Genomic DNA, 42,620 nt, shown 5'->3' on the forward strand with positions numbered 1-42,620 from the left:
CGCGTGCAGGCTGGCAACGTTTACGTGAACCGCGGCATCACCGGCGCGATCGTGCGCAGGCAACCGTTCGGTGGCTGGAAGCGCTCGTCGGTGGGACTCGGCTCCAAGGCTGGCGGCCCCAACTACCTGATGCTCATGGGTACCTGGGCCAACGGCAGCCAACTCCCGGCGCTGGGAGCCCCGCCGTCGCCACGACTGGCGAAGTTCGCCAACACTGTCGAGGCGGGTCTGTCTTCCGGCGATACCGCATGGTTGCGCGCCGCAATCGCCGACGACGATCGTGCCTGGAACACCGAGTTCGGTACCCCGCGCGATGAAACCGGACTGACCAGCGAAGCGAACATCTTCCGCTACCGTCCAACTTGGGTGGCCTTGCGTGTCAGCGCCGACGCGGAACCGGCACAGCTCGCACGCCTGCTGGCCGCTGCCCACCGCAGCGGTGCCGATGTGTGGGTGTCTCCCGACCATGGTGTCGGTGCCAATATTCGTAAGGTGCTCAGTGCAGCCGTCGGACTGGGCCTCGCCGTCAGCGTCGAACTCGACACGCGTAGCTTCCTCGCACAGGTCGACGGACGCAAGATCACCCGAATCCGCGTGGCTGGCACTCCCACGGACGACCTGACGTCGCTGGTCGCGAGCCGACCGGAACTGGCTCTGCTCGACGACGCAGTTACCGCCTCGGGTCGCGTAGAACTGCGGTACTGGCTCGCCGAGCAAGCCGTGTCGATGACCATGCATCGCTTTGGAAATCCGGACCGCGACTTCGTCGAACTGGCCTCGGAAGTCACGTCTTCGTGAACTAACACAATGTGGGGGCGTATTTCTTATACGCCCCCACATACGTGTCTTTAGGATCAGCGGGAAGAATCATCCCCAAACCCAGAGACCTGGGTCACAGTGAGATTGACCTTCCGAGGAGATGAATAGATGACCGTCGCGCCAGACGAAAAGACCATCCAGTTGGTCGCCGTTGCGCTTTACTTCGCCGGCATGCTCGGCATCGGCTGGTACGCGTATCGACGGACCCGTAACGACCTCGACGGCTACATGCTCGCCGGACGAGGTCTGAAGCCGTGGGTTGCCGCGTTGTCGGCTGGCGCTTCGGACATGTCGGGTTGGTTGCTCATGGGCTTGCCCGGTGCCATGTACGCCGCCGGTCTCTCGGAGTCCTGGATCATGATTGGCCTCCTGATCGGCGCGTGGACCAACTGGAAGACGGTGGCACCGCGCCTGCGCGCCTACACCGAGGTCGCGGGCGACTCGATCACGATCCCGAGCTTCTTTGAAACTCGACTCCGCGACAACTCGCACATCCTCCGCATTGCGTGCGGCGCCATCATCCTGGTTTTCTTCACGTTCTATGTGTCGAGCGGCATGGTCGCCTCCGGCAAGTTCTTCGACAGTTCGTTCGGCGTCAACTACACCGTCGGCCTGCTCATCGTCGCGGGCATCACGATGCTGTACACGCTCTTCGGCGGCTTTCTCGGTGCTTCGCTGACCGACGTTGCGCAGGGCCTACTGGTCGTCGTCGCACTACTGGCCGTGCCGATCATCGGCATCATCGAACTTGGCGGCGTCGGGGCCACCATCGACGGTGTCAATGCCGCCAAGGAGCACGGCCTCAGCTTCTTCGCGGGCACCACCGCCATCGGCATCATCTCATCGGCCGCGTGGGGCCTCGGATACTTCGGTCAGCGCCACATCATCGTGCGCTTCATGGCCCTGCGCGTGCCATCGGAAGCCAAGGTTGCCCGCCGCATCGGCATTGGCTGGATGTTCCTGTGCGCCCTGGGCGCCGTCGGTACGGCACTGGTCGGCATCGCCTACTTCGCCAAGTTCGCGGAGCAGGCTCCCGACGACAAGGAGACGATCTTCCTTGTCCTCTCGCAGGTCCTGTTCCACCCGTTCGTCGCCGGGCTCGTGCTGGCCGCGGTCCTCGCCGCCATCATGTCGACTATCTCGTCGCAACTCATCGTGTGCTCCTCGGCCCTCGTCGAGGACCTCTACAAGCTGATCGCCGAGAAGACCGGGAACGGACGCGTTCTCGCTGACAAGACTTACGTGCTGTTGGGACGCTGCGGTGTTCTCATGATCGCGATCATTGCCGCGTTGCTCGCACTGTCACCGTCCAACAGCATCTTGGAACTTGTCGCCTTTGCGTGGGCGGGCTTCGGTGCGGCCTTCGGCCCGGCGATCATCCTGTGCCTGTACTGGCGTCGCGTGAGCACCGCGAGCGTGCTGGCCGGAGTCATTGTCGGTGCGGCAGTCGCCTACGTCTGGGGACAGTCGTGGCTCAGCGACGACCTCTACGAGATCGTTCCCGGCTTCATCGCCAGCGCGGTGGTGATCGTGCTCGTCAGCCTTGTGACGTACAAACCGAACGCCGATATCGACGCCGAATTCACTCGTGCGGTGGAGCTGAGCCGGTCGAAGGCCCCATACTCCGAACCCAAGCCCGAACAGTTGGCCGAGGTCTAATCGGCCCTTCGCCAGCGCAGTACTTCCAACGCTGCCGCGACCGCTGTGGCATTCGCCTCCAGCGGTCGCGGCAGCAGTTCTTGGGCGCGTGCCAGGTGCCGAACCACGGTATTGCGGTGGGTGTACAAGCGTGCGGCCGCAGCACTGGCGTTGCATTCGGAGGCAAACCACGTACGCACCGACTCCACGATCGCGGTGTCCGCAGTCGTCAGCGCACCCAGCGTATGCGCGACAAATCCGTCGAGCTTAGCCAGATCGTCGGTCATCGCGGACATCAGGGCAAGATCGTCGTAGGCAACGAAGCTGAGCTCAGACCCAAGCCTGGTCACCATCTGACGAGCCTCAAGTGCCTGAAAGTGACTGCGGCGAAAGCCTTCCCGGTCGTGCCCCAAAGAGCCTGCTGCAACTCGCACCGTCGGGTTGGCTGCGAGTACCTCGGAGAGAATGAGCTTCTCTGTCGGTAGCCACACCCACAGTTCTGCCGCGCCCGCGAGGACGGTCAGGCGGCGGGTCACACCCGAAGCCTCCATGATCGCCTCGCAGATTTCCTCGAGATTGTCCGGAGCAACGCCTGCCTCGCCATAGATGACCAGTGCTTGTTGCGGCCCCTGCAATGAATACCGCAGCTGCGCCTCGGCGCGAGCCGGCGAGACAGGGGCACCCTCCAAGATCAGCGCGACCGCAGCACGCCGCTGAGCGTGCGTATCCCCCGCCAGCTCGGCACGCGCCACATTGATCTGATCAGCAAGTTCTTTGACCGTGTCGTCGATGAAGGTGGCGATCGACAGCGATGTGAGTTCCAGCAATTCACGGAGGGCAGCGGGATCGTCGGTCAGCTCAAAGCAAATCTGCATCCACAGGCGCCACGACGCATTCTGTGCGGTCCGAAACGAGTCAAGTGCACCGGCATCGAATCCGCGGCGGACCACGTCGCGGACAAAGGCAATTGCTTCGTCAGTTACGTTGACCGGGACGCGAGCACCAGGCCTAGCTACGTTACTTGCGGCCCAGTGGTGCAGGTTGCCTTCATTCATCCGTAATGCCATCGCAAGCAAGTCTGGGTCGCCGACGACATCTTCCATCCCGATTGGATGCATCACCGCCCGATTCACTTCCGCAATCGATTCGGGCGGTGCTGTCAGCACAAAGCTCGCCCCGGCCTTGATGAGCTCAGCCACAGCCTCGGTCGGACGAGGGAAGTCTCCACCTTCAGATTCCATGTAGTCGATTCTGCATCATTTTTACCCCCGATATGGTGCATCATGATCTTGCATGCGGTGGCGTTACCAACGATCATTGATAACGAAGCTGGATGACACCAACTCGGACGAACGGATCTCGACATGACCGCAAACCCCACCCCCGACCAAATCCTGGGCGGGAGTCCCCTCGACGTCGCCATCCTCGGCGCGGGCATCTCCGGCATCGGTGCCGCCCACTACCTGACCGTCGAGCACCCCGGTAAGCGTTATGCGATTCTGGAATCCCGCGACAGCATCGGCGGAACCTGGGACCTGTTCCGCTACCCGGGTATCCGCTCGGATTCCGATCTCCACACTTTCGGTTACGAATTCAAGCCGTGGACGGACCCGCAGGCCATCGCCGACGCACCGCGCATCGTCGACTACCTCCGCGAAGCCGTCGCCGACGACAACATCGAGTCGCGAATCGCCTTCAACCGTCGCGCGGTCTCCGCAGACTGGTCGGACAGCGAACAGTTGTGGACGCTGACCGTGCGACACAACGACACCGGCGAGACGTCGGTGGTCAAGGCGCGCTGGATCTTCGCCGGTACCGGCTACTACAACTACGAAGAGGGGTTCACCCCAGAGTTCGCCGGTCGGGACGATTTCAAGGGTCAGATCGTGCACCCGCAGCATTGGCCCGAAAGCCTCGACTACGCGGATAAGAAGGTCGTGGTTATCGGCTCCGGTGCCACCGCGGTAACGCTGGTGCCGTCGATGGCTGGCGAAGCCGGGCACGTCACGATGCTGCAGCGCACCCCCACCTATGTGATCCCCTTGCCTCGCGAGGATGCGATCGCCAATGCGATGAAGAAGACTCTCGGCGCCAAGCGCGGATTTGCCCTGAGCCGCAAAAAGAACATCATGCAGCAGAGGGTTGTTTTCCAACTGTGCCAACGCTTTCCAAAGACGGCACGCAAGGTAATCCGCGCGACCAACGCCTCACTCTTACCGCGCGACTACGACCTAGACACCCACTTCAACCCGCCCTACAACCCGTGGGACCAGCGACTTTGCGTGGTTCCCGACGGCGACCTTTTCAAAGCAATCACGAAGGGCACCGCCTCGATCGAGACCGGGCGGATCAAGCGATTCGTTGGGAACGGGATCGAACTCGAGGACGGACGAGTCCTGGAGGCCGACATCATCGTCACCGCCACCGGGCTCAACCTGCAGATGTTCGGCGGTATGGCGCTGAGCCGCAACGGTGACCCGATCGACCTCTCCAACACGATCGCCTACCGCGGCGCAATGCTGTCGGGAGTCCCGAACTGGACCTTGGCCATCGGCTACACCAACTCGTCGTGGACCTTGAAGATCGGCATGCTGTGTGAGTACATGTGCCGGGTTCTCACGCACATGGACGAGGGTGGTTACACCTCGGTCGAGCCAATCCCCGACCCCGGGATGCCGACGCGCCCGCTCCTCGACTTCGGCGCCGGCTACGTCCAGCGCGCGCTCGACGGCCTACCCAAGCAAGGCACCGTCTCACCGTGGACCATGACGATGGCCGTCTCGTCCGACGTGAAGCAACTCCGCAAGGGCCCAGTCGACGACCGCTTCCTCGCATACACGAAGGCCCCCGTCCCCGTCGACGCCTAGCGGCCAACCTCCGCTTTTCTGTCACGATTCGACCAGACCGTCACCAATCACCCCGATCGGTGACGGTCTGGTCGGTTCCCAGCCCGTGGATGTGACAGAAAAGCGCTGAAAGACGAGCGAAAAAGAGCCCCGGACCGGGAGGTCCGAGGCTCTTTTGTCGTGCTAGGCAGGTGACTCTTCAGTCACCTACCGCAGATCTCTAGCCAAGGCTGCCGAAGGCACCGCCGAGGATTCCGCCGAGGCTGCCGCCGGTGTTGTCACCACCGTCACCCGGGTTTTCGCCGTCACCCGGGTTTTCGCCGTCGCCGGGGTTGTCGCCAGTCTCGACGGACAGGCGACCGGCAGTCTGCGTGGCACCAGCATTCATGCCGTTGTACGGGGTCACGGTGACCGTCTTACCGTCCATCGCCGAAGTGGTGGTGAACTCGCATGAGAACGTGCCACCTGCCGTGACTGTAACCGGCGAGCAGGGCTGATCGACGCCGCCGACCTTGATGGCGACCTTTGTGGTGCGTGCGCCAGCTTTACCGGTCACGGTCACCTTGGTGCCGGGTGCAACGGTTGCACTGGTCGACAGATCAAGATCGGTCGCGTTCGCCGGATCTTCGGCACCAGGTGCCGCAGCGACGGTGCCCGAGTCGATCTCTGAGGTGGAGGCGTTGAGGTAGGCGTCGCCCGAGTACACAGCCTTAATCGAGTAGGCGCCAGCGGCATTCGGAGTCCAAGTCGTCGACGCCGTGCCGTTGGAAACAGCGCCAGTACCGATCTTGGTGCCGTTGTTGAAGAAGTCAACGGAGCCGGTCGGAGTCTTGCCGGTAGCGCTGATGCGCGCGGTGACCGTGGAAGCGACGGTGGCCCGCGGCGACGGATTCACCGAGACTGAGGTCGACGAGTTAGTCTTGTTGATCTTGGCGACGGTGATCACCGGACCCCGCTTGGGGTTGTTGTAAATGCCGCTTCCGAGCGATCCGCCGTAATGCATGGTGGTGAGCATGCCGTCGCCGGTGGCACAGTCTCCTGTCACGGTGTACTGCACGCTGATAGAACGCTTCGTACCACCCAACGGGACGCGCCACGACGTAACGTTCGGCGCTTCCACGCGAACCTCGCCAGCCACCGAGGAATTCACGGATGCAATACTGCCGCCCTCCCACTTGGCCGAACCAGCGACATAGTTGAGGCAGGAATTCGTAAGGTCCTTGTAGTTGTAGATGTACTCATCTGAAGCCTTGCGCTGGAACCGTGTGGTTACGGTGATCGTGTCACCGACAGCCGGAGTCGAATCGCTGACCGATCGCTCGAAACTGGAATTGCCATCCGACCACGAGACGGAATCTGGCGCACCCATTGCCGGCGCTGCAACAACGCCGCTGAGTGGGATCGCAATGGCTGCCGCACCGACAACACCGGCCGCAGCGATGAGGTTCTTCTTGAGGTTCATGTGTTCGTCCTTAGTGAAGATTAGCCGAAAAGGCTGCTGAGGCTGCCGGTGTCGAGGCTGCCCGAGCCGCCGCCGTTTCCGCCGCCTCCGTTATCTCCCCCACCGTTATTGCCGCCGCCAGGATTTGAGCGCTTTACCACCGTGAGACTTGGACCTGCGTCTGGATGGGCACGGTTCTTCTCAAATTCATTAGTCGACTTCCACTCCACGCCACCGGTGTTCAAGTCTCCCGGGTCGCAGTTCACGATGTAGTCCTGACTCCATACGAGAGGAGGTGTCCAAGCAGTACCACCGGTAACCTTCACCCAGCCCGGACCAGAAGTAATCTCACTTTTGTAGTTCGGACCGCCCGGGACATTGCGATAGGTCTTTCCCGAGACAGTCCACACCGACGTCTCGGGCACTGCTTCCATACAGGTCGGATGTACGTCCTTAACGCTATACAGCATCCAAGCGAGTTTCCGATCAATACGATTGGTCACCGTGATCGTGTCACCGACATGCACGGTGGTGCCTTGGATTGCATCTCCAGATACCGACCGCTGAAACTTCATGGTGTCGTTCTCGCCTGATACCGGTCCGACGGTCTCGGCGCTAGCCGACCCCGCCGTCACTCCGGCGAAAGCTAGTGCTGCTGTTCCCGCTGCGATAACCGCAGCCGAGCGTCGAAATGTCGTCATGCGACACCCCTCCTTAGAGTCATTGGTTGAATTGGTCAGCCGAAAGCTGCCTTGCGCGGAAACGTCAGCTGACGCTGCCGGTAAAGAGGATCCCGTTAAGGCTTCCGGTGTCGGAACTTCCTCCGCCGAGGCTGCCGGCACCGCTGTCAGAGACGTAGATCGAGCCGGTCACGGTTACCGCCGGGTCACTCGAGATCACGGCCTTCAGCGGGTAGTTGCCAGACTTCTTCGGCACCCAGGTGCACGTGACCATGCGATTGGCCGTCAATTCAAGGTTTCCGCAGCCGTCGAGAGTCTTGCCGTTGGACGTCAGGGCAACGCGGTCGCCGGCTTTGCCGTCGGGATTCTTGACGGTGATCATCACTTCGTTGGCGACGGATGCATCTTGCGGAGCCGCCACGATTCCGGGAATGCCTGGGGTCAGCGTGAGGTTGGGGCCAACGTTCGGATGGTTACCTTTGTCGCCAACCCACGTGGTGTCGTACTCGACGCCGCCGGTGTTCAGGGTGCCCACCGAGCAGTTCAAGAAGTAGTCCTGCGACCATTTAATGCTTTCCCACGAGTTCACTGCCGCGGGCTTGATCTGGGCCCAGCCCGGACCATCACTAAACTCACCGGACTTCTGGATGCCTGGGTGATTCGGATTGTTCGTGTACGTCTTCCCACTTACCGTCCACACCGCAGTGTTGGGAACCGCCTGCATGCACGTCGGATGTGTGTCCTTGACGTAGTAGATCAGCCAGCCCAATTTACGGTTCAACGTGTTCGTGACGGTGATGACCTCGCCGTTAGGAATCGCACCACCAACGACCTTCGCTCCGCTGACCGTGCGACTGAAGTTGACCGCATCACTGCTGCCGGTCGCCGGACCGACGGTGTCGGCGCTTGCCGCACCGGCACCGGAAAGAGCCGTCGTCGCGCCAACTGCGACGATCGCCGCTCCTGCTGCGAATCGTCGCAGCGCATTGGTGGGGTTCACGCATCCTCCTCGTTGTTGCGACGTCGGCAATTCGCCAGTGAAAGTGATCTGCGTCGCGCTTGACCTTCCGCGTCAATCTATGGACACCGGCTACGCAATGCCATGTTCAGATTTGCTGGACGTCACGAAAACCTCGCTCGATACACAAATGCATGCAGCTTTGGTCTGTTCAGTCGACAATCACGTCGCACAAACCGACACGACATCACCTCACATAACTCCTACCTGCAGATATTGCCCCAATTAGCGCAAATCGCTCATCGCCTTACCGAACGTCGAGCAGAGCAAAAAGAAAGGGTGCCCACCGAAAAATCGGTGGGCACCCTTCACAGGAACGACAGGTGAGTCAGGCCAGCAAACCCTTGGCAACATGTGTCACCTGGATCTCGTTAGACCCGGCGTAGATCATCAGCGACTTGGCATCCCGCGCAAGTTGCTCGACGCGGTACTCGGCCATGTAGCCATTACCACCGAACAACTGCACGGCTTCCATCGCGACCTCCGTGGCTGCCCGCGAAGAGTACAGCTTCATGGCAGACGCCTGCGCGAGCGTCGGCGGCTTGCCAGCCTTCGATGCCTCCATCGCGACGAACAGCATGTTCTGCACGTTCAGGCGAGCGATTTCCATCTCAGCCAGCTTCAGCTGGATGAGCTGGAACTTGCCAATTTCCTGGCCCCACAGGGTGCGGGTCTTGGCGTAGTCGATCGACAGACGCTGGCATTCGTTGATGATGCCCAGCGACAGTGCCGCAATCCCGATGCGCTCGGCCGTGAAACCGGCCTTGGCGCTGTCCCCGCCACGTTTGTCCGAGCCGAGGTCTTCGGTCTCACCGAGCAGACGGTCCTTCGAGACGCGGACGTTGTCGAAGAAGAGCTCACCGGTCGGCGAACTCATCATGCCCATCTTCTTGAAGGCCTTGCCCTGCGTGAGGCCTTCCATTCCCGAATCGAGAACGAAGGTCAGCACCTTGCGCTCGCGCATCGGGGTACCGTCGCCCTCGTCGAGCTTGGCGAAAACGACGATGGTGTCAGCGTTGGGACCGTTAGTAATGAAGGTCTTGTTGCCCTTGAGGATGTAATCGTCGCCGTCACGACGAACCGTGGTCTTCATGCCGCCCAAGGCATCGGAGCCGCTGTCGGGTTCAGTGATGGCCCATGCGCCAACCTTGTCCATGGTGACCAGTTCGGGTAGCCAGCGCTTCTTCTGCTCGAGGGTGCCGCGAGACTTGATTGTCGACACGGTCAGGCCCACCGAGACACCCATCGAGGCAATCAGGCCGAGGCTAACGCCAGCCATCTCCATGTTCATGATCAAGAACATGGAGTTGGCGAGGTTATTGGACCCGCCCGCCTTCTTTTCTTCACCGGCTTCTTCCGCGGCCAGTTCCTTCTGGAGGCTTTCGGCATTCATCGCATCGATGCCGAAGGTCGCCATCATTTTGCGGAGAATCCCGAACGGCGGAAGCTCGCCGGATTCGAGCCCTTCGAGGTTCGGGCGCACCTCCTTGTCGATGAATCCGCGAATCGCGTCGCGAATCATTAGATCCTCTTCAGACCACTCGAACATTAAGCCTCCCAAACTGGAACACGTTTCACTTAGCGTTGACGGTATCGCAGTCGTCGTGAAAGCACTGCAGTCGCCTAGTTCACAAAGCCGACCCGTCACGGCGCAGCGACGCCTTGGCCAGGCGTCCGTGCCATTCGCGATTCAGCCACATTTCGACCAGCTCCGGCCGCACGGACGCCTGCCCCGCCCATCGATGGAGTAGCGCGCTGTACCGGGCGTACTTGTGAACCGAGAACCCGGATACCGAGCCGTTGACCATCCAACCGTGCCAGGTGAGGCTCCCCGCGGCATCGGCGTCGAGCAGTTGCGGACGGTCGACGTCGCCGTCGTGAATAGCCCAGCAGTACAACGACATCAGCGCGTGCCCCACTCCCGGCGCGGTGGGCCATCCCGACCAATCGCGATAAGCCGCCGCGGCAAACAACGCTGGCGCACTCCGACAGGCCACTAGCGCCCGTTCGATCGCGACGAAGGGCCGGCCGGGATCGCTTGGGTCGTTGATATCTACGAATCGACGGACGCTCCTTCGGCGCGGGTGATCGGCCAACCACGCCGCACACATATAGAGGCGGTCGAGTTCGGGCTCATCGCCGAGAGGTAGCCCGGGAACGCCGGGTTCGAGATCTCCCCTTCGGATATACGCCATCCCCTCCCGCACCTGCTGGCCATCAGGGCCTCGCCCCGTAAGGCGTGCAGGGATTCGCGATGCTGCGAGCCTTTGGTTCCACCAATCAAGGTCGACTTCGACGACATCGTCAAGGACCGCAATCGCATAAGGTTGACTGGCACACCAACGCGCGGCGTCGACCGGGATAACCAGGTGAGCGTCCCTATACGAATCGTCCCGGTGGTTCATGCGCAGATAATGGCACCGGCCTCTGACAATTCTTGGCCCCACCGCGCCAGAATTCGACAGTGGTGTCCCATTTTTCCAGTTCAAAAGTTCGAAAGTTCGCGTGCCGGTAGACAGTTTGCCTATTGTGACTACAAGCACATCACCTCCCCGATGTGTGGACAGTCCCCTTTCTGAATGGAACGCCATGCACTAGAAATCCACTCGCCTCTCGGCAGTGATCACCGCGATCTTCGCGGCAATCGCCATGCTGTTCGCTGGCACCGGTACCGTTGTCGCGGCACCGCAGACCGGCGAAATGTTCGTCACCCTTGTCCGCCATGCCGAGTCAGCAGGCAACGCATCCGGACTGATCGACACATCCACCCCCGGCCCAGGCTTGACTGCCAAGGGTCAGGCCGAGGCTGCAGCCGTTGCCTCGCTGCTCGCCAACCGCAAGTTCGACGGCATCTACGCCTCCAAGATGATCCGCACCCAGCAGACTGCGCAGCCGCTCGCCGCGCTCCGCAATCTGCCCGTCATCGTTGAACCCGGCTTCCACGAGATCGAAGCTGGCGATTACGAAGGCCAGAAGGAAAGCGAAGCACAGCGCGGCTACTTCAGTTCACCGCTGCGCTGGATGCAGGGCGACCTCGATGCCCGCATTCCCGGCTCGATCAACGGCCACGAGTTCAAGGCTCGCTTCGACAAGTCCCTCCAGGACGTTAAGAACCGCGGCAGCAAGCGCCCCGTGATCTTCTCGCACGGCGGCACCATGATGGCTTGGGTCATCATGTCTGCCAAGGGCGTCGACATGAGCAAACTCGGCACCGACCCGATCCGCAACACCGGCATCATCGTCGTCAAGGGCACCCCGACCAAGGGTTGGACCGTCATTGAGTGGAACGGCAAGGGCGCCTCGTCCTAGCAACGCACGCTCGCTAGTTGTGCGACCGCATACCCCCGATACCGTCTCGCGTTGATCGACACGAGCCGAATGTCGGGGGTATGCGCTTGAATGGACCCGTGGCACAGGGTTCGTCGATTCTCAAGAGCATGCACCCGGCTACCCAACGCTGGTTCGCCGATGTGTTCGGGAAGCCAACTCGAGCACAGTCAGGCGCGTGGACGTCCATCGCCCGCGGCAGCAACACCCTCGTCGTCGCCCCCACTGGCTCCGGCAAGACCCTTGCTGCATTTCTCTGGGCTATCGACTCACTCCATCGTGAACGTCTCACGGACCCCGGTCCCGAAACCGCCCCGCTCACCAAAGGCGTTCGGATTCTGTACGTATCGCCACTGAAGGCACTAGCGGTCGACGTAGAACGCAACCTTTCGGCACCACTGGTGGGGATCGCGCATGCCGCCGCCAACCTCGGCCTTGACGCGCCATCGATTACTGTCGGCGTCCGGTCCGGCGACACCTCTCCGGCCCAGCGTCGTCGCCTGCAGACGCACCCTCCCGATATCCTCATCACCACTCCCGAGTCGCTATATCTGATGCTGACCTCGGCAGTCCGTGAGACCCTCACCACCGTCACCACGGTCATCGTCGACGAAGTGCACGCCGTCGCGGCAACCAAACGCGGTACACACTTGGCGCTGTCTCTTGAGCGCCTCGACGAATTACTCGACGCGCCCGCCCAACGCATTGGCCTCTCGGCAACGGTCCGTCCGGAGGAGTTAGTCGCTGAGTTCCTATCGGGCAGCGCGGGCTGCACCGTTGTGAAGCCCCCCGCGACCAAAACGTTCAACCTGAGCGTTGACGTTCCAGTCCCCGACATGGTCAACATCCCGCCCCCGGATACCGGTGTCGATGGGCTGGACGACGCCTTCTCCCCCACCGCTGGTTCCCTGTGGCCGCATGTGGAAACGGCAATCGTTGACCAAATCGAAGCCAACCGCGCCACCATCGTGTTCGCCAATTCCCGTCGCCTCGCAGAACGGTTAACGGCGCGCCTCAACGAAATTGCCGCCGAACGCGCAGGCGTCACGGCCGACGCCGCCCCCAACCCGCAGGTTCCCGGCGGCATGCCCTCGTACGTCGGTGGCAGTGGCAATACCGGCGGAGCGCCGCCCGTCTTGGCGCGGGCACATCATGGTTCCGTCAGCAAGGATCAACGTGCCGACATTGAGGACGCTCTCAAGTCCGGCCGCCTACGCTGCGTGGTGGCGACCAGCTCACTGGAACTCGGCATCGACATGGGCGCGGTTGACCTCGTGATCCAGGTTGAGGCGCCGCCGTCTGTGGCGGCCGGATTGCAGCGCGTCGGTCGTGCCGGCCACCAAGTCGGCGAAGTCAGCCAAGGAATCCTGTTCCCAAAACACCGCACCGATCTCCTGCACTGCACGGTGACCGCTCAGCGCATGCTGGCCGGCAAGATTGAGGCGCTGTCGATCCCCACCAATCCGCTCGACATCCTTGCCCAACAAACCATCGCCGCCACGGCCGTCGCCGACCTGAACGTCGACGACTGGTATGCGACAGTCCGGCGTGCCATGCCGTACCGGACGCTCACCCGCGACGTGTACGACGCCGTCCTCGACCTCATTTCCGGGCGCTACCCATCCGACGAGTTCGCCGAACTACGACCACGCGTCGACTACGACCGCGCTGCCAAGACCCTAATTGCACGTCGTGGCACCCTGCGGTTGGCAGTCACGTCCGGCGGCACGATTCCCGACCGCGGCCTGTTCGGCGTCTTTCTCGTCGGTTCGGGTTCGGGCGACGGCACCACCGAAGCAAAGGGACAGCCGCGCCGGGTTGGCGAACTCGACGAAGAGATGGTCTACGAGTCGCGCGTCGGGGATATCTTTGCCCTCGGCGCATCGAGTTGGCGCATCGAGGAGATCACCCATGATCGAGTCCTCGTGTCCCCTGCCTTTGGCGTTCCCGGTCGCCTGCCGTTCTGGATCGGCGACAGTGTGGGACGGCCCGCCGAATTGGGTGCGGCGATCGGCAAGTTTGTCGGCGCAGCGGGCGATCGAGACAAACTCGATGCGCTAGCTACCGATCTTGGTCTTAGTGAGAACGCTCGAACTAACTTGGCTGCGCTGATCGCCGATCAGCAGGCAGCCACCGGCGTCCTACCCACGGACCGAACTCTCGTGTTGGAACGCTTCCGCGACGAACTCGGCGACTGGCGGCTTGTCTTGCATTCCCCCTACGGTCTGCGGGTTCATGCACCGTGGGGTAGCGCGATTGCCGCCGCACTGTCGGCTCGCCTCGGCTTGGACGGTGCGACCACCGCCACCGACGATGGCATCATCGTCCGCCTCCCCGATACCGACGACGTCCCGCCCGGCGCGGAGATTTTCGTCGTCGACCCGGCCGACATTGAAGCCGAAGTGACTGCGGCCCTGGCTAATTCGTCACTGTTCGCGTCACGCTTCCGGGAATGTGCCGGGCGTGCACTGCTACTACCGCGGCGCGACCCCGGTCGACGGGCACCGCTCTGGCAACAGCGGCAACGCAGCGCCCAGCTACTCGCGGTCGCCTCCCGATTCCCAGACTTCCCGATCATCCTCGAGACGGTTCGCGAATGCCTGGCGGACGTGTACGACCTTCCCTCCCTGACTGACGTCCTCACGCGGATCGGCCAGCGCAAGATCCGGATCACCGAGGTAGAGACGGCAGCGCCGTCGCCGTTCGCCGCGTCGATGCTCCTCGGCTATGCGGGTTCGTTCATCTACGACGACGACGCGCCTCTCGCCGAACGTCGTGCCACTGCACTGTCGCTCGACACCGCACTCCTTGCTCAACTTTTGGGTCGTGTGGACCTGCGCGAACTACTCGATCCCGTCGTGATCGCCGATGTCGTCGCACGATTGCAGCGCACCGATCCGTCACGACAGGCACGCGACGGCCAAGACGTCGTCGACCTGTTGCGCTGGTTGGGTCCGTGCACCGCTGACGAGATCAACGACCGCTATCGGGGGGATCAACCAGTCCTCGACCTGCTCGCCTCACTCACTGCTGTCGGCCAGGTAATCGAGGTCAGCGTGCGCGGGCAGCCGTCGTTCGCCGCCGTCGACGACGCCGCCCGCCTCCGCGACGGTCTCGGTCTCCCAGTCCCGCTCGGCGTGCCCTCTGCCTACTTGACCTCGGCGGGCGATCCAGTATCCGACCTGGTTCACCGCTTCGCGCGCACGCACGGTCCGTTCACCGCAGTCGATGTCGCGCAGCGACTGGGGATGGCACCGGCGGTGGTTGTCCGTGCCCTGGACGAGTTGGCCGGACGGCGCACCGTCATCGAGGGCGAGTTTGTCCGTACTGACACCGCCGAACACGAACCGCAGTGGTGCCATGCCGATGTGCTCTCGCAGTTGCGACGCGGGTCGCTGGCGGCGGGGCGCGCGGAGGTCGAACCGGTGTCGGCGGATACCTATGCGCGTTTTCTTCTCGGCTGGCAGCAAGTCACCGGGCCGCACCGACTCAAGGGCGTCGGCGGAGTTGCCAGTGTTGTCGAACAGCTTGCCGGGCAACCTATTCCGGCATCGGCGTGGGAGTCACTGGTACTGCCGGCGCGGGTCGAGACCTACCAGCCGTCGATGCTCGACGAACTGCTCTCATCTGGCGAAGTCCTATGGTCGGGACATGGCGCCATCGGCGGTGCTGACGGCTGGGTGGCCCTTCATGTTGCCGACGCCGCGCCGCTCACCCTCACCGCGCCAGACGACTTCGAATTCACGCCGGCACACACCGAAATTCTGGCGGCGCTCGGCGACAGCGGTGCGCTTCGCTACCGAGAACTGCTCGACGCGGTCGCCGCCAACCATCCCGTCACCGAATCAGATCTCCCCGACCTCCTGTGGGACCTGGTTTGGGCCGGGCTAATCACCAACGATTCCTTCTCCGTGGTGAGAGCGGCCATGAATCCGCCGCGCACCACCAAGACGACAGCGACCTCTGCACACCGGTCGCGAGGCCGCGCCCCACGACTACGCGCGGCACGACTTTCGTCGCACTATCTTTCCGGTGCGGGCAGTCCCACGGCGACGCCAGCCAACGTTGCTGGCCGATGGTCACGGATTCAGCGCGCCGAAATCGATGCCACGACGGGAGCGGCCGCGACCTGTGAGATCCTCTTGGATCGCTATGGCGTCGTGACCAAGGGATCGGTAACGACCGAGGGCACCGAGGGCGGATTCGCACGCATTTACAAGGCGCTGTCTGTCTTTGAGGACGGCGGCCAGGTGCGACGAGGCTATTACATCGACGGTCTCGGTGGTGCGCAGTTTGCCGCCGGGCATACCGTCGACGTGCTTCGCGAGTACGCTCTGCCGTCGCGGGACCAGCGGAGCGACGCTGTGTTGTTGGCCGCTACCGACCCCGCCAATCCGTACGGTGCCGCCTTGCCCTGGCCCGATCGCACCTCCGAGTCTGGGCATCGCCCGGGCCGAAAGCCGGGTGCCGTGGTGATCCTGGTCGGCGGTTTCGCGAGCGTCTTTGTGGAACGGGGCGGCAAAACGGTCCTGACTTTTACCGACGATCCGGAAACGCTCGCGTCTGCGGCAGTTCGATTGCACCAAGCAGTCGTAAGCGGGGCGATCGGCCGCATCCACATCGATCACGTCGACTCGGACCCGGTGCGTCGAACCGCTTTTGGTGAGCACCTCGTGGCCGCCGGATTTGCCACCACACCCCGCGGCCTGCGCTTGAACTACCTGCCCCGCTAACCTCGCCCGCACAATCACAGGAGAACCCATGGATCTGGCCGCACGCATCACCGCCATCGAGAACGTCGAGGCCATCAAGGCGCTCAAATACCGCTATTGGCGGGCGTGCGACGGCAAAGATCCGGAAGGGTTCCGCGACTGCTTCATCGCCAAGGGTGCCCGGATCGACTACGGGCGAATGGGTGCCTTCGACGACGTCGCCCCGATGGTCGACATTTTCGCCAAGGTCGCGCTCTATACCGTCGACGGAAAGCACGTCATCTTCGACATGCACCACGGCATGCACCCGGATATCACCTTGACCGGGGAGGCCACCGCTACTGGCCGGTGGACGCTCCGCTTCCGTCAGGTGAATTTGCTGATGCAGACGGAGACCATCGCCAATATTGAATACGACGACGACTACGTCATCGAGGATGGCGAATGGAAAATGTCGCGTTCCGTCTCGACCGAAACGTGGTCGATGACGCGGCCGCTGGATTCCGCGGCCACCGTCACCGAACCTGACTAGCGGATTTCTCGGTCGCCGTCATCGCCGAAAACGAAACGGCGGCCGGTGATCTCGTCGACATCGATCTCGACATAGGTGGTGCGAGGCAACGGAATCCACGGGTCCAACGGCGTCTTACTCGCAGCTTCGATCTCAGCGGACGTGGTCAGGATCCGTGCGTGGCCCTTGGCGACGACGCTCCACCCGATGCGAGAGGTGAACGCATCGGTTTCCACAGCAACGCGACTGTTGACGGCGAGTTCGGACAGCTTGGTGCCCTCGGCGGTCCAGAACAGAATTTTGCCGTCTGCAGCGTAGATGTTGAGCGGGAAGATGTCTGGGTAGTTGTCGACGCTCACCGCCAACCGAGCAATAACGCTTCCTCCCAGAAGCTCCCAAGCTTGTTCAGGACTAAGGTTCTCAACCGGCTGCGCACTCATGCTTCCATCCTTGCTGACAAAGCCCCTTCTGCACAGGGCAATTGGTCTGTGAGGTGTCCGACTATTCCCCGCCGTTGGCTCGACGAACGAGTGGGTTCCAGCTTAATCGGTCGGGACCGGTACCGGTTCCAGGATCTCTCGGCGGGATTCGGGGGCCGCAGCCCGAAGTGCGTCAGCCGACTCGTCGTCGGGCTGCCGCTGCGACGCAATCTCGGCTTCCACGCGAGCGATGTAGTTCGAAACCTCCCACGCGATCGTGTCGTCAGACCAGCCCAGAATCGGTGCCATGAGGTCGGCCACTTCCTGCGCGCAATCCACCCCGCGGTGGCTGTACTCGATCGCGATACGAGTGCGCCGAGCAAGGACGTCTTCGAGGTGCAGCGCGCCCTCAGCCCATACCGCGTACACCACCTCGGCACGCAGGTACTGGGGTGCGGCAGTCAGTGGCTCAAGCAACGATTCGTCCGCATCGGCGTAGTAGAGGACATCGTCGAGCAGGGAACCGTATCGATTCAGAAGTCGTCGGATCCGGTACGGGTGTAACCCAAATCGTTCACCGAGGTGCTCGCACTGGTTGATCAGTGCGAAGTAGCCGTCGGCCCCGACCAGCGGCACTCGTTCGGTGATCGACGGCGCTACGCGTGTCGGAATGTAATCGTTGCAGGCCTCGACGGCGTCGGCACCCATCACTCGATACGTCGTGTACTTGCCGCCAGCAATCGAAACAAGACCGGGGGCAACAACCGCCACGGCGTGTTCACGCGAAAGCTTTGACGTCTGATCGTCTTCCCCCGCAAGCAGTGGGCGTAGGCCCGCGTACACGCCTTCGATGTCGTCGTGCGTCAGCTTGGTCACCAGTTCCTGGTTGACGCGGTCGAGGATGTAGTCGATGTCTTTGCGTGTGGCGGCAGGGTGCGCCAGATCGAGGTTCCAGTCGGTGTCGGTGGTCCCGATGATCCAGTGGGTTTCCCACGGAATGACGAACAGCACGCTGCTCGAGGTCCGCAGAATAATGGCGGTTTCAGAGACGATTCGATCGCGAGGGACCACGATGTGTACGCCCTTGGAGGCACGCACCTTGAAGTGGCCACGCTGCTTGGATAGCGCCTGGACTTCGTCAGTCCAAACGCCCGCCGCGTTGATGACGCAGTGTCCGCGAACCTCGGTTGTCTCACCGGTTTCGGAGTCGCGAAGCTTCACGCCCATGACCCGATCGGCTTCCTTGATAAAGCCGACTGCCTGCGTGGATGTGCGAATCACGGCACCGTACTGCGACGCGGTGCGAGCGAGGGTCATGCTGTGGCGCGCGTCGTCGACAACGGTGTCGTAGTAGCGGATTCCACCGATGAGCGAGTCGCGCTTCAAGCTCGGCGCCACACGGAGGGCACCGGACCGCGACACGTGACGCTGCCCCGGAACCGACTTAGCCCCGCCCATTCGGTCGTACAGGAACAAACCTGCCGCCATGTACGGACGTTCCCAGAACCGGCGCGTCAGCGGCGCGAGAAACGGCAGTGGTCGAACCAGGTGCGGGGCCAGCAGGCGTAGCGACAGTTCACGTTCACGGAGAGCTTCGCGCACCAACCCGAACTCAAATTGTTCCAGGTAACGCAGGCCGCCGTGGAACATCTTCGACGAACGCGACGACGTGCCCGAGGCAATGTCGCGAGCTTCAACCAGCGCCACCCGAAGGCCGCGGGTCGCGGCGTCGAGTGCGGCACCCACTCCGACTACTCCGCCGCCGATGACGACGATGTCGAACTGTTCACTCCCCAGTCGACGCCACGCCTCGGCGTGGTAGGCCGGACTGAGGTCTGCGGGCCGATCGGGATTGAACTCGCTGTCCATAAATGCCAAGACTACCCGAGAGTAACGAGGTCTCATGCGAGACTAAGACCCGTGAATCTGGATGCTCAGTATGTCGCCGCAATCGACCAGGGAACCACCTCAACCAGGGCGATGCTCTTTGACCGCAGTGGCAGCGTGATCGGCAGCGAACAGCTCGAGCACCAGCAGATCTTCCCGCGCGCGGGGTGGGTGGAACATGACCCCATGGAGATCTGGCGGAACACTCGACGCGTCGCCGCGGCCGCGTTGGCGTCCGCCCAAGTGCACCCCGATCGGGTCGCCGCCTGCGGGATCACCAACCAACGCGAAACGACCGTCGTCTGGGATCGACACACCGGCGAGCCCGTGTACAACGCCATCGTGTGGCAAGACACGCGCACCGCAGAATTGTGCGAGGAATTGGCAGGCGAAATTGGCGTGGATCGCTATCGCGAGCGCACCGGGTTGCCCCTGTCGACCTACTTCTCCGGCCCCAAGATCCGATGGATCCTCGACAATGTCGACGGTGCCCGCGCCCGCGCCGAGGCTGGCGACCTGCTGTTCGGAACGATGGACACCTGGCTGGCGTGGAATATGACGGGCGGTATCGACGGTGGCGTGCACGTCACGGACGTCACTAATGCCTCGCGGACCATGCTGATGGATTTGCGCACGCTCCAATGGGATCTGGAGATCTGCGCCGACTTCGGTATCCCCGAATCGATGCTTCCGGAAATCCATGCCAGTTCGGACGTCATCGCCCAGTTGCGCACCGCAGGCTCGCTTCCCGATGTCCCGCTGGGCGGCATCCTCGGCGACCAGCAGGCAGCGATGTTTGGCCAGGCCTGCCTTGAGCCCGGGGAGGCAAAGAACACGTACGGGACCGGCAACTTCCTGCTTCTCAACACGGGGACGGAGCCGGTGTTAAGCAAGCACGGCCTCCTGACGACGGTCTGTTACCAATTGGGCGACCAGCCAGCCCGATACGCCTTGGAAGGATCGATCGCCGTCACCGGTTCGCTGGTCCAATGGCTGCGCGACAATCTCGGCATCATCGACTCCGCGCCACAGGTGGAGGATTTGGCCCGCGCCGTCGACGACAACGGCGGCGTATACCTGGTCCCCGCATTCTCCGGACTTTTCGCTCCGCGCTGGCGACCGGATGCGCGCGGCGTGATCGTCGGACTGACCCGATTCGCCAACCGGCACCACATTGCCCGCGCCGCGCTGGAGGCCAGTGCCTATCAGACGCGGGAAGTCATCGAGGCAATGGAAGCCGACTCGGGTGTCAAGCTGGCGACGCTAAAGGTCGACGGCGGCATGGTGGTGAACGAACTTTTGATGCAGTTTCAGTCCGACATCCTCGATGTGCCGGTGGTGCGACCGGTCGTCAACGAAACCACTGCCCTCGGTGCGGCGTACGCGGCGGGTTTGGCCGTCGGGTACTGGAGCAGCACCGACGAGATCCGCGACAACTGGGCCCGTGGCGGCCAGTGGGAACCGCAGATGAGCGACGGCGACCGGGACCGGCTATACGAGGGCTGGAACCGCGCGGTGACACACAGCTTCGACCTGGCCTAGCCGTCGAGAAAATCCGCCCAAGACCCTTGACATACAACCATTTGGTTGTATGTTTGAGGTGTGAGCGAGAACGACGAGGATCGGGCAGACGCCCTGTTTCACGCACTCTCCGACCGCACCCGACGCGACATTCTGCGTCGAGTACTCGCCGGGGAGCACTCGGTCACAGCGTTGGCGGAGAACTACGACATGAGCTTCGCCGCAGTACAGAAGCACGTCGCCGTCCTGGAACGGGCGGGTCTTCTCGTCAAACGGCGAGTTGGTCGACAGCAACTGGCGTCCGGAGATGTGCAAGCTGTGCGATCGGTGTCCGCCATGCTGGCGGATATTGAACAGATCTGGCGGGGCCATATCGCTCGTGTAGACGAGCTCCTCGCCTCGCCCCACGCAGACGACTAAACCAACATTCCCGCACGCCAGCTCTTGGCGGCCCCACCGAAGGAACCATCATGCCTGTCATCGACGTCCAATCGGACACCGCAGCACTAACCCTGACCATCACCGCCGAATTCGCCGCGCCAGTCGACCGCGTGTGGGACGTTTACGCCAATCCACGCCAACTCGAAAAGGTGTGGGGACCCCCGGACTACCCGGCCACCTTTGTTGAGCACGACTTCCAGCCCGGCGGTCGTGCCAGCTACTACATGACGGCGCCCGACGGTCAGAAGTTCGGCGGCTGGTGGCAGTTCGACAGCATCGACCCCACCTCGTCGTTCTCGTTTACCGACGGCTTCGCCGACGACGATCTGCAGCCGGTGGACAACATGCCGGTGTCGACGAATCACTACACCTTCACCGCAACCGACACTGGCACGCGCACGGTCTACCAATCGACCTTCGCCTCCGCCGACGATCTCCAGAAGGTCCTCGACATGGGCGTTATCGAGGGTGCCTCGGGAGCCATCAACCAGATCGACGCACTGCTCGCCGCCTAGCCAGATTCATCGCGCTAGGTGTCACCGCATCGCGTTGGGTGTCGATTGATACCGACACCCAACGCGATTGAGCGACACCTAACGCAGCCCTTCGTCAGATCGTTGCCTGCCTGCGCCGATCGACGGCAAACTCGCGCAGCGCGATCGCGATGCCGACGAAGGCGAGGGCGGCGAAGCCGAAGCTGAGGGTTTTGGCCGAACCGACCATGTCTGGGCCGCCCACTGCAACCAGCAGGCCTGCCAACGCCGAACCACACGCATTAGCAATGAGCTGAGTTGTGTTGAGCCCGGCGGATGCCTGGGCAGCCTCGGCCGGGTCGTCGGTCACGCGCAGACCCGCGGTAAACCAGTGAGCCATAGCCATACCGATGCCGCAGCCGCTGACGAACAGCACCCCGTACCAGGCCACGATCACGCCGATCGACGGGTTGTTCATCTGTAGGAAGCCATAAACGACGAGGCCGCCGCCAAGCACGATCGGCCCGCCGAGACGAACTGCGCGTCGTCCCCAATCACTCTCGATCCCACTCGACGCGATCGACGACACCGTCCAACCCCAGGAGATCGCCGCACCGAGGAAGCCGGCGGCTAGCGGGCCAAGGCCACCGAGTTGTTGGCCGAACAGCGGTAAGAAAGTTTCGACGGTCGAAACCGCCGCAAGCACCACGATCGCCAGGTAGATCCACCGCAAAGGCGATGCGCCGCGGTACGTCATCGAAGGCAAGATGGTCGACGAAGCGCGACGTTCCCACCCGAGGAAGACCGCACCCAGCAGGACCGCCGCGGCCACCAAAATCCACATCGTCGTGCCGTCCAGCAGCGACGCGACACTGATCGCCCCGACGGCAGCGGTCAGCAGGGCAAGGGATGCCCACGGCACGGAACGACCGTCACCGTCGATCCGCAAACCGTCGGCGGGCAAGGCGCGCAGCGTCAACGCGATCAAGCCGAATGCGAATGCGGCAAGCAACACGAATGCGCCGCGCCAAAAATGGATCTGCGCAAAGAATCCACCGACGACGGGTCCAACGAAGTTACCGACACCCCACATGGCCGACATCAGCGCGATCGACCGCTGCCACAGGTGCGGTGGCAGAACGAGTCGCACCACGGAAAAGCCAAGGCCGCCAAGCAGTCCGGCACCGAATCCTTGGAGCGCCCGGCCGACGAGCATCACTGTCATCGTCGGGGATGCGCCCGCAACCACCGTGCCCGCCGCGAACAACGACAGGGCAATCACATACGACGTGCGCGCTCCGATTTTCGACAGCCACCGGCTCACCAGCATCGAGGAAATCACCGAGACCACCAGGAACACGGTCATGGTCCAAGCGTAAAGATCTTCGCCTCCGATGTCGGCGACCGCGCTCGGCAGCAGTGACGTCGTCAGATAGACGTTGATCGCAAATAGTGCCACGCCACCGGCCATCACCACCATCGACGCGCGATGTTGGCGGCCCAACAGTTCCCGCCACGTACTCACAGATTCATCTCCACCGAACACAGCCAAGCCGAGGGCGTCGCAGTGACGTCCTCGGGGCGGTCATTCTCAGTCCAGGTCGTCGTGTCGGACGAGTTGGCGCGCGGCTTCGGTGATCGATCCGGACAGCGACGGGTACACGGAGAAGGTGTTCGCGATCTCCGACACCTGCAGCTTGTTCTCCACGGCGATCGCCAGCGGCAGGATCAACTCGGACGCGTTGGGTGCCACCACGACGCCGCCGATCACGACGCCGGTTGCCGGGCGGCAGAAGATTTTCACGAAACCTCGACGCAGGCCGCTCATCTTGGCGCGGGGGTTGGTCGACAGCGGCAGCATCACGGTGCGTGCCGGGTATTCGCCGCCGTCGATCGCCTTCTGTGAGACGCCAACGTTAGCGATCTCGGGCCGGGTGAAGATCGCGGAGGCGACTGTCTTGAGTCGGATGGGGCTGACGCCTTCGCCGAGTGCGTGGTAGATCGCGAGGCGGCCCTGCATGGCCGCGACCGAGGCTAAGGGCAGCACACCGGTGCAGTCGCCTGCCGCGTAGACGCCGGGAACGGAGGTGCGCGAGACGCGGTCGACGGTAATGAATCCGGAGCGGTCAACCTCGACGCCCGCGCCTGCCAAGTTCAGGGAGTCGGTGTTGGGGACCGATCCGACGGTCATCAGCACGTGCGTGCCAGTCACTTGCTTTCCGTCGACTAGGTGGACGGTAGCGGAGGTCTCGTCGCGCGTCACACGGTCGGCGCGCGCGTACTTGATTAGCGTCACACCGCGCTCGGCGAAGGCCTCTTCCAGCACCCGGGCGGCGTCTTCGTCCTCGTGCGGCAGAACGCGGTCGCGGCTCGACACAAGCGTCACCTTGACGCCCAGTTCGGTGTAGGCGTGGGCAAATTCGGCACCGGTAACACCCGATCCGACGATCACGAGGTGTTCGGGAAGTTCAGCCAGGTCGTACAGCTGGCGCCAGTTGAGGATCCGTTCACCATCGGGCTGAGCAGTATCGAGGATGCGCGGCGACGCACCCGTAGCGATCAGGACGACGTCGCTTTCGAAGGTTTGCTCACTGCCGTCGGCGAGAGTGGCGACCACTTGGTGGGAGCCGATTCCGGGACTCGAATCGCCGAGTCGTGCGGTGCCGCTGACGATCTTTACACCCTCGCTGAACAGGCGTGATCGAATATCGGCCGATTGTGCGAAGGCCAGGTCCTTCACCCGCTGGTGGACGTCCGGCAACGTCACCATCGCTTGGTCGACGGAGATGTTGACGCCGAGCCCGGCTGCGCGTCGCACATCGGTGCGGATACCGGTGGAGGCGATGAAGGTCTTCGACGGGACGCAGTCCCACAGCACGCACGCACCCCCGATTCCGTCGGAATCGATGATCGTGATGTCCGCACCGTAGGCAACACCGGCGAGCGCCGCTTCATAGCCTGCGGGTCCGCCACCGATGATCACGATCTTTGCCACTGCGCACACTCCTTTTGCCCCGGTTAAATCGTCCAGAACAAACCTATCCCTTTCTGCGCTCGCCATGCCTCCTAGCCGGACCGGTGTTCCGCAAAGTGGCCGAAGGCAATAGGCTGGGCGGCGTGCCGATCTATGCCGCCTATGCGTCGAACATGGACCCCGCCCAGATGTTGGAACGGGCACCTCACTCCCCCATGTCGTCTACCGGCTGGCTGCACGGTTGGCGGTTGACGTTTGCCGGCGACGATATCGGCTGGGAGGGTTCGCTCGCGACGGTCACTGAGGACCGCCAGCACCCCGAGTCGAAGGTCTTCGTTGTGCTGTACGACGTGACCGCCGAAGATGAGCTGAACCTGGATCGTTGGGAGGGCACCGAACTCGGCGTTCACCGCAAGATTCGAGTGCGCGTGCAGACGCCCGCCGGCCCGGTCTTGGCGTGGCTGTACGTGATTGACGGCTACGAGGGCGGCTTGCCGTCGGCCCGCTACCTGGGCGTGATGGCCGACGCCGCCGAAGTGGCCGACGCTCCCGCCGATTACGTCGAACGCCTGCGCCTCCACGAGGCCCGCAACGTCGGCCCCGGCCCGGACGAGCCAATGGACAACCGCAGCTAAGGCTGCGCCCCTTGCCGTGCCGCCCTGCCCCCCGCGCTGCGCCCGGGTGCCCGCCCGCAAAATCCCCCATTTCTGTCACCAAACGACCAGAGTGTCACCGATCGTGCTGATCGGTGACACTCTGGTCGGACGACGGCCGTCGGATGTGACAGAAAAGGGAGAGTTCGATTTCCGCTTTTCTGTCACGAGACGTCGTCCTCCGTCTACCTATCCGTCACCAAAACCTGTGATCGGTGACGGTCTGGTCGTCTGGTGACAGAAAAGGGGAAATGCGGTCCGCTCCCTACGCCAATTCCCCACCAAGGATGACGCCGGCGAGGGTGGCGATGCCGATGCCGAGGGCGCGCTCGTCGATGTCGAAGTTCGGCTGGTGCAGGTCGCACTGCGGGCCCACGCCGCTCCAAACACCGAGACGGGCCATCGCGCCGGGAACGGTCTCCAAATACCAGGCGAAGTCTTCGCCGCCGGGCGACTGCGGGGTGTCCACGGCCGCGGTGGGACCGATGAGATCGACAGCAGCGTGCAGCATCGCGACGCTACTTTCTTCGTTGACGACGGGCGGCACACCACGCACGTAGGTGAGGTCGTAGGTAATGCCCAGCGGGGCCACCAGTTCGCCAATGATGCTGCGCACCAACGGTTCCAGGTCTTTCCAGACTTCGCGGTCACCGGTGCGGACGGTGCCACGCAAACGACCCTCCTGCGGAATCGCATTCGGTGCATCACCCGAATGGGCGGCACCCCACGCCATGATGGTGCCCGACCGCGGGTCCACGCGCCGCGACAAAATGCCCGGCAGCCCGGTGATGATGGAGCCCATCGCGTAAATCAAGTCCGCCGTCAGATGCGGACGCGACGTGTGCCCGCCGGGTCCGCGAAGATGTACTTCGATACGGTCGGCAGCCGACGTGAGCGGCCCGGCACGAAGTCCGACGGTGCCCGCAGCCAAGTGCGGATCGCAATGCAAGGCAAAGATTCGGCTCAATCCGTCGGTCGCACCGGCATCGATTGCGTCGAGCGCGCCGCCCGGCATTACTTCCTCTGCGGCCTGGAACAGCAGTCGCACACTGAAGGGCAGCTCGTTCCCCGCCTCCAGGTACTCGGCGAGCAGGTGACCGACGCCCATCAGAATCGCCGCGTGGGCGTCGTGCCCGCACGAATGCGAAACACCTTCCACCCGCGACGTGAATGGCAGGCCGGTCTGCTCGGGGATCGGCAAACCATCCAAATCGGCGCGCAGACCGATCCGCGGCTTATCCGCCGGACCGATATCGCACACCACGCCGGTACCCTTCGGCAGCACCTTGGGTGCCAACCCGGCCTCGGTAAGGATCCGCACCACGGTCGCGGTGGTCTCGAACTCCGCCATCGACAGTTCGGGCTCGGCGTGGATCGCGCGACGCCATCCGACGACGCGACCAAGGTTGGCGGCCAGCCAAGCGTCAATCACCGGCGAACTCACAGCAGTGTGGCCGGGGTGGGCGCGGTCAGATCCTCCAGCAGCGGGAGGCGCAGGGCGCGTTTGATCATGCCGAGGTTGTCACCGGCGAACTGGGCGCGCTCGGCAGCAACCTCGCGGGCGCGAACCAGCAACTGCTCGGCGTCGACGGCTTCTTCGACGATCCCGGCGGCAACCGCATCCGCACCGCCGTAGCGACGCGAAGTCAGCATGGCTTCGGTGACGGTCGCGTCCGACAGTCGCGTGCGCAGCAGGCCAGCCATGCCACGCGGGAACGGCATGTTCAGGGCCGCTTCCGGCAGCGACCAGAAGCCGCGGTCGGACCGCATGATGCGGTAATCGGCGCACAACGCCAGCATTGCGCCAGCACCGAAAGCATGGCCGTTCACCGCGGCGATCGTCGGAACAGCCGACGACACCAGCTTCGCGTAGAGCGCATGCACGGCATCCAGGTACGTCGGCAGCGGCTCGGCACCGGAGAAGATGTAGTCGGTGTCCAGTCCGTTCGTGAAGAACTTGCCGGTCGCGCTCACAATCAGCGGCTTCTTCGCGGCGACGGCCTCGTCGATCAGATCGCTAACCTTGGCCATCCACGCGCGGTTGAACCGGTTCTCCGGGTTGGTCTCGTCCAGCTCCACACCCTGCGTCCCGAGGAACAGTTCGGCAGCGGTATCGGTCATCGTCAAGTAAGGCATGGCAGAAACCTTATCGCCGGAGCCCCCGGTTGCGGCAGACAAGGTCTCCCCTCACTGCACATCAGGGGTTGCGGCTTTAGGCTGGCCGGTATGGATCCGACTGTCGACCCCAACTCAGCAGCCACCGCCGCAGCCGCCACTATTGCCGCCGAAACAGGCTGCGATCAGCACGATGTGGCCGTTGTCCTCGGATCGGGCTGGGCCCCGGCCGCCGCAGCACTCGGTGATCCGACCGCCGAACTGTCGATGACCTCGATCCCCGGGTTCGGCGCGCCGTCGGCCCAGGGACACGCCGGGACCGTGCAGTCGGTCCGTATCGGCAACACCCGAGTCCTGATTCTGCTTGGACGCATCCACGCGTATGAGGGTCATTCGTTGGCCCGCGTGGTGCACCCGGTCCGGACTGCCGCCGCGGCCGGTGTTGGCACGGTGGTCTTGACCAATGCTGCGGGCGGAATCCGGCCCGGTCTCAGTGTTGGTGAACCGGTATTGATTTCTGACCAACTCAACCTGACCGGACGGTCCCCGCTCGACGGCGCGCAGTTCGTCAACATGGTCGACGCCTACAGCCCGGCCCTGCGCGAGGCGGCACGCGGCGTCGATCCGACGCTCACCGAAGGTGTTTACGCGGGCCTTCCCGGTCCCCACTACGAGACGCCCGCCGAAATCCGGATGCTCGGAGTGATGGGTGCCGACCTGGTCGGGATGTCGACGGTCCACGAGACCATCGCCGCGCGTGCGGTCGGACTTGACGTGCTGGGACTGTCGCTGGTGACGAACCTGGCCGCAGGCATCACCGGCGAACCGCTCGACCATGCCGAAGTCCTCGCCGTTGGACGCGACTCCGCGGAACGGATGGGTGGCCTGCTGCGCAACGTCATCACCGCGCTCGCGGACCGGTAGCCGCGTGCTGACTTTCGGTACCGCCGGACTCCGCGGCCCCGTCCAAGAGGGTCCCGACGGTATGAACGTGGAGACCGTCACCCGGGCAACGGCTGGCCTGGCGGCGTGGCTCGCCGAGCAGGGCTTGGCGGGCGAACCGGTGGTCGTGGGGCGCGATGCCCGCCACGGATCCGAGGCTTTCGCCGCCGCCACCGCCGAAGTTTTCGCCGCTGCGGGCTTCGACATAATCGCCTTGCCCCAACCCGGTCCGACGCCGCTCGTTGCATTCGCCACGCGGCACCTCCGCGCGGCCGCTGGGGTGATGATCACGGCCTCGCACAATCCGCCGCAAGACAACGGCTACAAGGTGTACCTCCGCGACGCTGGCGGTGCCCAGTTGGTGAGCCCCGCCGATCGAGAAATCGAAGCGGCCATCACCGCGATCGGTCCGGCGGCCACCGTCGCACGACAACCGGTGACCAGCGATGCGCGAGCCGCAACCGTCCGCGACGACTACCTCGACGCGCTGACCGAACGGTTCAGCGCCCTACCTCGGTCACCGCTGCGCATTGTCGTGACGGCCATGCACGGGGTGGGCGGCGACCTCGCGGTCGAAGCCCTGCGGCGCAACGGCTTTCCCGACGTTCATGTGGTCCCGAGCCAGTTTGCTCCCGATCCGGACTTCCCCACCGTGGCCTTCCCCAACCCGGAAGAACCCGGTGCCACCGACCTGCTGCTGTCGTTGGCTGCCGAGGTCGACGCCGACCTGGCAATCGCCCTCGATCCGGACGCCGACCGGTGCGCCGTCGGGGCCCGCGACGGTGACACCTGGCGGATGCTGACCGGCGACGAGACCGGGGTGCTGCTCGGAACCTGGGTGCTCGATCACCGACCTGCCGGAGGTCCGCCGCCGGTGGTTGCCAGTTCTATCGTGTCTGGCACCTTGCTTCACACGGCCGCGCAGCGTCGGGGTGCCGACGCGCGCCGCACCCTCACCGGCTTCAAATGGCTGGTCCGTGCTGGCGACCCGCTGGCCTACGCCTACGAGGAAGCGCTCGGCCACTGCGTCGACCCGGACAATGTCCGCGACAAGGACGGCATTAGCGCCGCCGTCGCTTCGGCCATCCTCGCGTCGTCGTGGGTCGACCGCGGTGGCCTCATCGCGGCCCTCAGCGCCCTGGAAGACGAGAACGGAATCCATCTGACGCAGCCGCGGTCGTTGCGGTTGCAGGACCCCGCAGACATTGCCGCACTCATGGACCAGTTGCGGGCGGCACCGCCCACCACACTCGCCGGCATCCCCGTCTCGATGACCGACTACGCCGCACGCACCGACAATCTGCGCACGGACGGCGTCGAATTGCTGGGCCGTCGCGACGACGGAGTGGCCCTGCGAATCTTTGCCCGACCCAGCGGGACCGAACCTAAACTGAAGTACTACGGGCAGATCAGCGCGCCACCTGGCACGGGTACCGTCGGGTTGACACGCGAGTGCGCGACACGACAAACATTGAGCGAATTGCTGGCGGCCGCCATGGCGGAACTGCCACCCGTGCAATAGTTTTCGCAACGATCGACAGCGCACGGCAAAGGTGGAGGACCGCGGCAAATGACATTCCAAGGCAACTCAGGGCCATATCCGGGGTACCCGGGATACCCGGGCGACGGCTATCCCGGAGGCCAGGCACCGAAGAATCAGTCGCCGTGGTCGTCGCCCCCGGTCCTCATCGCGATTATCGCCGGACTCCTCCTCCTCGCTGGCGGTGTGGGCGCGGCCGTCTTCTACGCTTCCAACAAGTCCACTGACGCTGCCCCCGCGACTTCGAGCGCCCCGCCATCACCCGAAACGGTCACGCAGACGCAACAGGCACCGCCAACTACCACGCACACCGTGATCGAAACCGCGCCGCCCACCCAGACGGCACCACAGCCGGGACCGGCGGTGACCGTCGCCGGTGCTGATCGGCAGGGCTTTCTGGGCGGCCCCCGGTGCAACGTCCCCGAGGACAACGCCGTCTTCGTCGGTTACACCAGTCGCTCGCAGGTGGTGATCTGCCAGGTCGGCAACCAGGTGGGACGCAATTACTACAAGGGCTACGCCGACGGAAACAGCACCGAGGTCGGCTATCCCACGCGCAGTGGCAACACGTTCGTCGCCACGAACGGGGCAACCGATTACGTTGTCTCGCCGTCGGCCCTCGTGATCCGGCAAAACGGTTCGGTGCTCGCCACCGAGCCGATGATCGACAGTTGGGTCAACTGACCCAAGCAGTCCTACTTAGCGGCAAACTGCGTCTGATACAGCTCGGCATATCGTCCGCCCAACGCGAGCAGTTCCGCATGTGTTCCCCGTTCCACGACGCGTCCGGCCTCGAGCACCACGATCTCGTCGGCTGCCCGAACCGTCGACAACCGGTGAGCAATCACCAGCGACGTTCGCCCGTGAAGTGCTTCGGTAAGCGCTTCGGACACCGCGGCCTCCGACGTTGAGTCCAGATGCGCGGTCGCCTCGTCAAGAATCACGAAGGCGGGTTTCGCGAGGAGCAACCGAGCAATCGTCAACCGCTGCCGTTCACCACCCGAGAGTCGGTAGCCGCGTTCGCCGACAACCGTATCGAGGCCAGCGGGCATTGATCGGATCAGTTCGTCAAGCCGCGCACGGCGCAGCGCCGACCAGATCTCATCCTCGGTTGCCTGTGGATTCGCGATCCTGAGGTTGGCACCGACAGTGTCGTGGAACAGATGACCGTCCTGTGTCACCAAGCCGACGGTGCGGTGTACCGACTCTGCGGTGAGGTCGCGAACGTCGACCCCATTGAGCAGCACCGCCCCCTCGTCGACGTCGTACAGGCGTGTGGCCAGCGACGCAATGGTCGACTTACCTGCACCGGAACTACCGACGAGGGCAACCATCGTGCCCGCAGGCACATCAAGGTCGACGTCGTGCAGCACGGTATCGCCCCCGCGGGAGTCGAGCTGCGCAACTTCCTCCAGTGACGCGAGGGAGACTTTGTCAGCCGACGGGTAGGCAAAACTCACATCGGCAAATCGCATGCTGACGCCATGAGCCGTGTCGGGAACCGGACGAGCATGGGGACGATCGACGATGAGTGGCGGTAGATCGAGGACTTCGAAAACACGCTCAAAGCTGACGAGCGCGCTCATTACTTCAACGCGTGCATTGGCGAGGGCCGTCAGCGGCGCGTACATACGAGTTAGCAGCAGGGCCAACGATACGACGGCACCGGCCGACAGGTGCTGGTGAACGGCCAGCCAGCCACCGAGCCCGTAGACGAGGGCCAAGGCGAGTGCCGACACTAGCATCAGAGCCGTAAAGAAATAGCTCTGCAGCATGGCCTGACGAACACCGATATCGCGGACGGCGTCAGCACGGTCAGCGAACTCTTTCGACTCCGCCTCCGGACGGCCGAAGAGTTTCACCAGTGTCGCGCCGGGTGCCGAGAATCGTTCGGTCATCTGAGTCGACATGCGGGCATTGTGGTCGGCACCCTGGCGGGCCAAGCCAGCCATTCGGTGCCCCATCCGCCGTGCCGGAATCACAAAGACCGGCAACAGGATCAGCGACAGCAACGTAATCTGCCAGCTCAGCGCAATCATCACGCCAACGGTGAGAACCAAAGTGACAATATTCGACACGACCCCCGACAGCGTGTCGCTGAAGGCACGCTGCGCACCGATCACGTCGTTGTTCAATCGGCTCACCAGAGCGCCGGTTCGCGTTCGGGTGAAGAACGCGACCGGCATCTTCTGCACGTGGTCGAATACGGCGCGGCGCAAGTCGAAGATCAGCCCTTCGCCGATATTTGACGACAGCCATCGCGTACCGATTGACGCGCCTGCCTCGGCCACCGCGATGCCCGCGATAAGCAAAGCCAAGACCACAATTTCCCGGTCGGCGGTCGGACTGTTGGCGTTGATCAGGTTGATGACCCGGCCAGCCAACAGCGGAGTGACCACTGTGAGCACCGCCGTGATGACCGACAAGACCAGGAAGATCACGATCCGCTTGCGATGCGGCCTGGCGAACCCGCCAATCCGCCGCAGAGTGACCCGGCGGTCGGCTCGCGCGACCTTCGAGTCAGTTGCCTGCATCGACTTGTGCATGACATCCCAGGCCACCGATTCCATGCTCACCGGCGATCACCCCATTCGTTCGATTCGATGCTCATCACCATGGTGTCAGCGTGGACCGAACTGGCGGTCGCCAGCATCACCGAGCCCCGGCACGATGAAGTTCGCCTCATTGAGGCGGTCGTCAATCGCGCCGATCACCAGGCGCAGGTCGCCGCCCCAGTCACGCAGGGCCGCGATGCCTTCGGGCGCGCCGACCACACAAATCGCCGTCAGGTCACGCGCGCCGCGGGCCTTGAGGAGCTCAAGGGTGTGGATCAGGGAACCGCCCGTCGCCAGCATGGGATCAAGGACACACACCGACCGATCGGAGAGATCTTCGGGTAACGACGCCAGGTACTCGACCGGTGTGGCGGTCTCCTCGTCGCGCGCCACACCGACAAAGCCGATGCCGGCATCGGGCACCGAGGCCAGCGCGGCGTCGAGCATCCCGAGGCCAGCCCGCAAAACCGGGACAAACACGGGAGCGTTGGTCAGCGTGGAACAATCGGCGACCGCGACCGGCGTGCGCACCTTGACCGGATGTTCGGGCGCATCGGCAAAGGCCTCGTAGACCAGCATCTGGGCGAGCCTCGCCAGGGATTCACGGAAAGCCGCATTGGTGGTGGCCTCGTCCCGGAGCACCGCCAGCCACGCTCTCGTCAGGGGATGGTCAACGACGTTGATCGACAGGCCTGGCGCGTCTGCTTCGCTCATGCGCTCAGCTTAGTGGGGACGACGGACAAACCGGCTGGGGTCCAATCGACGATTGTGCGACACGCCGATGCGCACGTTGTGGAACCGAATTGCCTTCCGCTGCGTCCAACTAGGTATGAACGCCAAAACGAATTCTCCCGTCGCTGCTGGCTCACCCACCGTCGTCGACCCCGCCGCCACGACCACCGTCGCAACCACGCAGGGCAGTGCCGCTTCCACTGTCGCGGCCCGCGCGCTTGCCGAACGACTCGACACCGGCCGCCTGGCACCCACGTTTGGGCTCATCGGCGCGTCATTCCTGGCCGCGCTGTCGCGCGTACAAAGTGCGCGCACGCGCACCCTCGACGGCCTCGCCGCCCAACATGGCCGCACGGGCGAATCGGCAGTGCGCGCGCAGGCCTCATACGATTGCTGCGAGGCCACCAACGCCTCACACCTGCGTGAGGTGTCTGCATGACTGCGGCATTGCTGATCGCCCCGCTCAAGGCCCTCGTCGCCACGCTCGGGACCGGCGTCCTCCCACCCGAGGTCACCACCACCTACGCTCACACGCAAGCGGCACTGAGCGATGCAGCGGCACAGTCGCAGAAGGGTGCCGCGACCACCCAAACCGCTTGGCGCGGCGCGGGCGGCGACCAAGCCGCCAACGCCACGCGCCACCTGTCCCTCGTCGACGACACGGTCGCCACCGCAGGCGCTGACATCAGCGGGATCGTTCAGATCGCCGCGGGCCATGTGGAAACGGCGAACAACGAATTGAATGCTCTCGTGGAGTCTTTCGCCGCGGCGGCAGCCACTGTCCCCGCAATCACGACGCCCGCTGGCCTCGCCGCCTTGGTCCCCTTGGCCCTCGACCACTTGGCTCGCGGGGTCGCCGTCGTGAACCGCGCGCAGGGCCAACTCGCCAGCGATGCTGCGAACTTGGGTCGCCACGAGGCTGCGGTCGCCGCCTACTCCTCCGCCATGCCGCAGTCGGCCAGCCACAGCAAGGGCAAGGTCCCCATCACGCTCCCCGACGGCTCCATCGCGTACGCACCGAACGAACGCGCAGCGACCGCCGTCCGGGCTGCCCTCAGTAGGCAGGGGACGCCATACGTCTGGGGTGGCACCTCCACCGATGGCTTCGACTGCAGCGGATTCACGCAGTGGGCTTACCGTCAGGCGGGCCTGGAATTGCCGCGCCTGGCGCAAGACCAAGACACTGCGGGCTTCCAAGTTTCACAAGCCGACCTGCAGCCCGGCGATCTCGCCGTCTGGTCCGGTCACGTCGCCATGTACATCGGCAATGGACAACTCGTCGAGACCGGAGGCGACCCGGTCGGCGTCAGCCCCCTTCGCACCACGAACGCGGGACAAACCTTCGAAGGTTTCTATCGCCCCCGGTAGAGCCACTTTTTGGCATATCTGGGCACCTGGCGATCGGCATGGATTTCCCCTCTCGACCAGCCCCGTGCAGCATGCTCGAAAGAACTTGATTAGGCTCTGTGACCATGGCCGGTGACATCGTTCCCATCGAACTCGGACTAACCGAAGGCAACCTCTTCACCCTGTGGGCTCCACGGTGGCGCGAGGGTGATGACGAGTGGGAAGCATTCTTGGGTCTCGAAGATGACCTCTATGCTCTTCCCAGCGTTGCCGAGTTGGTCGCTTTCGTCCGCACTGACGACGACAATGACCTCGTCGACCACCCAGCTTGGGACACCATCAAGCAGGTGCAAGCCAACGAGCTAGTCCCGGAAGATCGGTACAGCTACGACCTCGTCGGCGTCCCCGAACTGGCCGCCGAAGACCCCAAGCCGGAGGTTCTCGCCGAGCTCGAGGATGCCCTCGAAATTGTGCGCATCATCGGTGAAGTCTGCGAACTGACGCCGGTCACCAAGTTCTTCAACGGCAACCCCATTCTGGGTGCTGTCACTGTCGGCACCAACAACTTCGTCGGCCGTGAAGGCGTCGACTTGTGGGTCCGCATCGGCCGGCTGATTTCGAAGAACTGGGACGACGTCATTGACGCCCTCGACGAGGTCGTGACGACGCCGAAGGTTGACGCCGCTGCGGTCGAGGTCGCCACCGTCGAGTTGGCCGCCGCCGCGTCCGCCGAGGACGAGGACGAGCCCGAGTACTCGGCCGTCGACCCACTGTTCGAAAACGACGACGATGAAGATGATGCATCCGCCGCCCTTGTCGAAGACGCCGATGACGTTGACGACGACGATTTCTGGGTGGGGGTCGGTATCGACCCGATCCGTATCTACACCGACGGCGGCGAGTTCCTCACGTTGCGCTGCTACCTGGGTGACGACCCGCTGTTCCTGGGTCGCAAGGGCACCATCTACGGGTTCGGCTCCGAGCGCGCGCTGACTCGCTTCCTCGCCGACAACAGCGATCACGACCTCGCGAAGCTGTCGACGTTTAACGAAGTCCAAGCCGCCGCAGACACCAACGAACTTGAGTACGACGTCCTCCCCGAGAACGTCTATGCCCTGCAGGGCATCGGCGAAGACATCTTGGACGGCCCGCGTCGGGTGGAACAGCGTCAACTCGACCTAGCCGTGGAGTTGCTGACAGATGCCGCGGATTACGCCGGGATCAACACGGTCAACGAGGCCCTCGCCACCACGACGCCACTCGGTTGGTTCGTCGACTACACGGTCCATCCCGACCCCAAGCGTCTAGCACCGTCGGGCCCGTTCGACAACGAAGCCGAGGTCTGGCGCGCACTGGTCCACGACTTCGAGGATCGGCTGACCCGCCGCGGCTAAATCCCTATCGTCTGACATTCGCTCCCCCCGTTAGTCTTCGCTCCCGCCCGGCGGGAGCGAACGTCAGCGAGGGGAGCGAATGCGTCTCGTCACCCGGTATCAGCCCAGCAGGACCGCAAAACCCGGTTTGATGACGTCGTCGATGAGGCGGAGTCGTTGATCGAACGGGATGAACGCAGACTTCATGGCATTGACGGTAAAGCGTTCGAAATCGGCCCAGCCGTAGCCGAATTGCTCGTGCAAAACGAGAAACTCCCGGCTCATCGTCGTATTGCTCATCAACCGGTTGTCGGTGTTGACGGTGACGCGGAACTGCAATTTGGCGAGGATGTTGAACGGGTGCTCGGCAATCGATGCGACTGCCCCGGTCTGCACGTTGCTACTGGGGCACAGTTCCAGCGGGATCCGCTTGTCGCGCACATAGTTCGCCACTTGGCCGAGTTGCGCACCGTCGAAGGTCTCGTCCCCGGGCGTGGCGCCCGGCGGCAGCACTACGTCGTCGATGACGCGGACCCCGTGCCCGAGGCGGTCGGTGCCGCAAAAAGCGACGGCCTCGTGGATGGACGGCAGTCCGAATGCTTCGCCAGCGTGGATGGTGAATCGCGCGCAGTTGGCACGCATGTAGTCGAAGGCACTTAAATGCCTGCTGGGCGGGTTGCCTGCCTCGGCACCGGCGATATCGAATCCGACGACGCCGCGATCACGGAACTGCACGGCAAGTTCAGCGATTTCGAGCGACCGGGCGGCGTGCCGCATGGCGGTTAGCAGGCATCGAACCACGATCGGTCGTCCACTAGCGTCGGCAGCCTCCTGACCGGCCACGAATCCGCGAAGTACCGCTTCCACAACCTCGTCCAACGACAGCCCGCCGTCGAGGTGCAGTTCGGGCGCGAACCTAATTTCGGCGTAGACCACGCCGTCGTCGTGGAGGTCTTCGACGCACTCGCGGGCGACCCGTTCCAACGCGCTCGGCGTCTGCATGACAGCGACGGTGTGGGCGAACGTCTCCAAATACTGCTCGAGCGTCCCGCTGTTGGCTGCCGTCGCGAACCACCGGGCCAGATCGGCCTCATTGTCGGCGGGCAGCTCGCGATATCCCTGTTCGCGGGCCAGGTCGAGGACGGTGGACGGACGTAGTCCGCCGTCAAGGTGGTCGTGCAGGAGGACTTTGGGAGCCAAACGGGCTTCCCCGACGGTGATCGTGGTAGCGGTGACCATGCCCTCAAGGTATCCCCGATAACCGGCCTTCGCTCGGCTAGCTAACCCGTCCCAGAATCCGGCTTTCCGGGGGAACCGCACTCTCTCCCAGCTCGACGGCACCGTCGAGCGCCGCGGTGGCACCGGAAATTCGTGCCTCGTCGTCGGTATGCAAGGTGAACAAGGGTTGCCCGGCGCTCACCCGATCGCCACGATCGGCATGCCACGTGACGCCCGCGGTCGACGACACCGCCTCCCCCGGACGGGTCCGGCCAGCGCCGAGGAGCCAGGCGGCCTGCCCCACCGCGAGCGCGTCCATCCCCGTCACTGTGCCGTCCGCCGTTGCGAGAACTTCGTGTGTATGGCGCGGGCGCGGCAATGGCGCATCGGGGTCGCCGCCCTGCGCGGCGATCATCGCGCGCCAGGAATCCATGGCCGCCCCCGACCGCAGGTGTTCGCTCGGGTCCACATCGGGGAGGCCGGCAGCGGTGAGCATTTCGCGCGCCAACGCCAAGGTCAGTTCCCGGACGTCGGCGGGTCCACCACCGGCGAGGATCTCAAGTGACTCCCGGACCTCCACCGCATTGCCCGCGCTGCGGCCCAGCGGCGTCGACATATCCGTCAAGAGCGCCGTGGTGACCACACCTGCGTCGGTCCCGAGATCAACCATGGTCTCGGCGAGTTCGCGAGCGTCGTCGACGGTCTTCATGAAGGCACCGGAACCAACCTTTACGTCCAGAACCAGTGATGCCGTACCCTCGGCGATCTTCTTGCTCATGATGCTGCTGGCGATCAACGGGATCGACGCGACAGTTCCGGTCACATCCCGCAGGGCGTAGAGCTTGCGGTCGGCCGGAGCGAGGTCTGCGGTGGCAGCACACACCACAGCACCCACCTCTTCGAGTTGGCGGCGCATTTGTTCGGCCGTCAGGTCGGCGCGCCACCCCGGAATCGACTCCAGTTTGTCCAGGGTCCCGCCCGTGTGTCCCAGTCCTCGACCGGAAAGTTGCGGCACCGCCACGCCGTACGACGCCACCAGCGGTGTCAGCGGCAAGGTAATTTTGTCCCCGACGCCACCTGTTGAGTGTTTGTCGGCGGTCGCTAGCTTGTGGCCGCCGCGTCGCAGGTCGGTGAAATCCATCCGAATACCGGAGTCGATCATCGCGGCGGTCCACTCAGCGATCTCCGCGCGCGTCATGCCGCGCAGCACGATCGCCATCAGGAGCGCCGACATTTGTTCCGGGGCGACGCTCCCGGCGGTGTACCCGGCCACCATCTGACGTATCTGGTGCGGACGCAGTACCGCGCCGTCCTTCTTAGCGAGGATTACCCCGACCGGATCAAATGCCTCGGTCATCGACGCACATCCAAGTGGTCGGGGCCGAAGGCATCGGGCAGGAGTTCGCCAAGCGGGCGCGGCCCGGAAGCCGAGTCGACGAGTAAGCCCGCACCCCCGAACTCCAGGAGCACTTGCCTGCACCGACCACAAGGGGTGATCACGGCCCCCGCGCTGTCGCAGACGGAAACCGCGGCGAGGTCCGGTGCGCTGTGCGCGCGCGGCGCTTGCAATGTTCCGAGCGAAATGCCCGAACACACCATTGCGACCTCTGCGCAGACGCCTAAACCGTATGAGACATTCTCCACATTGGTACCGGCCACAATATCGCCGCTCCGTGTGATTCCCGCCGCACCGACCGCAAACCCGGAGTATGGTGCATATGCCCTGCTCATTACGGCTTTTGCGGCGTCTCGCAGAGCTTCAAAGTCGATTCCGTCACTCATTTCAACCACCATTTCCACAAAAACCCCTAGGTTAGGCACACCTAATTTAATAAGTGGAGTTTAGTCACATTGTTCGGTCAAATTACGACAGCACTCAGCTTAGGTTTAAAGTCAGATGCATTGGGTCTTGCGGCGACCTTTAGTCTGCTTGCGGTCCCACCCCAGTCGACGACAATGGAGGCGTAAGTTCGCGATGAGCACCCCCACTGAGGTTGCACCGGCACCGGTGCGTAAGCGCTCTCTCTACAGAGGTGACCCGGGCATGTGGTCGTGGGTGCTGCATCGCATCACCGGCGTGTCCATCTTCTTCTTCCTCTTCGTGCACGTTCTCGATACCGCGGTCATCCGCGTCAACGAGAACACGTACACGGAGATCATCGAGACGTACAAGACCCCGCTGATCGGTCTCATGGAGATCGGCCTCGTCTTCTGCGTGCTCTACCACGCGCTCAACGGCCTGCGCGTCATCCTCATCGACTTCTGGTCGAAGGGTGCCAAGTACCAGCGCCAGATGCTGTGGTCCATCCTCACCGTCTTCGCAATCGTGTTCATCGCTGCGGCAGTTCGTATGCTGCAGCTCCTGTTCACGCACGCACTTTAGGGAGCTGAGAATCAATGTCTGAAGTCAAAACCCTCGGCACCGCCTACGACCGTCCCGCCAGCTTGGACGCGCCGAACGCACCTCGCCCGCGTAACCGCGGCAACTTTGAGAAGAACGCATGGATGTTCATGCGCTTCTCGGGCCTCGCCCTCATCGTCCTCACCTTCGGGCACATGTTCATCATGCTCATGTGGGACAGCGGCGTTCACCGCATCGACGCTTCGTTCGTCGCAGACCGCTGGAAGTCGCCTTTCTGGCAGATCTGGGACCTGACCATGCTCTGGCTCGCCCAGCTGCACGGCGGTAACGGCGTCCGCACCATCATCAGCGACTACTCCCGCAAGGATTCGACGCGCTTCTGGTTGAACACCCTGCTCGCCCTGTCGATGATCCTGATCCTCGTGCTGGGTACCTACGCGATCCTCACCTTCGGCAGCGCAAGCTAAGGAGAATTAGAAACCAATGCAGGAACACCGCTATGACGTGGTCATCGTCGGCGCCGGCGGCGCCGGCATGCGCGCTGCCATTGAAGCTGCGCCGCGGGCCCGTACCGCAGTCCTGACCAAGCTTTACCCGACTCGCTCTCACACCGGCGCGGCTCAGGGTGGCATGTGTGCCGCTCTCGCCAACGTCGAAGAGGACAACTGGGAATGGCACACCTACGACACGGTTAAGGGTGGCGACTACATCGTCGACCAGGACGCCGCCGAGCTGATGGCCAAAGAAGCCATCGACGCGGTGCTCGATCTGGAGAAGATGGGTCTGCCGTTCAACCGCACGCCGGAAGGCAAGATCGACCAGCGTCGATTCGGCGGTCACACCCGTGACCACGGCAAGGCTCCGGTTCGTCGCGCCTGCTACGCAGCCGACCGCACCGGCCACATGATTCTGCAGACGCTGTACCAAAACTGCGTCAAGCACAACGTCGAGTTCTACAACGAGTTCTACGCCCTCGACATCAACATGACGACCGACGAGAACGGCGAGCCCGTTGCCAACGGCGTCGTTGCTTACGAGCTGGCTACCGGCGAGATTCACGTCTTCCACGCGAAGTCGATCATCTTCGCCACCGGCGGCAGCGGCCGCATGTACAAGGTGACCTCCAACGCGCACACCCTTACCGGTGACGGCATGGGCATCATCTTCCGCAAGGGTCTCCCGCTGGAAGACATGGAGTTCCACCAGTTCCACCCGACGGGCCTCGCAGGCCTGGGCATCCTCATTACCGAGGGTGTTCGAGGTGAGGGCGGCATCCTCCGTAACGCGGATGGCGAACGCTTCATGGAGCGTTACGCGCCGACCATTAAGGACCTCGCACCGCGCGACATCGTCGCCCGCTCGATGGTCTTGGAGGTCCTCGAAGGCCGCGGTGCCGGACCGAACAAGGACTACGTGCACCTGGATGTTCGACACATCCCGGAAGAGACCCTGATGGCCAAGTTGCCGGACATCATGGAATTCTCGCGCACCTACTTGGGTGTGGACCCGGTGACCGAACTGGTGCCCGTCTACCCCACCTGCCACTACGTGATGGGCGGAATCCCGACCAACATCAACGGCCAGGTGCTCGCCAACAACGACCAGGTTGTCCACGGCCTGTTCGCGGCCGGCGAATGTGCCTGCGTCTCGGTGCACGGTGCCAACCGTCTGGGCACCAACTCGCTCCTCGACATCAACGTCTTCGGCCGCCGTGCGGGTATCGCCGCCGCCGAGTACGCCAACGCAAGCGAGTTTGTTGAGCTCGAAGAGAACCCCGATGCGATGGTTCAGGCCTGGGTTGCTCAGATGCTGAGCGATCACGGCCATGAGAACGTCATGACCATCCGTACCGAACTGCAGCAGACCATGAACGACAACGCTGCAGTGTTCCGTACCGAGGAGACCCTCAGCAAGGCACTCGTCGACGTCCGCGCTCTCAAGGAGCGCTACGACCACGTCACCGTGTCGGACAAGGGTAAGCGCTTCAACTCCGACCTCCTCGAGGCCATCGAGTTGGGCTTCCTGTTGGAGCTGGCTGAGGTGACCGTCGTCGGTGCCCTCAACCGCAAGGAGACCCGCGGCGGCCACGCCCGCGAGGACTACCCGGACCGCGACGACAAGAACTACCTGGTCCACACCATGGCCTACAAGAAGGGCAAGGGTCTGATCTCGGATATCGAGCTCGACACCAAGCCCGTCGTTCTGACTCGTTACGAGCCGAAGGAGCGGAAGTACTAATGACTGCCACCATCGAAACCAACGCCAACGGTGCTCCCCCGGTTCCGCCGGAAGCCACGATGGTTACGTTGAAGATCTACCGCTTCAACCCGGAAGATCCGGACGCACAGGGCTTCGAAAGCTTCCGTGTGCCCGCGCTCCCGTCGGACCGCCTATTGAGCTTGCTCCTTTACACCAAGGGCTACCTCGACGGCTCGCTGACGTTCCGCCGCAGCTGTGCACATGGCGTGTGTGGTTCGGACGCGATGCGCATCAACGGCGTCAACCGACTCGCGTGCAAGCTCCTGATGAAGGACCTGCTGCCGAAGGATTCATCGAAAGAGATCACCATCACCATCGAGCCCATCAAGGGTCTCCCGGTGGAGAAGGACCTCATCGTCGACATGGAGCCCTTCTTCGATTCGTACCGTGCGATCAAGCCGTTCTTGATCACCGGTGCCAACCACGAGCCGTCTCGCGAGAACCTGCAGTCGCAGGAAGACCGCGCGCGTTTCGACGACACCACCAAGTGCATCCTGTGTGCGTGCTGCACCACGAGTTGCCCGGTGTTCTGGAATGAGGGTTCGTACTTCGGTCCGGCCGCGATTGTGAATGCTCACCGCTTCATTTTCGACAGCCGTGACGAAGCCGCTTCCGAGCGGATGGACATCCTCAACGACGTTGACGGCGTGTGGCGCTGCCGCACCACCTTCAACTGCACCGACGCATGCCCCCGCGGCATCCAGGTGACGCAGGCGATTCAGGAAGTCAAGCGCGCCCTGATGTTCGCTCGCTAGGAGTAGACCTCCACCGCAGTACCATTCTGCAGCCCCGAAGCGGCCCCCGGATTCTTCCGGGG

The 42,620-nt window shown here is 63.5% G+C and carries 37 protein-coding genes (1 of these 37 cut by a window edge); 20 read left to right on the forward strand and 17 right to left on the reverse strand.

From position 1 onward, the window contains the following. On the forward strand, positions 1-798 hold the 3' portion of the coding sequence (locus tag WBA38_RS15640; protein WP_424323074.1) for a bifunctional proline dehydrogenase/L-glutamate gamma-semialdehyde dehydrogenase. 2,748 nt of this gene lie to the left of the window's left edge; only the last 798 of its 3,546 coding nucleotides appear in the window; the start codon falls outside the window, past its left edge; it ends in the stop codon at positions 796-798. Between the two features lie 129 nt (positions 799-927). After that, a complete protein-coding gene (gene putP, locus WBA38_RS15645; protein WP_424323075.1) occupies positions 928-2,478 on the forward strand; it encodes a sodium/proline symporter PutP in 1,551 nt (516 codons plus the stop codon). Here putP and WBA38_RS15650 read toward each other — a convergent pair. Continuing rightward, positions 2,475-3,698 (reverse strand): PucR family transcriptional regulator, encoded by a 1,224-nt coding sequence (locus tag WBA38_RS15650; RefSeq protein WP_424323076.1) that lies wholly within the window; start codon positions 3,696-3,698, stop codon positions 2,475-2,477. The two genes, putP and WBA38_RS15650, sit on opposite strands and share 4 nt — an antisense overlap. Before the next feature lie 123 nt (positions 3,699-3,821). Between WBA38_RS15650 and WBA38_RS15655 the strand changes: the two genes are divergently transcribed. Beyond that, the gene (locus WBA38_RS15655; RefSeq protein WP_424323077.1) at positions 3,822-5,324 is read left to right on the forward strand and encodes a flavin-containing monooxygenase; all 1,503 of its coding nucleotides are present in this window, start codon (positions 3,822-3,824) and stop codon (positions 5,322-5,324) included. Positions 5,325-5,523: 199 nt separating this feature from the next. On the opposite strand, the gene WBA38_RS15660 is transcribed toward WBA38_RS15655, so the two are convergent. The 5 genes from WBA38_RS15660 to WBA38_RS15680 all read right to left on the reverse strand — a co-directional run bounded on the left by WBA38_RS15660 (position 5,524) and on the right by WBA38_RS15680 (position 11,033). After that, positions 5,524-6,765, reverse strand: a complete 1,242-nt coding sequence (locus WBA38_RS15660) for an Ig-like domain-containing protein (RefSeq protein ID WP_424323078.1) — start codon at positions 6,763-6,765, stop codon at positions 5,524-5,526. Between the two features lie 20 nt (positions 6,766-6,785). After that, entirely contained in the window at positions 6,786-7,445 is a 660-nt protein-coding gene (locus WBA38_RS15665; RefSeq protein ID WP_424323079.1) for a hypothetical protein, read from the reverse strand. A gap of 64 nt (positions 7,446-7,509) precedes the next feature. Further along, complete coding sequence (locus WBA38_RS15670) at positions 7,510-8,424, reverse strand: hypothetical protein (protein ID WP_424323080.1); 915 nt, start codon at positions 8,422-8,424, stop codon at positions 7,510-7,512. A gap of 346 nt (positions 8,425-8,770) precedes the next feature. After that, positions 8,771-9,991: an acyl-CoA dehydrogenase family protein gene (locus WBA38_RS15675; RefSeq protein WP_424293967.1), complete on the reverse strand. Its 1,221-nt coding sequence runs from the start codon at positions 9,989-9,991 to the stop codon at positions 8,771-8,773. 79 nt (positions 9,992-10,070) lie between these two features. Next, entirely contained in the window at positions 10,071-11,033 is a 963-nt protein-coding gene (locus tag WBA38_RS15680) for a hypothetical protein (protein ID WP_424323081.1), read from the reverse strand. Between the two features lie 28 nt (positions 11,034-11,061). Between WBA38_RS15680 and WBA38_RS15685 the strand changes: the two genes are divergently transcribed. The 3 genes from WBA38_RS15685 (at position 11,062) to WBA38_RS15695 (ending at position 17,013) form a co-directional block, all read left to right on the forward strand. Continuing rightward, positions 11,062-11,751 carry a histidine phosphatase family protein gene (locus WBA38_RS15685; protein ID WP_424293965.1) on the forward strand — a complete coding sequence of 230 codons (690 nt, stop codon included), beginning with the start codon at positions 11,062-11,064 and terminating at the stop codon, positions 11,749-11,751. A gap of 80 nt (positions 11,752-11,831) precedes the next feature. Beyond that, positions 11,832-16,502, forward strand: coding sequence for an ATP-dependent helicase (locus WBA38_RS15690; protein ID WP_424323082.1), 4,671 nt, complete (start codon positions 11,832-11,834; stop codon positions 16,500-16,502). Between the two features lie 28 nt (positions 16,503-16,530). Further along, positions 16,531-17,013, forward strand: coding sequence for a nuclear transport factor 2 family protein (locus WBA38_RS15695; protein WP_424323083.1), 483 nt, complete (start codon positions 16,531-16,533; stop codon positions 17,011-17,013). On the opposite strand, the gene WBA38_RS15700 is transcribed toward WBA38_RS15695, so the two are convergent. After that, positions 17,010-17,432, reverse strand: a complete 423-nt coding sequence (locus WBA38_RS15700; protein WP_424295237.1) for a pyridoxamine 5'-phosphate oxidase family protein — start codon at positions 17,430-17,432, stop codon at positions 17,010-17,012. The two genes, WBA38_RS15695 and WBA38_RS15700, sit on opposite strands and share 4 nt — an antisense overlap. A 102-nt stretch (positions 17,433-17,534) precedes the next feature. Next, entirely contained in the window at positions 17,535-19,280 is a 1,746-nt protein-coding gene (gene glpD, locus WBA38_RS15705) for a glycerol-3-phosphate dehydrogenase (protein WP_424295239.1), read from the reverse strand. A gap of 51 nt (positions 19,281-19,331) precedes the next feature. Here glpD and glpK point away from each other — a divergent pair, with 51 nt between their 5' ends. Genes glpK through WBA38_RS15720 form a run of 3 tightly spaced genes read left to right on the forward strand, consistent with a single transcriptional unit; the run spans position 19,332 to position 21,775 of the window. Continuing rightward, on the forward strand, positions 19,332-20,840 hold the full coding sequence (glpK, locus tag WBA38_RS15710; RefSeq protein WP_424323084.1) for a glycerol kinase GlpK: 1,509 nt from the start codon (positions 19,332-19,334) through the stop codon (positions 20,838-20,840). 60 nt (positions 20,841-20,900) lie between these two features. Next, entirely contained in the window at positions 20,901-21,239 is a 339-nt protein-coding gene (locus WBA38_RS15715) for an ArsR/SmtB family transcription factor (RefSeq protein ID WP_424323085.1), read from the forward strand. Positions 21,240-21,289: 50 nt separating this feature from the next. Next, positions 21,290-21,775 (forward strand): SRPBCC family protein, encoded by a 486-nt coding sequence (locus tag WBA38_RS15720; RefSeq protein ID WP_424323086.1) that lies wholly within the window; start codon positions 21,290-21,292, stop codon positions 21,773-21,775. A gap of 94 nt (positions 21,776-21,869) precedes the next feature. On the opposite strand, the gene WBA38_RS15725 is transcribed toward WBA38_RS15720, so the two are convergent. Continuing rightward, the gene (locus WBA38_RS15725) at positions 21,870-23,258 is read right to left on the reverse strand and encodes an MFS transporter (RefSeq protein WP_424323087.1); all 1,389 of its coding nucleotides are present in this window, start codon (positions 23,256-23,258) and stop codon (positions 21,870-21,872) included. 66 nt (positions 23,259-23,324) lie between these two features. Further along, on the reverse strand, positions 23,325-24,728 hold the full coding sequence (locus WBA38_RS15730) for an NAD(P)H-quinone dehydrogenase (RefSeq protein WP_424323088.1): 1,404 nt from the start codon (positions 24,726-24,728) through the stop codon (positions 23,325-23,327). A gap of 122 nt (positions 24,729-24,850) precedes the next feature. On the opposite strand from WBA38_RS15730, the gene WBA38_RS15735 reads away from it, so the two are divergent. Continuing rightward, complete coding sequence (locus WBA38_RS15735; RefSeq protein WP_424295249.1) at positions 24,851-25,342, forward strand: gamma-glutamylcyclotransferase; 492 nt, start codon at positions 24,851-24,853, stop codon at positions 25,340-25,342. Positions 25,343-25,625: 283 nt separating this feature from the next. Here WBA38_RS15735 and WBA38_RS15740 read toward each other — a convergent pair whose 3' ends face one another. Together WBA38_RS15740 and WBA38_RS15745 are read right to left on the reverse strand one after the other, a co-directional pair. Beyond that, the gene (locus tag WBA38_RS15740) at positions 25,626-26,792 is read right to left on the reverse strand and encodes an amidohydrolase (protein WP_424323089.1); all 1,167 of its coding nucleotides are present in this window, start codon (positions 26,790-26,792) and stop codon (positions 25,626-25,628) included. 8 nt (positions 26,793-26,800) lie between these two features. Continuing rightward, positions 26,801-27,496, reverse strand: coding sequence for an enoyl-CoA hydratase/isomerase family protein (locus WBA38_RS15745; protein ID WP_424293890.1), 696 nt, complete (start codon positions 27,494-27,496; stop codon positions 26,801-26,803). A gap of 90 nt (positions 27,497-27,586) precedes the next feature. Between WBA38_RS15745 and WBA38_RS15750 the strand changes: the two genes are divergently transcribed. The 3 genes from WBA38_RS15750 to WBA38_RS15760 are packed head-to-tail and all read left to right on the forward strand — an operon-like array spanning position 27,587 to position 30,641. Further along, the gene (locus WBA38_RS15750) at positions 27,587-28,399 is read left to right on the forward strand and encodes a purine-nucleoside phosphorylase (protein ID WP_424323090.1); all 813 of its coding nucleotides are present in this window, start codon (positions 27,587-27,589) and stop codon (positions 28,397-28,399) included. 4 nt (positions 28,400-28,403) lie between these two features. Further along, on the forward strand, positions 28,404-29,939 hold the full coding sequence (locus WBA38_RS15755; protein ID WP_424323091.1) for a phospho-sugar mutase: 1,536 nt from the start codon (positions 28,404-28,406) through the stop codon (positions 29,937-29,939). 48 nt (positions 29,940-29,987) lie between these two features. After that, entirely contained in the window at positions 29,988-30,641 is a 654-nt protein-coding gene (locus tag WBA38_RS15760) for a hypothetical protein (RefSeq protein WP_424293990.1), read from the forward strand. An 11-nt stretch (positions 30,642-30,652) separates the two neighbouring features. On the opposite strand, the gene WBA38_RS15765 is transcribed toward WBA38_RS15760, so the two are convergent. Together WBA38_RS15765 and upp are read right to left on the reverse strand one after the other, a co-directional pair. Beyond that, positions 30,653-32,527 (reverse strand): ABC transporter ATP-binding protein, encoded by a 1,875-nt coding sequence (locus WBA38_RS15765; protein WP_424323095.1) that lies wholly within the window; start codon positions 32,525-32,527, stop codon positions 30,653-30,655. Between the two features lie 51 nt (positions 32,528-32,578). Next, positions 32,579-33,226 (reverse strand): uracil phosphoribosyltransferase, encoded by a 648-nt coding sequence (gene upp, locus WBA38_RS15770; protein WP_424293991.1) that lies wholly within the window; start codon positions 33,224-33,226, stop codon positions 32,579-32,581. 115 nt (positions 33,227-33,341) lie between these two features. Between upp and WBA38_RS15775 the strand changes: the two genes are divergently transcribed. From WBA38_RS15775 to WBA38_RS15785, 3 genes are all read left to right on the forward strand, one after another. Beyond that, on the forward strand, positions 33,342-33,683 hold the full coding sequence (locus tag WBA38_RS15775; protein WP_424293992.1) for a type VII secretion target: 342 nt from the start codon (positions 33,342-33,344) through the stop codon (positions 33,681-33,683). Further along, complete coding sequence (locus tag WBA38_RS15780) at positions 33,680-34,612, forward strand: C40 family peptidase (RefSeq protein ID WP_424293993.1); 933 nt, start codon at positions 33,680-33,682, stop codon at positions 34,610-34,612. The genes WBA38_RS15775 and WBA38_RS15780 overlap by 4 nt, the downstream gene beginning before the upstream one ends. A gap of 104 nt (positions 34,613-34,716) precedes the next feature. Then, positions 34,717-35,985 carry a primosomal protein gene (locus tag WBA38_RS15785; RefSeq protein ID WP_424293994.1) on the forward strand — a complete coding sequence of 423 codons (1,269 nt, stop codon included), beginning with the start codon at positions 34,717-34,719 and terminating at the stop codon, positions 35,983-35,985. Between the two features lie 99 nt (positions 35,986-36,084). Here the strand turns inward: WBA38_RS15785 and WBA38_RS15790 are convergent, their stop codons facing one another. From WBA38_RS15790 to WBA38_RS15800, 3 genes are read right to left on the reverse strand one after another with little or no spacing between them, the layout of a single operon-like run. Then, positions 36,085-37,203 carry an adenosine deaminase gene (locus WBA38_RS15790; protein ID WP_424323092.1) on the reverse strand — a complete coding sequence of 373 codons (1,119 nt, stop codon included), beginning with the start codon at positions 37,201-37,203 and terminating at the stop codon, positions 36,085-36,087. Positions 37,204-37,240: 37 nt separating this feature from the next. After that, positions 37,241-38,539, reverse strand: a complete 1,299-nt coding sequence (locus tag WBA38_RS15795; protein ID WP_424323093.1) for a thymidine phosphorylase — start codon at positions 38,537-38,539, stop codon at positions 37,241-37,243. Then, positions 38,536-38,964 (reverse strand): cytidine deaminase, encoded by a 429-nt coding sequence (locus tag WBA38_RS15800; protein ID WP_424297259.1) that lies wholly within the window; start codon positions 38,962-38,964, stop codon positions 38,536-38,538. Before WBA38_RS15800 ends, WBA38_RS15795 begins: the two co-directional genes overlap by 4 nt. A gap of 193 nt (positions 38,965-39,157) precedes the next feature. On the opposite strand from WBA38_RS15800, the gene sdhC reads away from it, so the two are divergent. From sdhC to WBA38_RS15820, 4 genes are read left to right on the forward strand one after another with little or no spacing between them, the layout of a single operon-like run. Next, a complete protein-coding gene (gene sdhC / locus WBA38_RS15805; protein ID WP_424297261.1) occupies positions 39,158-39,565 on the forward strand; it encodes a succinate dehydrogenase, cytochrome b556 subunit in 408 nt (135 codons plus the stop codon). Between the two features lie 14 nt (positions 39,566-39,579). After that, the gene (locus WBA38_RS15810) at positions 39,580-40,011 is read left to right on the forward strand and encodes a succinate dehydrogenase hydrophobic membrane anchor subunit (RefSeq protein WP_424297263.1); all 432 of its coding nucleotides are present in this window, start codon (positions 39,580-39,582) and stop codon (positions 40,009-40,011) included. Positions 40,012-40,027: 16 nt separating this feature from the next. Then, positions 40,028-41,782: a succinate dehydrogenase flavoprotein subunit gene (gene sdhA / locus WBA38_RS15815; RefSeq protein WP_424297265.1), complete on the forward strand. Its 1,755-nt coding sequence runs from the start codon at positions 40,028-40,030 to the stop codon at positions 41,780-41,782. Beyond that, complete coding sequence (locus WBA38_RS15820) at positions 41,782-42,558, forward strand: succinate dehydrogenase iron-sulfur subunit (protein WP_424297267.1); 777 nt, start codon at positions 41,782-41,784, stop codon at positions 42,556-42,558. The genes sdhA and WBA38_RS15820 overlap by 1 nt, the downstream gene beginning before the upstream one ends. Positions 42,559-42,620: the final 62 nt, after the last annotated feature.

Origin of the sequence: Gordonia sp. (in: high G+C Gram-positive bacteria) (assembly GCF_049647785.1) — a bacterium.
Taxonomy (GTDB): Bacteria; Actinomycetota; Actinomycetes; order Mycobacteriales; family Mycobacteriaceae; genus Gordonia.

What these genes read in the sequence shown, in the direction of transcription:
- putP (WP_424323075.1), top strand. Translation starts at nt 928, where the DNA reads ATGACCGTCGCGCCAGACGAAAAGACCATCCAGTTGGTCGCCGTTGCG.
- WBA38_RS15650 (WP_424323076.1), bottom strand. Translation starts at nt 3,698, where the DNA reads ATGGAATCTGAAGGTGGAGACTTCCCTCGTCCGACCGAGGCTGTGGCT.
- WBA38_RS15655 (WP_424323077.1), top strand. Translation starts at nt 3,822, where the DNA reads ATGACCGCAAACCCCACCCCCGACCAAATCCTGGGCGGGAGTCCCCTC.
- WBA38_RS15660 (WP_424323078.1), bottom strand. Translation starts at nt 6,765, where the DNA reads ATGAACCTCAAGAAGAACCTCATCGCTGCGGCCGGTGTTGTCGGTGCG.
- WBA38_RS15665 (WP_424323079.1), bottom strand. Translation starts at nt 7,445, where the DNA reads ATGACGACATTTCGACGCTCGGCTGCGGTTATCGCAGCGGGAACAGCA.
- WBA38_RS15675 (WP_424293967.1), bottom strand. Translation starts at nt 9,991, where the DNA reads ATGTTCGAGTGGTCTGAAGAGGATCTAATGATTCGCGACGCGATTCGC.
- WBA38_RS15680 (WP_424323081.1), bottom strand. Translation starts at nt 11,033, where the DNA reads ATGGCGTTCCATTCAGAAAGGGGACTGTCCACACATCGGGGAGGTGAT.
- WBA38_RS15690 (WP_424323082.1), top strand. Translation starts at nt 11,832, where the DNA reads ATGCGCTTGAATGGACCCGTGGCACAGGGTTCGTCGATTCTCAAGAGC.
- WBA38_RS15695 (WP_424323083.1), top strand. Translation starts at nt 16,531, where the DNA reads ATGGATCTGGCCGCACGCATCACCGCCATCGAGAACGTCGAGGCCATC.
- WBA38_RS15700 (WP_424295237.1), bottom strand. Translation starts at nt 17,432, where the DNA reads ATGAGTGCGCAGCCGGTTGAGAACCTTAGTCCTGAACAAGCTTGGGAG.
- glpD (WP_424295239.1), bottom strand. Translation starts at nt 19,280, where the DNA reads ATGGACAGCGAGTTCAATCCCGATCGGCCCGCAGACCTCAGTCCGGCC.
- WBA38_RS15720 (WP_424323086.1), top strand. Translation starts at nt 21,290, where the DNA reads ATGCCTGTCATCGACGTCCAATCGGACACCGCAGCACTAACCCTGACC.
- WBA38_RS15745 (WP_424293890.1), bottom strand. Translation starts at nt 27,496, where the DNA reads ATGCCTTACTTGACGATGACCGATACCGCTGCCGAACTGTTCCTCGGG.
- WBA38_RS15750 (WP_424323090.1), top strand. Translation starts at nt 27,587, where the DNA reads ATGGATCCGACTGTCGACCCCAACTCAGCAGCCACCGCCGCAGCCGCC.
- WBA38_RS15760 (WP_424293990.1), top strand. Translation starts at nt 29,988, where the DNA reads ATGACATTCCAAGGCAACTCAGGGCCATATCCGGGGTACCCGGGATAC.
- WBA38_RS15765 (WP_424323095.1), bottom strand. Translation starts at nt 32,527, where the DNA reads ATGGAATCGGTGGCCTGGGATGTCATGCACAAGTCGATGCAGGCAACT.
- upp (WP_424293991.1), bottom strand. Translation starts at nt 33,226, where the DNA reads ATGAGCGAAGCAGACGCGCCAGGCCTGTCGATCAACGTCGTTGACCAT.
- WBA38_RS15775 (WP_424293992.1), top strand. Translation starts at nt 33,342, where the DNA reads ATGAACGCCAAAACGAATTCTCCCGTCGCTGCTGGCTCACCCACCGTC.
- WBA38_RS15780 (WP_424293993.1), top strand. Translation starts at nt 33,680, where the DNA reads ATGACTGCGGCATTGCTGATCGCCCCGCTCAAGGCCCTCGTCGCCACG.
- WBA38_RS15785 (WP_424293994.1), top strand. Translation starts at nt 34,717, where the DNA reads ATGGCCGGTGACATCGTTCCCATCGAACTCGGACTAACCGAAGGCAAC.
- WBA38_RS15790 (WP_424323092.1), bottom strand. Translation starts at nt 37,203, where the DNA reads ATGGTCACCGCTACCACGATCACCGTCGGGGAAGCCCGTTTGGCTCCC.
- WBA38_RS15795 (WP_424323093.1), bottom strand. Translation starts at nt 38,539, where the DNA reads ATGACCGAGGCATTTGATCCGGTCGGGGTAATCCTCGCTAAGAAGGAC.
- WBA38_RS15800 (WP_424297259.1), bottom strand. Translation starts at nt 38,964, where the DNA reads ATGAGTGACGGAATCGACTTTGAAGCTCTGCGAGACGCCGCAAAAGCC.
- sdhC (WP_424297261.1), top strand. Translation starts at nt 39,158, where the DNA reads ATGAGCACCCCCACTGAGGTTGCACCGGCACCGGTGCGTAAGCGCTCT.
- WBA38_RS15810 (WP_424297263.1), top strand. Translation starts at nt 39,580, where the DNA reads ATGTCTGAAGTCAAAACCCTCGGCACCGCCTACGACCGTCCCGCCAGC.
- sdhA (WP_424297265.1), top strand. Translation starts at nt 40,028, where the DNA reads ATGCAGGAACACCGCTATGACGTGGTCATCGTCGGCGCCGGCGGCGCC.
- WBA38_RS15820 (WP_424297267.1), top strand. Translation starts at nt 41,782, where the DNA reads ATGACTGCCACCATCGAAACCAACGCCAACGGTGCTCCCCCGGTTCCG.